The organism is Dyella nitratireducens (assembly GCF_014642835.1).
In the GTDB taxonomy this organism is placed as follows: domain Bacteria; phylum Pseudomonadota; class Gammaproteobacteria; order Xanthomonadales; family Rhodanobacteraceae; genus Dyella_B; species Dyella_B nitratireducens.
Genome location: NZ_BMJA01000001.1, coordinates 171,820 through 229,490 on the forward strand (window position 1 = coordinate 171,820; position 57,671 = coordinate 229,490).

The window sequence follows — 57,671 nt, forward strand, 5'->3', positions numbered from 1 at the left end:
CGCGAACTGGGCGTACCTGCCGTGGTCGGCACTGGCCACGCGCTGGACACGATTCCCGACGGCCATGACGTCACCGTCTCGTGCGCCGAAGGCGACACCGGCATGATCTACGAAGGACAGCTGAAATTCGATCGCGTCACGGCGGATCTCGGTGCGATGCCGGAAGCGCCACTGAAGATCATGATGAACGTTGCCAACCCGGAGCGTGCGTTCGACTTCGGCATGCTCCCTAATGCAGGCATCGGCTTGGCACGACTGGAGATGATCATCGCCAGCCATATCGGCGTGCACCCGAAGGCGTTGCTCGAATACAACCGACAGGATGCAGAAACCAAGACGAAGATCGACGCACGCATTGCCGGCTACAAAGATCCGGTGAGCTTCTACATCGATCGCCTGGCCGAAGGCATCGCCACCATCGCCGCGTCGGTGTACCCCAAGCCAGTGATCGTGCGCCTGTCGGATTTCAAATCCAACGAATACGCCAACCTGCTTGGCGGCCAGCGCTACGAGCCGCACGAAGAAAACCCGATGATCGGCTACCGCGGCGCCAGCCGCTATGTCGACGCAGGTTTCGCCGAATCGTTCGGGCTGGAATGCAAGGCGGTCAAGCACGTGCGCGAAGTGATGGGACTCACCAACGTATGGGTGATGATCCCGTTCGTACGCACGCTCGATGAAGGTCGCAAGGTGGTCGAGGTACTCGCCAAGAACGGACTCAAGCAAGGCGAGCATGAGCTCAAGGTCATTATGATGTGCGAGCTGCCGTCGAATGCGCTGCTCGCGGATGAATTCCTGGATATCTTCGATGGTTTCTCGATCGGCTCGAACGATCTCACCCAGCTCACGCTCGGCCTGGATCGCGACTCCAGCGTGGTCGCCCACCTGTTCGACGAACGCGATCCAGCCGTGAAGAAACTGCTGGCCATGGCGATCAAGACGGCGCGTGAGCGCGGCAAGTACGTGGGCATCTGCGGCCAGGGCCCGTCGGATCATCCGGATCTGGCCGAATGGCTGATGGACCAGGGCATCGAATCGGTGTCGCTCAATCCCGATACCGTCGTGGATACCTGGTTGCGGCTTGCGAAAAAGAAAGCCACGGCGTAAGCCAGGCGACGGGGCGATGGCGACATCGCCCCATTTGCTTTGGGGAGTCAGGAAACTTCAACGACAAGCCAGGTGTCCACTCTTGCTGGAACGCCACTCCAACCAAGGGGTATGCCATGCGCCAGATGTTGTCCTTTCTTTCCCGCAACAAAGGCTTCTTCGTCTTCATGCTCGGTATGCTCATGTTCCGCAGCGCCCTCGCTGACTGGAACGTAGTACCTACCGGCTCGATGCAACCCACCATCCAGATCGGCGACCGCATCCTGGTCGACAAAGCGGCTTACGACATCCGCGTGCCGTTTACCCATGTGTCGCTCATCCATCTGGCCGATCCCCAACGCGGGGACATCGTCGTGCTCGACTCGCGTGCGGCCAACGAGAAGCTGGTGAAACGCGTGATTGGTATTCCTGGCGATGTCGTCGCGATGCGCAACAACGTGCTCTACATCAATGGCGTTGCTGCTCACTATGCGTCGGCGACCGTCACGGGCATCCATGACGATCTGCAGGATCCGGCCCTTTACCAAGTCGAGCGGGCGGGCGACATGCAACACCTCATCCGGCTTTCACTCTATAGGCCCAGCGAAGCGCGAGACTTCGGTCCCGTCACCGTACTCGCCAGCCACTACCTGTTGCTGGGCGACAATCGCGACAACAGCATGGACTCGCGCTACTTTGGGTTTTTCCCGCGCAACGAAATCGTCGGGCGCTCCCGCTACGTGGCGCTGTCGCTGGACCCGGACCATCATTACCTGCCCCGTGCGCAGCGGCTGGGAGCCCGGCTGGACAGCAATCGATAGCTCGGCGCCAGTTGTCACGGCTACGCCCAACACGTATCATGTTCGGCTGGCGCGACCGGTAACGCACCCTTTCGGAGAGGTGGCAGAGTGGTCGAATGTACCTGACTCGAAATCAGGCGTACGTGTAAGCGTACCGTGGGTTCGAATCCCACCCTCTCCGCCACTCTAAAAGAACGCCCCTTGCGGGCGTTTTTTTATGAATGGCCAGGCAGACCCAGCGGCACAACTCAACCAGATTGCGATCATCTCGATATGTGAAAGCATTCGCAAAGCTTTTGCGCCGCTCACTCACATCCGGCATGCTGCCCCCATTCACACAGCTGAAAGCCATGATCGAATTCGGACACGGAACCCATGTCGGTTTGCGCCGCACGCGTAACGAAGACACCTACTATGCCGACGCGGCGCTTGGCCTGTTTCTGGTCGCCGATGGCATGGGCGGGCATCAGCATGGCGAAGTGGCCTCGGCGATGGCGCGCGATGCGATCGTGGACTTGGTACGCAAGGGCAAATCATTAGCCGAAGCCGTGCATGGCGCGGCAGCAAAATTGCTGGGACATGCACAGCGCTATGACGACGCACTGCCGATGGGCACCACGATAGCCGCCATCCGTTTTACGGAACAGGACTACGAAGTGGTCTGGGTGGGTGACAGCCGCATCTATCAATGGAAAAACGGCTTGCGCCAGATCAGTCACGATCACTCGCTGGTGCAACGGCTGGTGGAGGCTGGCGCGATCGATGAAACGCAAGCCAAACGCCATCCTCAACGCAACATCCTCACGCAAGCCCTTGGCATCACGGCGCTCGACCAGTTGCACATCAGCATGGCAAAGGGCCGGCTCGAACCGGGTATGAGTTTCCTGGCATGCAGTGATGGATTGACCGAAGAAGTGAACGACGACCGCATCGAAGAGATCATGGGCCGGCGTGATCTGGCGGCGCAGGAATGCCTCGATCATTTGCTGCTCGCCGCGCTCGAAGGCGGCGGTAGCGATAACGTTACGGCGATTTTGGCGCGAATTCACTAGGCTTCAAGGGGCTTGTAGCCCCAACGGCGATCATTGCCACGCAAGCAAGTACACGGGAAATCAAGCTTCCATTTCTTGTTTGCGCCACACGGACTGACCGCCCGCACTCTTGTCCAACGCATCCAGGCGCTTCAAGTGCGCGTTGACTTCTTCTTCGCTCGCACGCAACACACGCGGCCGACGCGCCAATACCAAAGGCGCAATCACTGCACGCACACCGGTGGTTTCGGTTCCGCCTTCAAAGCCGAGATCCAGCACGACCTGGCCTGACGTCATCGCCAGATAGACGTCCGCCAGCAGCTGCGCGTCGATCAAGCCGCCATGCAGATCACGCGCCGAGTTGTCGACGCCGAGGCGTTTGCACAACGCGTCGAGGCTATTGCGCTGTCCCGGATAGCGCTCACGCGCCATCAGCAGCGTATCCAGCACGTTGCAGCGATCGGCAATGCTGCCGTAATGCGCGCCCGCGCGGGCGAGTTCGGCGTTTAAGAAGCCAACGTCGAAGGCCGCGTTGTGGATGATCAGCTCGGCGTCGCCAATGAAGGCCAGAAACTCATCCACAACCTCGTGAAAGCGCGGCTTGTCGAGCAGGAATTCGTCCTCGATGCCGGTAACTGCACGCGCGCCTTCATCGATGGCTCGTTCGGGATTGAGGTAGGTTTGGTAGTGCCGGCCAGTAAGCCTGCGCTCCACCATCTCCACGCAGGCGATTTCGATCAGACGATGACCCTGGCGGACTTCAAGGCCTGTGGTTTCGGTATCGAGAACTATCTGTCTCATGCAAGGGGTGCTCTGATCCGTTTTGCGTAGGCGTCACCGGCCCTGTCTGTTCGCAGGCCGCAGGGCCATCGGCGAGGGCAGACTGGCCGTCTGTCGAGGCGATGGACCGAAGGCATGCGGACAGACAGGGCCGGCCCCTGCGTATTGAATTTGAATGATGGGGTGATGTCCAGACGGCTCGCAGGCTGCGCCGCGCGGCTTGAACAGACGGCCAGTCTGCCCTGCGCCGCGCAACACACCCTGCAAGCCGTCTGGACATCATGCCGCCTACGCAAAACGGATCAGAGCACCCCTGCTTTCCTGAATTGCTCTGCTTGCTGGCGCGCTGCCTGATCGACACGCTCATTTTCATCGTGCCCGCTGTGGCCTCGCACCCACTCCCAGCGAATCTTGTGCGGTGCTGCAGCCGCTGCCAGCCGCTGCCACAGATCCTGATTCTTCACCGGCTTTTTGTCAGCCGTCCGCCAACCATTGCTGATCCAGCGCGGCACCCATTCCTCGATTCCTTGCATCACGTAGCGGGAATCCGTCGTAAGCACTACTTGGCATGGACGTTTGAGCGCCTCGAGGGCCTGAATGGCGGCCAGCAACTCCATGCGGTTGTTGGTGGTTTGAGCCTCGCCGCCACTCAGCAAGCGCTCGGTACCTTTCGCTCTCAACAAGGCCGCCCACCCTCCCGGGCCAGGATTGCCAAGGCACGCGCCATCGGTAAACGCTTCCACTTCCGCCACTCGTTCCGCTCCGTTGTTTCCGTGTTGATGGTCTTATTATCAGCTTACCGAGCTACGTCGCGCGCCAGGCGCTAGGCCGGCTCGCACGGGTGCGGTTACGGGCTTTGGCCGCAGCCGGGTTGGTGCGCTGGCAGGACCACGCTTACGTGCCACCAGCACGTAGCCACCACCCAGCCAGCCGTGCGTCCCACTGGGAACGCCCGAGGCAAGCGGCAGCCATTGGCCCACGCGCTGCACACGTTCCACCTGCACTTCCGCTCGACGCAAGCGCGCAGCAAGCTGAATGGGCGACCGGGCGTGCGCAGTGCTGCCTCGCGTCCGCCACAGCCACCAGGGAGTCCACCCGCTCAACGGACTGACTCCCGTAAGCACCAGTAACCCACCAGGCGCCAGCACGCGCACGATCTCATCCAGGGACAGCGGCGCCAGTTCCAGCGCATGGCGCAGAAGGACCAGGTCGAAAACCCCGTCCATGAAAGGCAGGGGCTCATCCGCGCGCGCGCAAACATCGCCCTGAAAGTTGCCTTCGGCAAGACGCAGTGCGACCCACTGCCCCAAATAAGGTGGATTCGGCGGCGCATCGTCCGCCGCCGCAGAAAGCAGCAGCGCCCGGGTGCCGGCGCAGCGGCGAACATCAGGCATGTAGGCCACCATCTCATCGGCCAGCAGACCACGCATGGGCGCACTTGCGTAGATATCGTGGGCGCGCTGGAGCATCTACCGGGGGCCTGTCGAAAGCATGTAGGCAGAGTTTAGCGGCTGGCTTTACAAAGACGAACCGTCGCACAACCGCATTCGAACAATATTTCGATTAACGCATATCTAACGATCCGGTGCGCCCCGGGCTATATAGTCGGCCGTCTCGCGCAAGCCAGGAAGCCTGCGTCAGTCGATACGAAGGATGTGCTGGCCGTTTTTGCATGGGCAACGTGGTGCCCATCCGTCGCGGACAGCGCAACAGAGCGGAGAACGCCCTTGCACGTCGTACCGTTACCGGCGCTTGCCGACAACTATATCTGGCTGCTGCACGATGACAGCGGCCATGCCATCGTCGTGGACCCTGGTGAAGCGGGGCCGGTGGAAAAAGCCCTACGCGCACGCAAGCTGAAGCTGTGCGCAATTCTGTTGACTCACCATCACAACGACCACATCGGTGGCGCCGATGCCCTGCGCACAACACACGACGTGCCGATTTACGCGCCGGATGATGAGCGCATCGCCATAGCAACACAGCGTGTGCGCGATGGCGACACGCTTACGCTCACGCAGCCAGCTATGCGTTTCCAGGTGATCGCGGTGCCGGGACATACGCTCAGCCACATTGTGTACGCCGGTGAAGGTGTGCTGTTGTGCGGCGATACGCTGTTCAGCCTCGGCTGCGGCCGTCTGTTTGAAGGCACGCCTGCGCAAATGCTTTCCTCGCTACAGCGCATAGCATCACTGCCTGGCAACTTACTCGTGTGCTGTGGCCATGAATACACCGCTGCGAATGGACGCTTCGCGCAAACCGTGGAGCCCGAAAACGCAGCACTCAAGCAGCGATTGGACGAAGTGGCAAAGCTGCGTGCGAAGCATCAGCCCAGTGTTCCGGCAACACTCTCAAGTGAACTTGCTTGCAATCCTTTCCTGCGCGTGGACAGCGAGGACGTGATCGATTGGTGCCGCCGGCATGGCGCGGCCAATGATCCGGTCGCCCGCTTTGCTGTTTTGCGCTCTGCCAAGGATGTGTTTCAGGCATGAGCTACACACGGCGACTTCTCCCTGTTGCGCTGGCATCCTTGTTGGCAGGATGCGCGACGCCTCCCGCAAATAAACCTGCACCCATAGTGCCGACGACGGTAAGCCCTGCACCAACTCCGCCACAGACTTCGCCCTCACCTGTACCGCAAGCGTCATCGTCTCAGGCTGTACCTCAGGAAACAGAGGCTAATGTATGGGACAAGCTGCGCGGCAGCTTTGAGATGTCCGATTGCGATGCAGACCCCCAGATCATGGTATGGGCGCATCGCTATACGCAAAACCCGCAGCGCTTCGAACAGCAAATGAATGACGCGCTGCCGCGCATCATTTACGTGCAGCAGGCAGCCGAGAAATACGACGTTGCCGGCGAGTTCGTGCTGTTGCCGTGGGTGGAAAGCCAGTATCGGCCGGTGCCTGGCCATCGCAATCTCCCGGCCGGCATGTGGCAGCTCGTACAAAGCACCGCGCACGTGATAGGCCTGCACGTGGAACGTGGTTACGACGGACGTTTGGACACCTCCGCCGCGACGGATGGCGTGATGCACATGTTGCACGACTATCACGATCAACTGCACGACTGGCGTCTAGTCGACTACGCGTTCAATCGCGGCGAAAACGGTGTGCAGCGAATGGTGCAGCAACATGGGATGCCACCGGACGAACCGGCTATTCCCAAATGGCCGGTGCCGAAAGTCACTCGCGAACATCTCACCAAACTGCTGGCGATTTCCTGCGTGGTACGCGACCCGTCGCGTTTCAATGTGGAGCTGCCCATACTACCGGCCGATCAGCACCTGGAAACGGTGCAAATTCATCACGACATGACGCTCTCTGCTGCGGCCGGTCATGCCGGTATGGAAACCGATGATCTGAAGCGGCTGAACCCCGCGTTGCAAAGCAATTTTCTCAGCGCGGATACGCCCGGGCATTTGCTCATGCCGCATCGTAATGCCGAGTTGCTGCGCAATGCGATGCAGATCGCTAACGATCAAGACATGATGGCTAGCGCCTCACCCGATACAACCTTGCCAGCCATGTATGCCGACAAGTCGCAGGACACGACGCAAGCCGACGCACCACATCATGTCCGGACGCATACCGTGAAACCTGGTGAAAGCCTTTGGCAGATCGCACACAACTATTCGGTCAGCGTAAAAACGCTGGAGCGGTTGAATCATCTGCATGGCAAACCGCTGAAACCAGGCCAGGTACTCAAGCTGGACTAGCCCGGCTACTGAACTGACGGCGATTGCTATTTCGTACGTGCCAAATAAAAAAGCGGCTCTTTTGAGCCGCTTTTTTGCAATATCTCGTGTGCACTGCAGTTACATACGATCCCTGGCAATCTCAATCTTAGTCTTCGCCTTGAGCATATCGACGAATCCCTGCGTTTCCACGCCGCCGTAAGCCTGCACCATCTGACGATAAAGCTGCTGGCGCTCATCGGCGGTCAATTTGGATAGATCACCACCTTCGACCTTGTCGAGGGCCAGCACGGCGTACGTGCCGCGGTCCAGCGCAACACTGGCGTACTGCGGCTTGCCGTCAGCAGTAGGATGCGGCGTCTTGAATGCCTCTGTCAGCACCGGCTGCGGCACATTCTGGCCCGGCTGCGGCACGCGCTGCACCTGGTTGGCAGTCTGCAGATCGGCATGCTCGGCCTGGGCAATGGCAACGATATCCTCGCCCTTGCCCAGGCGCTGCACCAACACGTCAGCTTTCTGGTGTGCGGCCTCCGCAACACGCTGGTCGAGAATCTTCTTCGCGATCGTATCGTGCACTTCCGCGATCGGCTTGGCTGATGCCGGAACGTGCTTATCCACGCGGACCACGACGGAATCGTTCTTGCCAAGGTTGATCAACGTCGAATTGTTGCCCGACGCGAGTACGTCATTGGAGAAGGCAGCAGCAATCACCTTGGGATTGGCGGCAATACCCTGGCCGCCTTCGCGACCGAACAATGGCGTTTGCTGGATCGCCAGATGCAGCGCCTGCGCAGCCGGTTCCAATGAACCAGGGTTCTGCGAGGTGAGGTCAGTCATCTTGCCGGCGGTGTCGTTGTAAACGCGGTCGCGTTCACCTGAGGTCGCTTCCTTCAGAAGTTCGTCGCGCACCTGCTCGAAGGGCTTGGTCTGGCCGCTACGCACATCGCGCAAGTAGATGATGTGGTAGCCCTCGTCGGACAGCACCGGCTTGGAGATCTGCCCCTTCTGCATGGAAAACATCGCTGCATCGAAGGCGGGATTAGTGACACCCTTCTGCAGCCAGCCTAGATCACCGCCCTGAAGCTTCGAACCCAGGTCATCCGAATCTTGCTGTGCCAACTTGGCAAAATCGGCAGGTGTAGCTTCCGATGCAATCTTATCCGCCTTCTCCAAGGCAGCTTTCTGCTGCGCAGGCGTCGCGTTCTTCGGCACGTTGACCAAGATGTGGGATACCTCGCGCTCTTCCGGCATACCGAAACGCGAAATCTCTGCCTGGTAACGCTTCTTCAGGTCTTCATCGGTGGGCTGCGTATCCGCTTTCAGATCTGCGCCATTCACTTCGACGTACTTCAGCGACACCTGCTCCGGATTCATGAAATCCGCCTGATGCGCCTTGTAATAATCCTGTACCTGCGCATCCGTGACCTGACTATCTGCAGGCGCCGGAGGCGGCAATACGAAATAACGAATGTCGCGGCGCTGCAGCTTGATATCGAGGTAGCGATCGACGTCGGCTGGCGCAATGATGGCGCTGCTGCTGATGGCGTCAGGCAGCAAGCTGCCTTCCAACGAAGTGCGCACGTTTTCCTGGTACATGTCCGGCGTCATGCCGGCTCCGGCCAATTGGGCGCGATACATATCGCCATTGAATTTCCCATCGACCTGGAACGCAGGCATCGAGGCGATGGTGTCGCGAAGCGCCTGGTCGGATACGCGCATGCCCAGATCTTCATTGGCCTGCAGCAGCAATTGCTGGCCGACCAGCTCATCTACGATCTGTTGCTTGAATTCGGGTTTGTCAAACACCGTTGGATCGAACTGATCGCCCAGCTGCGCGCGCTGCTGCTGGCGGAGGCGATTGATCGTGTCCTGGAACTGCTGCTGGCTGACCTCGCGCTTGCCGACTTTGGCCACGAAGGTTTCAACATGCGAGTTGAAGTAGCCTTCGATACCGAAAAACGACATGGCGAATACGGCAACACCCAGCACAATGATGGCCGGCCATCCTTGCATCTTGTCGCGTAATGACTGCAGCATGGATTCTTCCCGCGATGATGTTTGCGCGTCCCCGCGCGTGACCTAAACGACAAGGGCGCCACGGGGGCGCCCTTGCAAACCGTGGCGGAGCGGACGGGACTCGAACCCGCGACCTCCGGCGTGACAGGCCAGCATTCTAACCGACTGAACTACCGCTCCACGTTACTGGTGGGTGCTGTAGGGATCGAACCTACGACCCTCGCCTTGTAAGGGCGACGCTCTACCGCTGAGCTAAGCACCCGGACCCTAGCGGGCCGCTTAGTTTAGGGCGTCCTTGAGCGTCTTGCCAGCCTTGAATGCCGGAACCTTGGACGCGGCGATCTTGATCTCTTCATTCGTGCGGGGATTGCGGCCGGTACGGGCAGCACGGCTGCGTACGGTGAAGGTACCAAAGCCGACGACCGAGACGTCGTCGCCATTTTGCAGTGCCTTCTGCACGGTCTCGAAGAACGCTTCGAGTGCACGGCCCGCATCAGCCTTGGTCAGTTCGGCTTTTTCGGCGACGGCATTGATCAGATCGGTTTTATTCATTGAGTTACTCCCTTAAACAGGTATTCGGCCCGCGGAAAGGTTGGGACTTGAGGACTTGGCGGGAAAAAGTCGGATTCGTGCTGGGCGCTGCCAGGCAGAGCCACATCGCTGTGCATCGGGTAAGACGTCAGGATGAGGTGAGACTTTATACCAGCGCCCCCAAGGGTCCGCAATACAAGCAATACCAACGCATTGCGGATATTCAGCAGTGGCATTTACCAATCCGGAAACCCTATGCAAAGGCGATTCGGCTGTGCTATGCCGCAATGCGAAATGGACGACACGTGGAACGTGTCGTCCTTCGCAAAACACCTTCGAAACGGACAGTATCAGTGCGGTCGCGCGGGTGTTTCGGCACCATCCTCGTGCGACACAGCTTCCGTGGTGCTGGCCGCTGCACCAGCTTCGGCAGGCTCCTTGGCCGGCAGCGGTTGCAGCGGATGTTCCAGTGCAATGTCGAGCACTTCGTCGATCCAGCGCACCGGATGAATGTCTAGCGAGCCGGTGATGTTTTCCGGGATATCCGCAAGATCCTTACGGTTCTCATCCGGAATGATTACGGTGGTGATGCCGCCACGATGCGCCGCCAGCAATTTTTCCTTCAAGCCACCGATCGGCAGCACACGGCCGCGCAGCGTGATTTCACCCGTCATGGCGACTTCGGAACGCACCGGCACCTTGGTCAGTGCCGACACCAGCGCCGTGCACATCGCAATGCCCGCGCTTGGACCATCCTTCGGCGTGGCACCTTCCGGCACATGGATGTGCAGGTCGAATTTCTCGTGGAAATCCGGATCGATGCCGAGCTGGTTGGCACGTGCGCGTACCACGGACAATGCGGCTTGGATCGACTCCTTCATAACATCGCCAAGCTGGCCAGTGTGAACCTGACGTCCCTTGCCCGGCACGATCGATGCTTCGATGCTGAGCAGATCGCCACCCACCTGTGTCCACGCAAGACCTGTGACGAGGCCAATTTCGTTTTGCTGCTCCTTACGGCCGAAGTCAAAGCGACGCACGCCGAGATACTTCTCAAGATTGTCGGAATTCACCTTCACCTTACCGGTTGCCGCCTTGGCTGATTTCTTCGCCTTGGCAGGTTCCGCACCTTCCTTGAGTTCACCCAAGGTGATCTGCTTGACCACCTTGCGGCAGATCTTGGAGATCTCGCGCTCAAGATTGCGCACGCCCGATTCGCGCGTGTAGTAGCGCACGATATCGCGCACGGCTTCTTCATCTACCGCGACTTCGTCCGGCTTCAGGCCATTGGCCTTGATCTGCTTGGGCAGCAAATACTTCTGCGCTATGGCGAGTTTTTCATCCTCGGTGTAACCCGGAATGCGGATGACTTCCATACGGTCCAGCAAGGGACCTGGAATGTTCAACGAGTTCGCCGTGGCAATCCACATCACTTCGGAAAGATCGAGATCGACTTCCAAATAGTGATCGTTGAACGTGTGGTTCTGCTCTGGATCGAGCACTTCCAGTAGCGCTGACGACGGATCGCCGCGGAAGTCCATCGACATCTTGTCGATTTCGTCCAGCACGAACAGTGGGTTCTTGCTGCCGACCTTGTTCATGTTCTGCACGATACGGCCTGGCATAGAACCGATGTAGGTACGCCGATGACCGCGAATTTCAGCCTCGTCGCGCACACCGCCCAGGCTCATGCGAACGAACTTGCGATTGGTTGCCTTGGCGATGGATTGCCCAAGCGACGTCTTACCCACGCCGGGTGGGCCGACGAGGCAGAGGATCGGGCCTTTCATGCTGCTGACGCGCTGCTGCACAGCAAGGTATTCGAGGATGCGCTCCTTCACCTTCTCCAAACCGAAATGATCAGCATCCAATACCTGCTGAGCCAACGCGAGATCCTTGCGGACCTTGCTGCGTTTCTTCCACGGCACACCGATCAACCAGTCGAGGTAGTTGCGCACCACCGTGGCTTCGGCGGACATCGGCGACATCTGCCGAAGCTTGCCGAATTCCTGCCGTGCTTTGGCAAGCACTGGCTTGGGCATGCCAGCGTCTTCGATTTTCTTCTGCAGTTCCTCGATTTCGTTCGGGCCTTCCTCGCCCTCACCCAGTTCCTTTTGAATCGCCTTCATCTGTTCGTTGAGGTAGTACTCGCGCTGACTCTTTTCCATCTGCGACTTCACGCGGCCGCGAATGCGCTTTTCCACCTGCTGCAGGTCGATTTCGCCATCGACGAGGCCGATCAGCAATTCAAGACGCTGGGCGACATCAGCCGTTTCCAGCACCTTCTGCTTATCGGCCATACGCACGGACAGATGCGCGGCGATGGAGTCGGCCAGACGCGAAGGATCGTCAATGCCCGACAGCGTCGCCAGCACTTCCGGCGGCAACTTGCGGCTTTGCTTTACCAGTTGCTCGAACAAGGACACCAGCGTGCGCGACACCACGTCCAGTTCGCGTTCCTTGATGCTGTACACAGGTTCGATGACGCGCGAGCGCGCCACCAGCATGCCGCTTTCGTCCTGGTACTCATCGATGGACACGCGTGCCTGGCCCTCGACCAGCACCTTCACGGTACCGTCTGGAAGCTTCAGCAATTGCAACACACCGGCGAGCGTACCGATCTGATGCAGGTCTTTAATGGCTGGATCGTCGATGTCCGGGCTTTTCTGCGCAACCAGAAGGATCTGGCGTTCGCCTTCCATCGCGCGCTCTAGCGCACGCATGGATTTGTCGCGTCCCACAAACAGCGGAATCACCATGTGCGGGTACACGACCACGTCACGCAGCGGAAGCACCGGCAGTACGTCCAGGGCGGCGCCAGTAGCGGTGGGGATTGCGGCACTTTTTGCCATCGCAGGGGCTCTCTCGCGAAAAAGGATGGAAACCTTGAACGGCCGTCCAGACCATTCTTACGGCATCAGCCAGTTCGGTACACCCGAACTCATGCAGCACATCCTGCACCGCCATGGCTGACGACCCCGACACTGCGCCGAGGCCACTGACTCGTCAAGTGGAGGCGATACGCGGTTCACACAAGTGCAAGCTGTGTAACAGAAAAAAACGGCCCCGGCGGAAACCGCCAGGGCCGTTATTTAGTATCGAGTGGTTGCGATCAGGCGGCTGCGTCGCCGCTTTTCTCGCTACCGATACGCGCTTGTTGTTGTAAGTTGCCGCGATAGATGAGGTAAGGCTCAGCCTGACCTTCGATGACAGCATCGTCCACCACAACCTTGCTGACATGTTCCAGCGAAGGCAGTTCGTACATGGTATCCAGCAGCACCTGCTCAAGAATGGTACGCAGGCCACGAGCACCCGTTTTGCGCTTGAGCGCCTTACGGGCAATCGCCTGCAACGCTTCCGGCCGGAACTCCAGTTCCACGCCTTCCATTTCGAACAGCTTGCGGAACTGCTTGGTAACAGCGTTGCGCGGCTCGGTGAGAATCTTCACCAGTGCGGCTTCGTCAAGCTCATCCAGAGTGGCGACGACCGGCAAGCGGCCGACGAATTCCGGAATCAGGCCAAAACGCACCAAGTCCGCCGGTTCCACTTCGGCCAATACCTTGCCAAGATTTTCCGTACGTTCTTTCGAGCGCACTTCCGCAGAGAAACCGATCCCAGTGGTTTCGGAACGCTGCTGGATAACCTTCTCCAATCCAGCGAACGCGCCACCGCAAATGAACAGTATGTTCTTGGTGTCGACTTGCAGAAACTCCTGCTGAGGATGCTTGCGACCGCCCTGTGGAGGCACAGAAGCAAGCGTGCCTTCGATGAGCTTGAGCAGCGCCTGCTGCACGCCTTCGCCGGAGACGTCACGCGTAATGGACGGGTTTTCGCTCTTGCGCGAGATCTTGTCGATCTCATCGATGTAGACGATACCCGACTGCGCTTTCTCCACGTCGTAGTCGCACTTCTGCAACAGCTTTTGGATAATGTTTTCGACGTCCTCACCCACATAGCCGGCCTCGGTCAGTGTGGTGGCGTCGGCGATGGTGAACGGTACGTTGAGCAGGCGCGCGAGCGTTTCCGCTAACAGCGTTTTGCCCGAGCCGGTCGGACCGATGAGAAGGATGTTGGACTTGCCCAGCTCGACATCATCGCTGCGTTGGCGCGATTCCATGCGCTTGTAGTGATTGTAGACCGCGACGGCCAGCGCCTTTTTGGCGCGCGTCTGCCCGACCACGTACTGGTCGAGGGTCTCCATGATCTCTTTGGGCTTGGGCAGCTGGCTGCGACCGGAAGCTGCTTTCTCTTCCAGCTCTTCACGGATGATGTCGTTGCACAGCTCTACGCACTCGTCGCAGATGAACACGGATGGACCCGCAATCAGCTTGCGCACTTCATGCTGGCTCTTGCCACAGAAGGAGCAGTAAAGAATCTTGCCGCTGTCGTTGGAACGGCCCTGCCGCTCGTCAGTCATTCGTTTGATCCTGCTAGAAAATCCCGGTGCGGGTCGAGAATAGCACAGGGTTTCGAGTCCGCACCCGGACCCGAAACCTGAGTTATGTGATGGAGATCGACCGAAATCAGGCCGACTTGACCGTTTCGACCGCGCGGCGGTCCAGAACGGCATCGATCAACCCGTATTCCTTGGCCTGTTCGGCGCTCATGAAACGATCACGTTCCATATCACGTTCAATCCTATCGAGCGACTGGCCAGTATGCTGAACATAGATGTCATTCAGCCGGCGACGCAGGTACAGGATTTCCTGGGCTTGGATCTCGATGTCGGTGGCCTGGCCGCGCGCCCCGCCCGAGGGTTGGTGGATCATCACGCGCGAGTTGGGCAGCGAATAGCGCTTGCCCTTGGCACCGGCCATCAACAACAGCGAGGCGGCACTGCAGGCCTGACCCACGCACATGGTACTCACGTCAGGCTTGACGAATTGCATGGTGTCGTAGATCGCCAGGCCAGCGGTGACGGCTCCGCCGGGGCTATTGATGTACAGATGAATGTCCTTGTCGGGATTCTCCGATTCAAGGAACAACATCTGCGCCACCAGCAGGTTGGCTACCTGGTCGTTCACTTCGCCGACCAGGAAGATCACGCGTTCCTTCAGCAGGCGCGAGTAGATGTCATACGAACGTTCGCCGCGAGCGGTTTGCTCGACGACGATCGGCACCAGGTTGAGGTTCTGGATCGGGTCCATGGCCATGCGTGCGGCTCTCCGAAGGTGGGGACTGAATAACGATTCGTATGATCAAGCCAGACTAGCAGGTAGGTAATTCCATCCGCTAGTTAAGCCGACGAAAAACCAGCCGCGAATCCGGCACATCACGTATGTGCTCGATTCGCGGTATCGCGTTCGAATGTGTATCGAACCGAACACGCAGAAAAGTGCAAAAAGGCACCTTTACTGCGTACTGGTGACTCGCCAGGCCTGAACGAATCGTTTCAGGCGCCGACCGGGCGCATTACTTCGTCGAAGCTCAGGTTCTGCACGGTGGTGTTGGCGTGTTCGGCCACCCACTCGGCCACCTGATCTTCCATAACGCGATTCTGCAGCCCAGACATCAACTGGGGATCGCCGTTGTAGAGTTCAATGACCTTCTCCGGCTCCTCATAAGTCGAGGCGATGGCAGCAAGCTGCTCGGCCAGGCGCATACGATCAAGCTTGAGCTCGCTCTTGCGCGCAATCTCGCCCATCAGGAGACCGGCGATGACACGCAGACGCGCAGCCGGTACGGCAGCGTCGATCAACTGCTGCGGGGGTTGCTGACCGCGCGGCACACTGGCAGCCGCCAGGTTGCGTGCTTCGCCCTGCACCATCAAGTTGGGCACATCAAGATCGCTGTGCGACTGCGCCAGTTTCTCTGCCACCTGGGACTTCAAGCGGCCCATCAGGGCGGCCTTGAGTTCACGCTCCAGATTCGCCCGTACTTCCTTGCGGAAGTGCTCCATGTCGCCGTCGTTGATGCCAAACAACGTGATGAATTCGGCGTCAACTTCAGGCAGCTTGGGTTCCTGTACCTTCACGATATTGAAGTTCACCTTGGCCGTCTTGCCGGCAAGCTGCTCGTTGCGGAAGTCGGCCGGGAACTCGATATCGCTTTCGAACGTCTCGCCCGCCTTGCGACCCGTGAGTGCACCATCCAGCGCCTTGAACAAGGTGCCCGAGCCCAGCACGCTGCCGGCGCGCTCCTGACCTTCAACTGGGAAGCGGTAGTCGCCAGCCACGGCGTCGTATTCGAACATCACGAAATCGCCTTCCGCAGACGCGCGCTCGACTTCTTCGAAGCTGCGACGCTGCTGGCGCAGGGTTTCGATCATCTTCTCGACGTCTGCGTCGGTGACTTCCGCCATGGGACGGCTGACTTCCAGCGCAGCCACATCGATTTCGGGGAATTCCGGCATGACCTCGAAGGTGGCCGTGTAGGCGATCTCGCCGTTTTCCGGCCGGCCGGTGGTATCGATGGCGGGGTTGGCGACGGGGCGCAGGTTTTCCTTCTCGAACGCCTCGCGCAACGTGCTGCTGATGAGATCGGAGAGCACCTCACCACGCACCTGCGCGCCGAAGCGCTGTTGGATTACGTTGGTGGGCACCTTGCCCGGGCGGAAGCCTTTCAGCCGTACCGTGCGGCTCATCTCGGCGATGCGCTCGCTGACCTGCGACTCAAAGCGCTCTGCCGGAAATTTGACCGTGAGCTTACGCTCGAGCTTGCCGACGTTTTCAACTGAAAACTGCATGACGTCTCCTGGGGTGTCCTGTAATGGCCCGTACCGGCGCCGAGGCGGCCACGCCGCCCTCAACAATCGGGCTCAAGGTTCGGGTGGTGCGAAAGAAGGGACTCGAACCCTTACGGGGTTACCCGCTGGAACCTAAATCCAGTGCGTCTACCAATTCCGCCACTTTCGCATTGTTCGCCGGATTACAAGCTGCGGATTCTCAAAGACTTTCTTGGGTCAACCCGCGACCTTTGAATGCCTGCCCTGCCGCGACCTGGGCGATGGCAACCTTGCGCCAAAGAGATTCATTTTAAGGTTCTGTGACGGCCCAGCACAAGCAGCGCGCCGGCTGCAATGAACAGTTTGCGCGCCGCAACAAAGTCCTGACTTTTTGACCGTCATTCCAAATACCCGCCACCAGCAATTGACACCCGCATTGCCCGGGGCGCAAGGTGGCCGCGGTTTGTCCAGGGTCGCCCGCTTGCAGGGGATCACCGCCCCCAGGCAAACCTGCGTCCATGTGTGTGTCAACGTTACTGAACCGGCTCGGATTCGGAGCCGTGGCGACATGTGGCTTTTCGAATCCCGCACCTTCGCTGTTCTAACTCTTGCTTCGCAAAAGGAGATAGTTATGCAACAGATTGATGACGTCGTTTCGGGTTGGCTGAGTGGTGATGAAGGCCTGGACAATCCCGCAGGCCCGCTTTACATCGAAGGTGCCGCCGCTACTGAGGCAGCACTGACTGATCCAGGTATCGGCAAGGTGCTCATCTCGGGTGCTACGACGTGCTCGTTCAGCGGCAAGATTTGCGCAAGCAGCTGCGCTTGCTGTTGATGTAACCCTGCCAACGCGCAGCGTCATTTTTATTCGTGCCATGCGCTGCGCGTTGGCAATGTATCGGTTTTCCAGTGCGTGCGGTTTTCTACAGCCACAGCAAGGAACCTGCCTGTGTCGATCGCCACCGAAACGAATGCCACTGACTCCTTCGCCGCCATCATCTCGGGTTTTACTGCGCCTGTCCGTGCCATGTTTTCGGCTCGGCTTGCCGAACTTGCTCCGGCATTGTTACCCGATGAAATCGCACTCATCCGCCACAGCGCCGAGGAAGCACTCAACGCCAACGCCAGTTTCAAACTCAGCCGCGTTTTATTGCTGGAATTGCACGCTGCCAAACGCGCAGGTGAATTGACTGCTCACGACGATGCAGGCCGCTTCGCGCAGTTCGTGGAACAGGCACAGCAACCGGCTTTTCTTGAACATCTCAATCATCGTTATTCCAAGCTGCAAGAACGCCTCTTACGGGCTTTGAATGCGCAACGCAGCGCAATCGAAGCACTGACCACACGATTCGCAGCCGATCGCAGCACACTCGCACAACTGCCAGGTCATCCGCATGGATCACTCATTGCGCTAAGCCTCGGCCAAGGTGATTTGCATGGCGGTGGCCAGTCCGTGGCGAAACTGTCACTGGAAGATGGTGAGGTGATTTACAAGCCCCGTTCGCTGCGTATCGATCACGTGCTGGAAACATTTCTGGCACGCGTCTTTGGCAACGGTCCATACCGTATACGCGTGCCGGAGATTATCGATTGCGGTGATTACGGCTGGGCCGAATTCGTCAGTCATCGCTATTGCAGCGGCGACTCGGAACTATGTGTGTTCTACCGCAACCTTGGCGCTTGGCTGGCGATATTGCGCGTGCTTGGTGGCACCGATATTCATCACGAAAATCTGATTGCCTGCGGCCCCGTACCGGTAGTGATCGATGTTGAAAGCTTGTTCTCGATGATGCCAAAGGCCGCTCCATCAACCTATGGCGATGCATTCGAAGTGGCCGCCGAACTGATCCGCAATTCAGTACTACGTACTGGCATCGTGCCGTATCGTGCACCGGCACTAGGTTTCTTCGGCGTCGACATGTCTGGAGCCGGCGCCCTGTCCGGCGAGCAGCCACAAGTGCACGTGCCAGTGATTGCGCAAGAGGGAACCACGGATGCGCGTCTCGACATTGTCAATGCCGATTTGCTCCCCGCTCAGAATCACCCAAGCCGCGAACCGGACGTTTCCAAGTACTGGAACCATCTCAGCGACGGCTTCCTTGATATAACGGCTCGATTGCGACGCCTGGACGCAAAAGGTGAACTCGCGCCGCTGCTTGCTGATTTCGAGGGTTGCCAGGCACGCGATATTCGCCGCCCCACTCAGGCTTATGTGGAGATCGGGCGCATGCTATGGCATCCGGCCTCGTTGTACGACGAACCCAAGGCCATCGAACGCGCCCGCGATCTGTTGACGCGCAACGCTGCGGTAGTACCGCAGGCACCTGCAAGCGCTGCAGAAATAAACGTTGAGATCGACGACTTGCGTTACGGCGACATACCCATTTTCGCAGCGCCACTGACGCGCACGCGTATTGATGAAGCACTCGCCGACTGGCGAGCCATGCGATTGGAGCTGGAAGAACTCACCATTCGTAGCGCGCTTGTCGCCACTCATCTGAACCTTTCCGAAGACCAACCACAGGACGAGCGAAACGCACGCCGTTACGCCGCGCGCCATCCGCATGCGGAGCACCTCGATCAACGCCGACGCAAACTGGCTGCGGAAGCGGTAGAGCGGCTGCTACGGCTTTCCGTACACGGCAAGGATCACTCGGTCACCTGGATCACACCAGAGATAAATCGAGCCGGCTGGCAAGTGCAACCTTTGGCGACAGATCTGTATTTTGGCCTGACCGGAGTAATCGTCGCGCTGGCCGGCTATCTGCACGAAACCGCTGCAGGCTGCGCCGATGCGGTGCCCGGGGTCGAAGCAACACTGGCAGGTGCATTGCAGACCCTGCGTGCCATGGAGGAGGAAGAAAAACAGGAATTGTCCGGTGGGTTCACTGGCTACGGTGCGCAAATCTGGACATGGCTGAGTTTGCATAGCTTGCAAAAAGAACGAGCGTGCCTGGACCGCGCCGTCCATTTTGCCGAAGCACTGGAGCGCCTGGGCTTCGAGGATGACAAAGCGTTCGACATCCTTGGCGGTGCATCAGGCGCTATTGTGCCGCTACTTGGCCTGGCGGAAGCCACCCAGCATCAGCGCTGGCTCGATCTGGCAGCACGCGCGGCAAATCATCTCGAAGCTACGGCGACCATCGAAGGCGACACCGCATACTGGCCAACCATGCGTACCCCCGATGCGATCGGTGGATTCGCGCACGGCTCAATGGGCATCGCCTGGTCGCTGGCACGGCTTGTGTTGGCAGAAGCAGGCAACCATGCAGACCGTACGCGTTGGAGCGCATTGGCCGAACGTGGCTTCCAACTCCAGCAGAAGCAATACGACGAAACTGTCGGCAACTGGTTCATCACGCAACAAGGCATACGCCGCGAAAGCTTCCATAACTGGTGCTACGGTAGTGTCGGTATCGGCATGGCCGCCGGTGATCTGTACGCTCGCAGCGGCGATTTGAATCATCTGCACACATTGCGCCGCGCCGTCGCCGCTGCGCGGGATAAATGGGGCTCCAGCCACACGCTCTGCCACGGCGATTTCTCGCTCGGGGAATGGCTGGTACGCGCGGCGCAATGGGATCCCGAAGGCTGTGCACTGGACGCCGCGCACCCTGTCGCATGCGTCGTGTCGGCCATCGAAGAACATGGCGGCATCGTTGGCGGCATGGCGCGCGATGCTTTTACGCCCGGCCTTATGACAGGCTTGGCGGGAGCTATTTACAGCCTCAACCGGATGCATCCGGATTGCACGCTGCCCTCCCCGCTCCTGCTTGAGACCAAGGCACCCTGAAGGCCAAGCAGTGCTCTTGGCCTTCTCTCCTTACTTGCCAATCACCTTGGCAAGTCCAGGAACCTTTTTGTCGAAGGATTCATCACCACCGGTCGCACTCAAAACGCCTGACGCGTCATTCCAATGCAATTGGGCTGTGGTGCCCTTACCCGCTTGATAACCGTACGACGTACCGTCGTCGTTATAGAGAGCAAAGTCGTCATCCCTGCCCGGGTAGACACGTATCTCGGTAATGGATTGTTCTGATGCAGTCGACTGGATTTCTGAACCCAGCGGCACGATCGAACCCGCGCGAACAAAGACAGGAATCTGATCGATGGGCGCGTCCACTTTAACCCAGCGTCCGCCCGTCAGCTTTTCGTTGGTCCAGAAGTTGTACCAGTCGCTCCCAGCAGGCAGATAGACGTCTTTTTCTGTCTGACCTTGCTCAGTGACGGGCGCCACCAAAAAGGCCGGACCGAACATGTATTGCGTGCCAATGTTGGCGACATTGGGATCGTTCGGGAAATCCATCCACAACGGGCGCATGAAAGGCGCACCCGTGTCATAGGTTTTCTTGGCCTGACTGTAGATGTAGGGAATCAATCGGTAGCGAAGCTCGTCGTACTTCGCCATGATCGCCTCGGCCTGATGACCAAAGGCCCAGATTTCCGTATGTTTCCTGTCGCCATGCAAGCGCAAGGTAGGCAGAAACGTGCCGTATTCAAACCAGCGCGTGAGTAGCTCCGGATAATCGTTGTTCTGACCCACCACATCGCGCGCATCCGACGGATCGAGTAACGGCGGCCTGGTGGCGTTGGTCGTTTGTGGCAAGTACTGCCAACCGCCGATGTCATTGCCCCAATAGGCAATGCCCGAGGCAGTCATGTTGAGACCTGTAGGAATTTGGCGCTGCAAGGCCTCCCACGTTGGATCGATATCCGAAGACCAGAACAGTGCGCCCGTACGCTGCGATCCCAGATAGGCAGCACGCGAAAGAATCAGCACACGCTTGTTAGGCTTCCATGCACGCATGCCCTGCGCAACGCCTTCCACATGCAACAGCGGAAAGACGTTGTGATAGCGATCGCCAGAACCGATCGAATAGAAGTATCCATCCGGCACCAAATCCGGCTCTGTTTCGTCGAGCCACGGATAATCGAAACCATGCGACAAGATGTTGTCGCGCGCATGCTCCCAGTACCACTTGCGTGCAGCCGGATTGGTCGAGTCAATTAGCGCGCCTGCACGATCCGAACGAAATGGCAGACCATCAACCGTCTTGCCATCCTTGTCCTTCAGGAAATAACCCTTGGCATCGAGCTCTTTGAAATAACGACTGGACCGTTCAAAACGCGGCCAGATCGATATGATCGACTGCATGCCCATGTCGTGAAGCTGCTTGTTCATGCCATCAGGATCAGGAAACTCGGCAGGATTGATATCCATCTGGCCCATGTGCGTCCAGTAGAACCAATCGATGACCATGATATCGAGCGGGTAGTGCTTTTCCCGATACGTATGCGCGACACGCAATACTTCTGCCTGGCTGTCATAGCGCGCCTTCGACTGAATCAGGCCGAAGGCCGCTTTGGGCGGAATCGGCGTCTTGCCGGTCACCCGCGCATAAGCCGAATAGATCTCTTCCGGTGTGTCGCCCGTGATCACAAAGAAACTGACGCGCTCGCCCACCTTCGATTGGAAGCTAGTGCGACCGCGAATGGCTGCCACAAAACGCGTATCGGATGGGTTATCCCAGATGATGCCGTAACCTTTGGACGACACCATGAAGGGCACGCAGACCGTCTCGCCGCTTGGCGCGTCGTACCAATGCTGGCAATCCATGACGCGGCCGCGCAGATCAAGCGGCCCGAGGCTGTCCTGGTTCTGGCCCATGCCGTAATAGTGTTCGTCGGCCGGCGCTGAGAACGTGGCACCCACTTGATAGGTGGCTTCGCCAGCCACTTCATGTGGCGACATGTTCCAATCGATCATGTTGACGATTGTTTCGCCCTTGGCATTCTTCACTTGCAAGCGAACCGGCGCCAGATTCGGTGCAAAGTACCGCTCCATCACTCCTGGCGTATGCGGCGGCGGTGCAGGGTCGACGTGCAAGGTCAAAACCTTGGACGCAAAGGTGTCACCGTCTTGACCACTAGTTTCGTGGAAAGCCGAATTGTCAGCATGGTCGGCGAGAATGCCGTAACCCGGCGCCTTCAGCGCCTCCGATTTGTCGGCGGCAATCGTTACGTGAATGACGTTCGGGCCATAAGCCTCCACACTTACCCACGCACCGTGGCGATCAAGCGTGGTTATCGGCGTGGCATTGGCGACCGTAATCGCCCCTGCAAAGGACAAGGCCAGACTCAGCAATACCATGTTGGATCTACGCACAACATCCCCTTACCGCTAACACTCAGACTTTCCGCGTCGCTAGATGCGCGCGGCCGAATATCGGGGTATTTATCATATAAATCGAGCTTGCCCGTCGCCGTACCAGGTCAAGCGATTAAATTCGCTATTCGGGTTGGGTGATTAAGTAAAAGCGGCGCATGAAGGCAGAAGGCACTTGGCCGACAGATGGCCCGTGGCAACCAGCGAGTCGGTAGCGACCTTTACACCCCTGGCATTGCCCGCCATGTGGTCAGCCAGCGCTGGGATACAGGCAAAGAAAAAGGCACTCAGGGAAAACCCTGAGTGCCTTGTTTAGCTGGTGGGCCGTGTAGGATTCGAACCTACGACCAATTGATTAAGAGTCAACTGCTCTACCAGCTGAGCTAACGGCCCAGAACTGCTTGAAATTGGGGTGGACGATGGGACTCGAACCCACGACAACCGGAATCACAATCCGGTACTCTAACCAACTGAGCTACGCCCACCGTAACCACGAAGCTGGCGCGCCCGACAGGAATCGAACCTGCAACCGTCGGCTTAGAAGGCCGATGCTCTATCCGGTTGAGCTACAGGCGCTTTGACTAAAAGCAGAACACCTGCTGGTCGGGGCAGAGGGATTCGAACCCACGACATCCAGCTCCCAAAGCTGGCGCTCTACCAGGCTGAGCTATACCCCGTTTTTCGAAACCCGGTCGGATTTCGCGACCTGAGCTCTGAAATGCTACGGGTGACACTCTGGCCCGTCAATCCGTATCGAAGCACGCCGGACTTCTTCGTCCGGTTTCATTGCAAACGGTATTCTGCCCGCAATGCAGGCATGACTTGAACCAACATCATGCCTGTTAAATAAATATGGCGCGCCCGGAGAGATTCGAACTCCCGACCACCAAGTTCGTAGCCTGGTACTCTATCCAACTGAGCTACGGGCGCGTGGTTAAACCTTACTTTACCCGGCCACCACCCTAAATTCAGAAGGCACCTGAGCAAGAAGCGGAATTATTCAGGTAGACGACGCGATCGTCAATACTTTTGTGAAGTTTTTTTGAAGCACCGCGTTCATGCGCCAGAAACCTCTCACCACTTCTCGATGATGTCACTCACTCCATGCTGAGCATGAAGTCGTCGGCATCCATCCAGGCTGGAAAGCGTTCGCGGTGCTGCAGTAAGGGAGATGGATCAATCGCCACGGTAACCACCTGCTCCTGCGGGCCGAGCTCAACCAGCGGCTCGCCCACCGAATCGATTACCACGCTGTCTCCGGCATAGGGCAAATCATTGCCATCCACCCCTATGCGGTTCACCCCGATCACGTAGGCAAGGTTTTCGATCGCCCGCGCCCTGAGCAGCGTGCGCCACGGCTGCCGGCGTGGTGCCGGCCAGTTGGCGACGAACAGTGCGAGGTCGTAGTCCATACCGCCTGCTGCCGATTCAAGCCGGCGATTGCGCAGCCATACCGGAAAGCGCAGGTCGTAACAAACCTGCGGCAGGATGCGCCAACCTTTCAGCTCCACGATCAAACGCTCGGAACCGCCGCCATACCGTGTGTGCTCGCCAGCCATGCGGAACAAATGGCGTTTGTCGTACTGCGCATAAGTACCGTCCGGACGTGCCCAGATCAGCCTGTTGTAGACCTTGTCGCCTTCGCGAATGGCAAGGCTGCCCGTAACCACAGCGCCTACCTCACCCGCCAGTGCACGCATCCACGCAACGCCCTCGCCATCCATGCCTTCCGCGCTGGCGCGCGTGTCGTTGCTGAAGCCAGAAAGAAAGGTTTCCGGCAGCACAACAAGATCGCTCTGTCCTGCCACGCGACGCACCAGCGCGCCGTAGTACTCACGGTTAGCGGGTGCATCGTGCCAGCGGGTAGCGCCCTGCACGAGGGATACGTTCAGAGTTTGCATAAACGCTCCGCGGCGGCCTCCATGGTGGCGTCGCTCTTGGCAAAGCACAAACGTACCAATCGCGTGCCAGGCGCCTTTTCGTAAAACGGCGTCAACGGAATGGCAGCCACACCGCCCTCTTTCACCAACCGCTCGCAGAAAGCAACATCATCCTCGTCACGAATGGACGAATAGTCGACCAATTGGAAGTAACCGCCAGGCACATCCAACAGCTTTAAGCGCGACGGTGCCAACAAGTTGCGGAAGCTATCGCGCTTGGCCTGGTAGAAGGCCGGCAGCTCCAGGTAATGCTCCGGCGTGGTGGCCAGGAATTCGGCGAACGCGACTTGCGCTGGATGGAAGGTGCAGAACGTCAGGTACTGATGCACCTTGCGAAATTCCGCGGAGAGCTTCGTTGGCGCCACCGCGTAACCAACTTTCCAGCCGGTGCAGTGATAAGTCTTGCCGAAACTGGAGACCACGATGCTGCGTGCAGCGAGTTCCGGATGGCGAAGCACGCTCTGATGCTCTGCACCGTCGTAAACGATGTGCTCGTACACCTCGTCTGACAGCACCACTATGGACGTATCGCGTACGATCGCCGCCAATTCATCGAGATCCTGCGCCGACAGCACCGCTCCCGAAGGATTGTGCGGGCTGTTGATCAGAATCATGCGCGTACGCGGCGTGATCGCATCGCGCACACGCTGCCAGTCGATCGAAAAGGTCGGCACAGTGAGCGGAATATGCACGGCGCGAGCGCCTTGCAGTTCGATCGCCGGCTCGTAGGAGTCGTACGCTGGATCGAACACGATCACTTCCTCGCCCGCGCGCACCACAGCGGCGATGGCGGCAAACAACGCTTCCGTAGCACCGGATGTCACAGTGATATCGCTATCCGCACTGACTTTATGCCCATAAAGCCGCTCGGTCTTGATCGCGATCTGCTCGCGCAACGCAGCGGTACCGATGCCTGGCGCATATTGGTTGAGACCACCGGCCATGGCGCGACTCACTGCATCGCGCAATGCTTGCGGTGGTTCAAAATCGGGAAAGCCCTGACCCAGATTCACAGCCTTGTGCTGCACGGCCAGGTGACTCATCACGCTGAAAATGGTGGTGCCTACTTTCGGAAGCTTGGTTTCGATGGTCATGGGCGGCAGTATGGAAGGCTAAACGCGAAGACTAACACGGCTCATGCGGAAGGCTGGCCGGGTGACTCCCGCTTTGGCAACTCCCGCTTCGAGCACTCCTCGTGACTGATCCTGGCGGCTTCCGGCAGGCGCTCCGCCAGAAAATCCACCAGCGCGCGCACGCCCGGCATCATGCCGCGACGGCTTGGATAGACGAAATGCATGATGCCTTGTGGCGCGCTCCAGTCGGGCAGCAAGACTTCCAGTTCACCGCTGATGATGGCCGGCGCGCAAACCGATTCCGGCAACAGTGCAACACCAATGCCACCGCGAGCCGCCTCCAACAATACGGCAAAGTCGCCGGTAATCAGGCGCGCTTGAACCTCCACACTGACGCGTTCGCCATTCGCATCGAACAGCTCCCAGATCTGCGCACCTTCATGTTCCTGCATCGATACGGTGGGCAGCCGCGCAAGATCCTCCGGATGCGAGGGACGGCCATATTGCTTGAGTAGACTCGGGCTGGCGACCGGGAACACGCGGGCCTGACCGAAGCTGCGGATGATCATGTTGGCGTCACTGTCGAGCTTCGTGCGCACACGGATGGCAAGGTCAAAACCCTCGCCGATGAGATCCACGCGGCGGTTGCTCGACAGTACCCGCACCTGCAGCTTGGGGTACTTCGCCATGAACTCCGGCAGGATGTAGGCCAGCACTGTTTGCGCAATCGAGATGGGGCAGCTCAGCCTGACCACGCCGCGTGGTTCAGCGCGGAGTTCATCCACCGCTTCCTGGGCTGCGCGCGCCTCTTCCAGTACTGCACGACAATGGCCGTAGAAGCGTTCGCCCACCTCGGTGACGACGAAGCGCCGCGTCGTTCGCTGCAGAAGCCTTACGCCCAGACGATCCTCGAGCTGGGCGATGCGCTTGCTGAGCCTGGATTTAGGCACCCCCAGGGCGCGCCCGGCGGCCGAAAAGCCGCCTTGCTCGACCACGGCGGCGAAGAAGTACAGATCGTTCAGGTCCTGCATGGCACCTGGCAGTGCGTTCATCGTCGTTTCCTTTAGGGAACGATAAGTTCCGAAAGCCCTATCTTATCGGTGGTTTGTTCTAAATCTATCTTTAGTTCCAACGTCGGCACGCCCGACTCGGACCGAGATACCACCATGAAACTTTTGCATCTTGACGCAAGCCCGCTGGGCCAGCACTCCGTCTCGCGCGAACTGACCGCCGCGATCGTCAACCAGCTCGCCGAAGAAAGCCCCTCACTACAGATCACCTACCGCGACCTGAGCTCCCATGCCCTGCCCCATTGGACACCGGTCATGGATGCCGAAAGCGATGCAGCCAAGCTCGGCCAGGCCGTGATGGATGAATTCCTGGAAGCCGACATCGTGGTGATCGGCGCCCCCATGTACAACTTCGGCATTCCGAGCCAGCTCAAGGCCTGGATCGACCGCGTCGCAGTGGCCGGCAAGACGTTCCGCTACACCGAAGCGGGTCCGGAAGGCCTTGCTGGGGGCAAGCGCGTGATCGTCGCGTCCAGCCGTGGTGGCGTGTACAGCAACGGTCCGGCCGCCGGCATGGATTTCCAGGAAAACTACCTGCGCGCGGTGTTTGGCTTCCTCGGCGTCGACGACGTGAAGTTTATTCGCGCTGAAGGCGTGAACATGAGCGCCGAGCACAAGGTGAAGGCCATCGCTTCAGCTCACCACTCCATCAGCTCCCTGGCGACGAAAGCTGCCTGATAGAGCGGCTCCCCCTCCCCCGTGACATTGAGCGCCCTTATGCGGGCGCTCTCTTTTTTACGCACTACACGCGATTTGAAATCGCTAGATGCCGTGTTCCTGCTTAGGCCGAATCACCACTCGACCGAATTGCGCAATCGCAGCACTAGCCATGTGTTCGTTACCAACACCGACATCCACTTGTAGTTGAGCCTCACCATACAACTCAGCCGTGCGCGCAGTCGTATGCAGATAGGGTGAGAGATAGCCGGCCGCATCCGGGTCGTGCTGGAGGTCGTAAGCGATAGGTACGGATGCCAAATAGGGTATCCACATGCCGTAGTAGAACGGTTGTGGTGATGTACCCATAGCCACGGGGCGACCATGGGCAAGCTCGACCAGCGCCTTGCCTGCATTGACCAGGTCGGGCGTCACGCGACGTGCTTCCGACCACTCCCAGGCACGGCGCAAGACATCTGCCGACTTGACCGTCAGTAAAGCAGCCACCGCAACGGCATAAAAGGCCGCTACTCGGCCAAGCCGAACCCCCGATGGTGCACTGATCACCGACCGCAACATCACACCGACCAGCAGCGGCAGGAAATACTCAGAAATCTTGAAGCCGCCGTAGCCAAAACCACGTGCAACCATCACAAGTTGCGCCACCGCAAACGCCACGAGAATTCCGACCAAGAACGATCGATGCCCACGTTCGCCGACTGAGGCCAGCGGCCGCCACGCTATCCCCAGCGCAATCGCCGCAGCGACGAACATCGGCAACCCGGCGTACATGTTGCCACCCAGTTCGGACGCTCCAGCCTGACTGACACCCAGGGTGGTACGAAACACCGCGATCGCACCCCATGCAGCCCACGGCAGCACCACACCTGCGACGATCAGCTCACCGGACATCCACGCAGCCTCACGCACTACTTTGCTGATCGTGCGCGAAGCGATGCCGTCGCAAACCACGGCAAACCCCCTTGCCGCGGCAGCGAACACCAACAGCTCGGGATAACCGGAGAGCAGGCAGCCAATAAACAGTACACCGGAGACAAAGGTGCCGCGCGAGCGAGGAAGCAGTCCCAATGCGACGTAGCCGGTCGCCGCCGGCAGGTTGAAACCATTGGCGAAATTGGAATTAGTGGCCACGTGCAGCAAGGTAGGACCTGCCAGCGCGTAAACCGCAAGCAGTGCCCAATCGCTCGCATGGCGCGCCTTCCATGACACCGGCAAGAACGCCAGCGCTGCCAGACCAGCGAGCATCACGCCCGCGGCTTGCACTGCGTTATAGAGGTACATCGGATCAGTGCCGCGGAGTGCACTCAACCACGCGAGCAACCCTTCCGCGGCTGGACGCGGCTGCATCGCGCCGTCACCGAAATAACTGCGGCTGATGGTGTACACCGGATGCTCCGGCGTGAAATCGGGGGCGCCATAAAACGAGTGAGCGAGCATGTAGCGCGCACTTGACACGTATATGAAGCTGTCAGCATTGCGCGTGCCATCGAACTGAATCGCGTTACTGAACAGGATCGGCACTCCCAACAACACCCCGATCGCCGCCACACCACATAGCAAGCCGGCAAGCCCTCGCCCGTGCTCCGACAGCAGTTCGGCTGCTGCGCTGCGCGTAGAACGCCTTGACCAGGCGATCACCACCCCCGCCGCAAACCCTGCCAGCAACGGCCAGCGGGCCGCACCGATTGGCGCGATCATCTGCACGCCTCGGCAAGCAATCAGTAATAACGATGCGCCGCTGGCACTTGCATAACCCAAGGCGCGTACACCACGCCCAAGTCCGCACCATACGGCGACGGGGTAACCCAGCAGCCAGGCGAACAGAATGGTTACGCAAAATCCGTAGGTATAGTTCCAGATCATCAATCCCTGATTCCGATGGCAAAGCGCGGCGCGTCAGCGACCAAAATGAATTTCGCCGCCGTCGTGATCACGATCCCAGCCACGAAGTTCATCGCGAATATGCGCGATACGTTGGCGTCCCAGCGCGTTGCGCTCTTCATCCAGCACCTGACCATCCAGCAATTCGGCCAGGCGTTGCGCGGTGGGCAACATCGCATCCCACGCATCAAGCGCGGTGACCGGGCCCGGCAAGGTCATGAAGAAACTCAGGCCAGGCGTGCGCAAGGTATCGAGGCGGGTCAGGTCGAAGCTGCCGGGCTTGAGCATGTTGGCTACGCTGAAGATCGGTCCTGCTTCACGCTTACCGTCCACCAAGCGGTGATAGATACCCATGTCGCCGTATTCGAGACCGGCTTTTTCTGCGGCGACGATCAAATCCGGACCGTTGAAAGCCTGACCTTCACGCGCCATCACGAACAGGCTCACGATGCGTTCCACCGGTAGCTGTGTGGGACGCTTGCCAAGATCGGAACGCGGCGGAACGCGAGGAGATGCCGCGGGTGTGGGGGCCGGCACAGACGTTTTTGCAGGCGGCTGTACAGGTGCAGGGGCCGCGATGGGCGCTTGTTCGGCAGGTGCTGTGCGCGTCACTTCCGGCTGCGAGGGTGAACGCAGCATTTCCACGATGGACGCGGACTGTCCGGTCGGCTTGGGGCCGTGCGCCGTTTCATGCCGTTGATCGGCCAAGGTGGCACCCAGCTTTTCCAGCTCGGCGCGCAGATTGACGTCCAGTTCGCCCTGGTGCGGCTCGGGCTCTTTGAACACAGGGTCCATGTGATCCAGCGGATCAGCGCCGAATGTCTCATCCTCTTCAATCGGCTCGCCTAGCGTGGGTTCGCGCCGCTCTACGCTGGGTTCAGGCGCAAGACGCCGCTTGCCCTGCTCTTTCTTCGGCTCGCCGAACAGCCACACCAGCACCAGCACAATCAGGCCGACAGCCGCCAACGGAATGCCGACCCAGGGGTTCCATGCAACAGCCAATTCGGTTCCAAGCATGATGTACACCTCTACTTCAGGCCGCCTCTACCTCAGGCAGCTCCGACCAGTTTGCTGGCCTCGGCAAGATCGACCTGCACGAGTCGGGAAACACCCGGTTCGCGCATGGTAACGCCGCAGAGCTGGCTGGCCGCTTCCATGGTGGCCTTGTTATGGGAGACAAAAATGAACTGCACCTTTTCGCTCATCTCCTTCACCATGTTGGAGAAGCGGCCGACGTTCGCTTCATCGAGCGGCGCGTCCACCTCATCCAGCAGACAGAACGGTGCGGGATTGAGTGCAAAGATCGCGAACACCAGCGATACCGCGGTCAGCGCCTTCTCACCACCCGACAGCAGCATGATGTTGGAAACACGCTTGCCGGGTGGCCGCGCCATGATCGACACACCGGTGCTGAGCAAATCATCACCGGTCAATTCCAGATAGGCATGGCCGCCACCGAACAGGCGCGGGAACAGCTCCTGCACGCCGGCATTCACGCGATCGAAGGTTTCCTTGAAGCGCTGGCGCGTTTCGCGGTCGATCTTCTTGATCGCGTTTTCCAGCGTTTCCATCGCGCTGGTGAGGTCGGTGAGCTGGTTGTCCAGATACGTCTTGCGCTCGCTCTGCTCGGCGTGCTCCTGGATCGCCGCGAGGTTCACCGGTTCCAGGCGCGCGATCTTCTGCGCGAGATCGGTAAGCTGTTGACGCCATTGCGCAGCATCAACATCTTCAGCCAGTTCGGCAAGCAAGGTTTCGAGATCGAGCCCCGAAGCGGCAATCGCTTCGGCAAGCTGCTCAGCGCGCATCTGCAAGGCCTGCGCTGCCAGCTTCTTCTCGGAGAGGCTCTCGCGCAAACCGGACAGATCCTGTTCCAGGTTGTGGCGCTGCTGCTCCAATTTGCGCAGGGTGATATCGCAGTCTTCCAGCGCACGGCGCGCTTCCACCAGTTGCTTGTCCACCAGCAGGCGCTGGTCGAGGTAAGTCTGGCGTTCGGCTTCGAGTTCGGCGATGGGGTCGGAACCGGCGGCGAGTTGTTCGGTAATTTCGGTGCGACGCGCTTCGATCTGACGAATCTGGTTGTCCATACGCGCCAGCGCCTGGTCCAGCGAGGCGAGTGACGAACGCTTCGATTCCATGCTCAGCGCCAACGCGTGCGCCTGGTCGGCGGCCTCGCGCGCGTTCATACGCGCTTCTTCGCGGGCTTCCAATAACGCGCGGCGCTCGTTTTCCAGTTCGCGGCGTTGGTCTTCCAGATCGCCCATGTTGTTGACGGACTCGTCCAGGCGCGCGCGCGCTTCACGCGTTTGTGTTTGCAGTTCGTCCATCTGCTCGAGCAGCGCCGATAGTTCACTGGCAACTTTCTCGGCACGTGCACGCGCGGTTTCGACCTTGCCGCGGTGGCTTTGTAATTGGCCGGCTAGTTCCGACTGGCGACGATGCGCGTTGTAGAGCTCGCGCTGGGCATCGTCGCGAGCACGTTCGGCTTCGAATTTGCTCGTGCGCAAATCATCCAGGCGCGCAGTAGCCTCCTCGATCCGCGCTTCCAGTGATTCGATCTGGTCGGTAAGCGTGCGGATCTCGCGCTCGCGCGCCAGCACGCCCAGCTGGTTGCCTTGTGCACGGCGCACGCTGGCCCAACCAGGACCAAGCCATTCGCCTGCGCGAGTGATCACTGACTGATACGGGGCCAGCGCTGAAAGGCCGGAAACGCGCTGATGCGCATCCTCGATGGTTTCAGCGGTGAGTACATGGCCCAGGATGGTCATGGCCGCAGCCGGACCACGCACGTGTGCAGCCAGCGTGCCGGCCGTGGCAGCACCACCTTCCGCCGCGTCGAGCAGGGCAACGTCAGCATGGGTCAGTGCATGGAATTCCCGCGCCAGATCATGCGCACCATCGACGAGCACACTGTCGATAAAGCCGGAAAGTACGGTTTCAACTGCCGTCTCCCAGCCAGCTTCCACTTGCAGCACTTCGCCGAGTCGACGCTTTTTGTCGAGACCGAATTGCGACAGCCACGCGCTAGCTGGACTTTCTTCCTGCCCCAACGCCGCATGCTGAAGCGCTTCAAGCGAGGCGAGACGACCGCGCGCAGTTTGCAGTTGCTGACGCGCATCGTTGAGCGTGCTCTGCACCTGACGCTCTTCGTCGAGCACCTTCTCGTACGCCAGTTTGTGCTGATCAAGCATGCCGCCGAGTGATTCGACGCGTTCGCGCTGCGTGTCGTGTTCCGTATGCAATTGTTCGGCCGCGGCGTCCAGTGCAGCGACGTCGGTAGCCTTTTGCTCGGTCTCCAAGGCGTCCTTGCGCTTGGACAAGTCCATCGCCTGGCGATCGAGATAAGCGAGCTTGGTGCGCTCCACTTCGGCGGCACGGCTGGCTTCACCGGCCGTGCGCGTATAGGCATCCCAACGCTGTTGCCAATCCGCCAGCTTGGTTTCGGTCTGACGCAGGCTCTCGCCTGTGTCATCTTGCATCTGCTGCAGGGATTCCAGCTTCGGCTCACCTTCTGCCAGCGCCATGCGCAAGGTTTCTACTTGATCACGATCGGTGGCGATATGCGCAGCCAATTCGGTGTATTCGCGCTCGGCATCCTGTTGCGCACGTTGCAGACGATCGGCCGTTTCCTTGTTGAAGCGCACCTGTTGCTCGACGCGCGCGATTTCCGAACCGACCTTGTAGACCTCGGCCTGCACCGCGTTCAAGTGTTCACTTGCTTCCGTGTGGCGTTCACGCACGCCTTCAATCTGCGATTCGATCTGACGCTGCTCGGCCAACCGCTTTTCGATTTCGATTTCAGCCGCAGAAAGCCCCTGCCCTTCGCCATCGCGTTGGCCCTTGAGGCCGCGGTATTCCAGTGCACGCAGTTCGGCTTCCTTGCGTGTCTGCTCTTCCTTATAGCCTTTCCAGCGCTCAGCGGCACGCGCCTGACGATTCAGGTGTTCGAGCTGTTTGTCCACCTCGTCGCGCACGTCGCGCACGCGGTCAAGGTTCTCGCGCGTAGCCTTGATGCGGCTCTCGGTTTCCTTGCGGCGCTCCTTGTATTTGGAGATGCCGGCGGCTTCTTCCAGATGCGTGCGCAGTTCTTCCGGATGCGCCTCGATGATCTGGCTGATCATGCCCTGCTCGATGATCGAGTAGCTGCGCGGCCCTAAGCCGGTGCCAAGGAACAGGTCAGTGATGTCACGGCGGCGGCAACGCGCGCCGTTGAGGAAATACGAAGACTGTCCGTCACGCGTTACCTGGCGCTTCACCGAAATTTCGGCGTACTGGCCGTATTCACCCTGGATGGTGCCGTCCGAGTTATCGAAGATCAGCTCCACCGACGCCTGTCCCACCGGCTTGCGCGCATTGGAGCCGGAAAAGATCACGTCCGTCAGCGAATCACCGCGCAGACGACTGGCAGCACTTTCGCCCATCACCCAACGAATGGCATCGATGATGTTGGACTTACCGCAACCGTTAGGTCCCACCACGCCCGTCATATTGGTAGGCAAGTGCAAGGTCGTCGGGTCGACGAAGGACTTGAATCCGGCAAGTTTGATCGTGGTTAGGCGCATGCAGATTCAGATGCTCGAAAAGGGATGGCCCGCAAGCGCGGGCGACGGGTCACTGTGCCAAACGCGGGACAGCGCCGCAATGCGTGGTGGATGATCAGACAGCTCCGCCTTGGAGCAAGCCGTTGACGCTCAATCAATGGGGCGACTTGGCGTCGATCGACAGCGCGTGGATGCCGTGATCCATCAGCTCGCCCAGCGCTGCGTACACAAGCCGATGCCGCTTGATCGGCAACTGCCCGGCAAAGGCGGCACTCACGATGCGCACATGGAAATGCCCTTTCCCCTCGTTCGCGTGGCCGGCGTGCTTATAGCCTTCATCGACCACGTCGAGCTCGACCGGCTGCAGCGCTGCGGTAAGCCGCTGGCGGATTTCCTCGACCATGGCTGCCGTCATGCCGGCAACACCTTGCGGAAAGGCTTGACGCTGACGCCGGCATAGACATCTGCATCCACATACGGATCGGCCTTGGCCCACTGCTCGGCCTCGGCCAGCGAGGGGAATTCGGCCACGATCAGACTGCCTGTGAAACCCGCCGGGCCGGGCTGTTCGGCGTCAATCGCTGGGAATGGTCCCGCGAGCAACAGGCGCCCTTCCGCCTGCAGTTGCTCCAGGCGCGCCAGGTGGGCCGGACGCGCGGCCGTACGGCGTTCCAGTGACTCGGGATAGTCCGTACCGGTGATGACATACCACATGTAGCAAGCGCTCCTCGTAAGGGATCGGCGAGTTTAGCCCACCGGCCGCAAGGACCCCAGGGTGATGCCTGTCAGATGCGATCCCTGACGACGTTCGCTGCCGGGGCCGCCTACCGCCAAGCCATGCTTGGTCCGGCCTGGGACACCGCCTATCGCCGTTTTTCCCCTAGGCCATGAGTCATAGCCATCTCGTCATTGACAGTCTCGAACATGGTGTTATAGTTCACTACAACACCGGTTCACGACAGCACTAAAGGAGAGCAGACATGAAAGCGCCAAACCCGATCGCCATCACCGCCGCGGTTCTGTTCACCACGGTCAGCCTGATCGCCGTAACTTCCGGCAACCCGAAACTCCCCGCCGCCCCCAGCAACGGCGAAAAAGTATTCACCCTGCCTGGCATCGAAGTGCACCCGACCGCCGAAGACCGGCGCGCCGCATCGCTGCTGAGCGAAGCCAGCCTGACCATCGCCAACTCGCCGCTGGCCAACAAAACCGAAAGCGCCGCAAGCCTGCTCGGTGCACAACTGGCCATGCCCTACTATTCGTTTGGCTCCACCAAGTTCGCCGGCATCAGCAAGGAATAAATTCATGGCCATCACCTGGAACGACAGCGTCCCGATCTATCGCCAGCTACGCGAACGCGTCGTGGCGATGATCCTGGACGGCGCCTTGAACGAGGGCGACCCGCTGCCGTCAGTACGCCAGGTGGCAGCGGATTTTCAGATCAATCCGCTCACGGTTTCCAAGGCGTACCAGGAACTGGTCGACGACCAACTTGTAGAGAAAAGGAGGGGGCTGGGCATGTTCGTCACCGATGGAGCGCGCGAGGCGCTACTCAAATCCGAACGCGAGCGCTTTTTGCGCGAAGAATGGCCGGCGCTGTACGCACGCTTGCAGCGCCTCGGGCTGGACCTTAAAACCCTGATGCGCGAAGCGCCGAAGGATGCGGAGAACCCGTCATGAACGCGGTCGTTACCGCCAGTGGTTTGAGCAAGCACTACAAGAACGCGCTTGCGTTGGACAACGTGAGCTTCCAGATTCCCGCCGGCCGCATCGTGGGTCTGATCGGACCCAACGGTGCGGGCAAGACGACCGCGCTGAAAGCCATCCTGGGTCTGACCGATTTCCAGGGCCAGCTCAACGTGCTGGGATTGGACCCGCGCAGTCAGCGCGACAAGCTGATGGAAGAAGTGTGCTTTATCGCTGACGTCGCCGTACTTCCGCGCTGGATCCGCGTGCGTGAGGCAATCGACTTCGTCGCCAACATCCATCCGCGCTTCAATCGCGCGAAATGCGAAGCCTTTCTGGCGCGCACCAAGCTCACGCCCGATCAACGCGTCAAGCAGATGTCCAAAGGCATGATCGTGCAGTTGCATCTGGCCCTGGTGATGGCGATCGACGCCAAGCTGCTGGTGCTGGATGAACCCACACTCGGCCTGGACATCCTCTATCGCAAGCAGTTCTACCAGAACCTGCTGGAAGACTACTTCGACGAAAACAAGACGATCATCGTCACCACCCACCAGGTCGAGGAGATCGAACACATCCTCACCGACCTGATGTTCATCCGCGACGGCAGGATCGTGCTCAACACCGATATGGAAGCCATGGGGGAACGTTTCGCCGAGGTCATGGTGAGCGCGGACATGGCCGCCACCGCGCGTCAGCTCAAACCGCTGGACGAGCGCCAGATATTCGGCAAGAGCATTTTCCTGTTCGACGGCGTCGATCAGACGCAGCTCCGGGCGCTGGGCGAAATCCGCCGGCCTTCGGTCAGCGACCTGTTCGTCGCCACCATGAAGGGGACCTACGCATGAAAACCGTCTACTGGCTGGTCAAGCGCGAATTCTGGGAGCACCGCGGTGGCTTTATCTGGGCGCCGGTGATCACGGGCATCGTGTTTCTGATATTGAACTTGATGGGCATCGTTAGCGGCGAAGTGCTGGGCGCCCGCCATGGCTTTCATTTCGGTCCGCTGGAAGGCGAAGACATCGCGTCGAAAATTCGATCGCTCGATCCCCATCAACTGCAACAAGTAGGTTCGGCGCTGGATCTGGCCATGCTTTCATCGAGCTTCTTGATCAGCGTGGTATTCGCTTTCGTGGTGTTTTTCTACTGCCTCGGGGCGCTCTACGATGACCGGCGCGACCGCAGCATCCTGTTCTGGAAGTCACTGCCGATCTCTGATTTAGCAACCGTGCTGTCCAAAGTCATTGCAGCGGTGCTCATTGCTCCCATCATTGTTGTGATCTGCGGCGTGCTTACTGGCCTCGCGATGCTGCTGTTGTTCACCATCACGCTATCGTTTCATGGTGTGAGCCTGTGGTCGCTGCTGGCCCTCGCACATCCGTTTCAGGTGGTTGGCTTTCTGATCGGCAGCATTCCGCTTTACCTGCTGTGGGCGTTGCCAACCGTAGGCTGGCTGATGCTGTGCTCGTCCTGGTCCAGGAGCAAACCGTTCTTGTGGGCGGTGGTAATTCCGGTCGCACTCGGCGTGATGATCAGCTGGTTCAACCTGATGGGATCGGCCGGATTCAAGAGCAACTGGTACTGGCGCGACATCGTGGCCCGCGTACTGTTCAGTGTGTTTCCGGGAGGTTGGCTACGTGATACCGCTGCCCAACAACTGGGTGACAATCCGGATCACATCGGCAACTTCTTCACCCTTTCCAATTCCTATGCCGTACTGGCCACACCGGATATCTGGATCGGCGCCGCGGCAGGTATCGCGATGCTGGCCGGCACTGTATGGTTCCGCCGCTGGCGCGACGACAGCTAAAAAGCAACGATCCGATCGACGCATCCATCATCTGAAGGGGAACATATGGTGAAGTTTCAACGGGCACTCTTGCTGCTGGCAGTCTGCGTCACGATCAGTGCATGCGATATGGCGACAACCCATCTGGCAAGCGGCGGCATCACGCTGAAGGACGACATCGTGAGCCTGCACGTGAAAGACATTCCAGACGCCATGATCGATGCGTCCGGCAGTTTGAGCATCGATGGCAAAAGCATCGCAGTGACATCGCCACAACGCGGCCTGCTGATGCTCTACCAACGGGCCGTCATGGATGTCCATGATACCGGCCTCGCCATGGGCAAGATCGGCGCAGGCATGGGCACGCAGGCGATCAAGAATGCTGTCGACGGCAAGTCAAAGGCTGAGCAGGATAAGGATGCCGAGGCCGGCTCAGCCAAGATGGACCAGCTCTTTCAAAAGATGTGCGACGACGAAGCCAGCATCAAGAGCTTGCAAGATCAACTTGCTGTGCAACTGCCAGCGTTCAAGCCTTACGGCAGCATCCTCAGCAGTGAAGAGGTGACTGAGTGCTACAAGGATAAGCATTAAGGACGGAAACCTACCGCCGATTGTCAAGGGGCCACCAAGACACGTTTCGAGATGACTGGATGAAGGACCATCAAGCCATCCATGAAAAAATGGCTATGCGTTATTGCCTTTGACCGGATTCCCGGCAATCCATGATCTGAAGGTGAGGCACGTCATGAAGTATCAAAGGATAATCTTGCTGTTGACCCTGTGCACGTGCGTCGCCGCCTGCGACATGCCTGATTTCAGTTACAGCGGCGAAAACGGCAAGGCCACACTGAACGGCAATGTGCTGACGTTGCATGTCGACAGTTCGCCTGATGCGACGATCGGGTCCTCAGGCGACTTCACCGTAGATGGCAAAGCCCTACCGCTCGCTCCGGCGCAACGTGGCCTGTTGGTGCTCTATTACCAGGGTGTGACGGACATTCGCGAACAAGCCAGCGGTATGAAAGCGGGGATAGTCGCCGCCAAAAACGCCTTCGCTGCAAAACCCGATGCAGACGCAAAACAAAAACTCAAAGACACCGTGGTGTCGCAGGCCCATCAGCTCACGGTGAAGATGTGCCAGGACGAGGCCAACCTCAAGACGGTTCAAGATCAACTCAATGCGCAGGTTCCCGCATTCAAGCCGTACGGGGACATCTTCCGTGCCCGCAGCGCAGAAGATTGCATAAAGGACAATGATAATGACAATGACTAGGAGCACCGTCATGCATCGTGTACCTCTTTTCGCTGGCGTGATGGCGCTGTGCGGCCTGCTCGCTGCGTGCAGCGACCATTCGGACAACCACGACATCACCATCGTCCACTCCGGTGGGCGCATTACCGTGATCAACAGCACTGTCACTGGTCTATCTCGTGGCCGCTTACATCTCGGCAATGGTGACGTGGCTGTGCGCACTGATGGTGCGCCTGATGCCATCATCAGCGCCAACGGCGATTTACAGATCGATCAGCATCCCGTCGCAGTCGACGATGCACAACGGTCATTGCTCAAGTCGTACTACAGCAACGCCATGCTGATCCTCGCCGATGGCATCGCCACCGGCAAGGCGGGCGCCGCGTTAGGTGAGGAAGCGGCAAAGAGCGTGGTGACTCGGCTTGCCAGCGGCGACCCCGACAAGATCCAACAAGATATTGATGCCAAGACCAAACCACTGAAAGAAGCGGCACTGAAGATTTGCGCCGATCTTGGCAACGTCAAGAACAGTCAGGATCAGCTTGCTGCAACGCTGCCGGCATTCAAGCCTTATGGGGATATCATCAGCGGCAGTGATGTGGATGATTGCAAGAAGAGCGACGACTGATACCGCCCCGCGCATTGTTACGTAGGTTGGGGTGTAAACCCCAACATTCGGGTGTGATGTGCATGGCAATGTTGGGGTTTGCACCCCAACCTACATGGCATCAACCACCACTGCCTCCGCCACCGTGAATACCGCCTTTGGTCAACGCACGCGGATCAAGCAGCTTCTTCAACTCATCTTTGGAGAGCCCTGATTGCTCCAGCGCCACATCCATGATGGGGCGTTTCTCCTTGTAAGCCTGCTTGGCGATCGCTGCACCCTTCTCGTAACCAATCACCGGATTCAATGCGGTCACCAGGATCGGATTCATCGCCAGTGCCTGGTTCACGCGTTCGGTGTTTACGCGAAAACCTGCAATCGCCTTGTCAGCCAGCAAGCGTGTGACATTCGCCAAAATGTGGATCGACTGCAGCAAGTTGTAGGCGATCAACGGCAGCATCACGTTGAGCTGGAAATTACCGGACTGACCCGCCACGGTGATGGCTGCGTCATTGCCGATCACTTGTGCGGCGACCATCGCGGTGGCTTCCGGAATCACCGGGTTTACCTTGCCCGGCATGATCGACGAGCCTGGTTGCAGCGCGGGTAGTTCGATTTCGCCGATACCGGCCAGGGGACCGGAGTTCATCCAGCGCAGATCGTTGGCGATTTTCATCAACGCCACCGCCAAAGCCTTGAGCTGGCCGGAGAGTTCCACGGCGGCATCCTGCCCAGCCATGCCTTCGAAATAATTGGCGGCCGAATCGAAACGCACGTCCGTGAGTTTCTTCAACTCGCGCGCCACGCTTAGGCCAAATTTCGGATCGGCATTGATGCCGGTGCCGACGGCCGTGCCTCCAAGCGGCAATTGCCGCATGCGCTTCAAGCTGTCCTCGATGCGCTCGATGGCCGATTCGATTTGCGCGGACCAGCCCGACAATTCCTGCCCAAACGTCACCGGCATCGCATCCATCAAATGCGTGCGCCCGGTCTTGGGCACCTGGCGCAGTTCGCTGGCACGGCGGTCGATAACGCGTTTGAGATGTTTCAGCGCCGGCAGCAACTCTTCATGCGTGGTAAGCGTGGCGCTGACGTGGATGGCGGTGGGAATCACGTCGTTGGAGCTTTGTCCGTAGTTCACGTGATCGTTGGGATGCACCTTGCTGCCGGCCTTGGCGGCGAGATGTGCAATCACCTCATTGGCATTCATATTGGTGCTGGTGCCCGAGCCGGTCTGGAACACGTCGATCGGGAACTGGTCGTCGTGCTGCCCTTCGGCCACGGCCAGCGCGGCTTTGCGGATGGCGGCTGCCTGCCCTTTCTTCAGATACCCAAGTGCGAGATTGGCCTCGGCTGCCGCGGTCTTGATCAAGCCTAGTGCGCGAATGAAAGGACGCGGCAGATGCAGGCCGGAAATCGGGAAGTTGTCGATCGCACGCTGGGTCTGCGCGCCGTACAACGCCCCGGCAGGCACCTTCAGCTCGCCCATGCTGTCGTGCTCGGTACGGAAGTCGGCCATGGTTCGCCTCATGCGGGGTGGGGAGACCGGGCCGACTATAAGCCCGCCAACGTTAGCTGCGGAGCAATGTAAAATGCCGGGTTCTGATCCTCCCGGAAGCTCCCCGATGTCCACCCACGCTCTCACCGCCCTGTCTCCGCTGGACGGCCGCTACGCCGGCAAGACCGAAGCGCTGCGCCCGATCTTCAGCGAATTTGGCCTCATGCATCGCCGCGTGCAGGTGGAGATCGAATGGCTGCTGGCGCTGGCTGCGGAAAAAGGTATCGCCGAGCTTCCCGCCTTCACGCCGGAACAGGTGGCCAAGCTGAAGGCGATCGCCAGCGATTTCAGCGTAGACGACGGTGCACGCATCAAGACGATCGAAGCCACGACCAATCACGACGTCAAAGCGATCGAGTACTTCATCAAGGAGCGCATCGGCAACGATGCAGCCCTGGCACAGGCCAAGGAATTCGTGCATTTCGCCTGCACCAGCGAAGACATCAACAACCTCTCCTACGCGTTGATGCTGCGTGACGCGCGCGCGCATGTGCTGCTGCCATGGCTGGACAAGATCATCGCCAAGCTGCGCGAACTGGCGCATGCGAATGCCGAGCTGCCGATGCTCTCGCGCACACATGGCCAGACCGCTTCGCCCAGTACGCTGGGCAAGGAACTGGCGAACGTCGTCGCGCGTCTGGAACGCCAGCGCAAGCAGCTGGCGAACGTGGAAATCCCTGGCAAGATCAACGGTGCAGTCGGCAATTACAACGCGCACGCGATCACCTATCCGGAAGTGGACTGGCGCACCTTCTCGCAGCGCTTCGTCACCGGCCTGGGCCTGGACTACAACCCGTACACCACGCAGATCGAGCCGCACGACGGCGTGGCCGAATACTGCGACGTCGTGCGCCGTGCCAACATCATCCTGATCGATCTGGCGCGCGACGTGTGGGGCTATGTTTCGCTCGGCTATTTCAAGCAGGCGCTGAAAGCGGGCGAAGTGGGTTCGTCCACCATGCCGCACAAGGTCAACCCGATCGACTTCGAGAACGCCGAAGGCAATTTCGGCTTGGCCAACGCCCTGCTCGGCCATTTTGCCGAGAAACTGCCAATCAGCCGCTGGCAGCGCGATCTCACCGACTCCACCGTGCTGCGTGCGCTTGGCACTGCCTTCGGTCACACCTTGGTGGCGCTGGAGTCACTGCAGAAGGGCCTGGGCAAACTCAACGTCAATGCGGACCGCCTCGCCGCCGATCTGGACGCAAGCTGGGAAGTGCTGGCCGAAGCCGTGCAGACCGTGATGCGCCGCTATGGTTTGCCTGAGCCTTACGAACAATTGAAGGCGCTGACGCGCGGCCAGGGCATCACCCGTGATTCCATGCGCCAGTTCATTGCAGGGCTGGCACTGCCCGAAGATGCCAAGCGACGCCTGCTTGAGCTTACGCCTGCCACCTACATCGGCCTCGCCGTCGACCTGTCGAAGGCGATCTGATCCGCCAGACCGGACAATCACGAGTGCATTTGTCATGATGCGCTCTGCCCGGTTCCTGCGAGCGTCATGGCGCCTTTTTCCGAATTTCTGCTGTTCACCGGTATCGGTGCACTGGCTCAGCTGGTGGATGGTGCGCTGGGCATGGCATATGGCGTCACATCGGCCGGCATGCTGCTGGGCGTGGGCATGCCGCCAGCGCTGGCAAGCGCCAGCGTGCATTACGCGGAAACCTTCACCTGCGGCGCTTCCGGACTCAGCCATTGGTGGGCTGGCAATGTGCAACGACGCCTGTTTCTGGTGCTGGCCATTCCAGGTGTGATCGGCGCCGTGCTCGGCGCCACGGCACTGGCGCATATGCCGCCCATCTGGATCCGGTATTTCCTCACCCCCTACCTGCTGGGCATGGGCCTGTTCCTGCTCTTTCGCACCACCAGGCGCAAGGATCGACGGCGGGATGTGCCACGCGGCACCGGGGTGTTGGGATTTGTCGCTGGCGTACTGGATGCGGCGGGCGGGGGCGGATGGAGCGCGCTCACCGTCACCACGATGGTCGCGCGCGGACAGGAGCCACGTGTCGTGATCGGCAGCGTGCACTTGGCCAAGTGCGTCGTCAGCCTGGCCGCCAGCATCACCTTTCTGCTCAGCATCGGCGAAAGCAAATTGCACGTGGTGCTGGGCTTGATCCTGGGCGGCGTGATTGCGGCGCCATTCGGTGCCTGGTTGGTGCGCCGCCTGCCACCGCGCGTGTCCACGCTAATGGCCGGGCTTACCGTGTTGGCGCTGGGTATCTACAACTGCTACCACTTACTGCGATCGTAGGCTTGCACCCCAGCCTACCGTGATAATTCGCAGATCCAGTTTACTTCCCAGTTTCTACCGCCATCCGGCGAAAACGATTGCTCCATCCGCGCCGCATGTGGCGAGATGTTGAGCCACATCCAGCGCACCAGCACCACGCGATCCTTCCAGGTGATGCGGTTATAGAACTCGCCGCGATTGCCGTGGAATTCACCGACGACAGGTGCTGCGGGGTCCAACTCGCCGTTGTCCAGGTCCAACCCGTAGATGATCCACTGGTGCGTTGACGGGTTGTACATGCGCAGCGTCTGTGCCCTCAGATGCTGTGTCTTGTCGGTACTGGTGACGTCGAACTGCTCGAAGTTGGCATTGGTGTCGAGCAACTTGTGGTGATTGGAAATGCCGTCGTACTCCACCCACTTATGCGAGCCGACCAAGCGATCCGGCAGGCGGCGGACGTGTGCTTTCCAGTCGCCGATCAGGAAGTCGAAATCATGCGAGCCGTCATGCTGCGGCCCGGCCAGTACCGCGGTGGGGTCGGATGGACCTTGATCCGCCGTGGCGGGAAAGGCGATGCCTAATAACCAAATGACACCTATCAAGAAAGCGAGGAACTTCGGTGCAGCCAGCCTCAGCGCGACCATGCTTTCCTCCTGTTCCGGCGCCACCCGGATGGACAATTTGCCGGAGCCTACGCTTATCGATCGGCGGATTCCATACAATGCCGCCCCATGACTCTTTCACCCTCCTCCCGCAAACCGCTGCCTGTTGAAGTACATGGCTCGGCGAAGCTGCCGCTGGGCATGACCGCGGCGCAGTTTCTTCGCGATTACTGGCAGAAACGGCCGTTGCTGATCCGCAAAGCTTTTCCTGACTTCCAGACACCCATCGCGCCGGAAGATCTGGCCGGGCTTGCCTGCGAGGAAGGCGCGCTTTCGCGCCTTATCCAGCACAACGAAGATCGCGAACGCTGGAAGGTGAAAACCGGCCCGTTGAGCGAAAGCGATTTCGCCAAAACCGGCAATGCCAATTGGACGCTGCTGGTACAGGACGTGGACAAGTGGGACATGGACGTGGCCGCCCTGCTCGATCACTTCCTGTTTCTGCCGAACTGGCGCGTGGACGATGTGATGATCTCGTATGCCGAACCCGGTGGCGGCGTCGGTGCCCACGTCGATCAGTACGACGTGTTTTTGCTGCAAGGTCTGGGGCAACGGCACTGGGCCATCAGCACCGATCCGCATGCACCGAAGGATTTCCGCAGCGACGTCGAGCTGAAACAACTCGTGCACTTCGAACCCACGCACGAATGGCTACTCGAACCAGGCGACATGCTGTACCTGCCTCCAGGCGTTCCGCATGACGGCGTGGCATTCGGCGGCCCTTGCATGACCTTCTCGGTAGGCATGCGCGCACCTTCGCAAGCCGAACTGGTGGGTGACTTGGCCGACTACCTTGCCGAGCACCTGCCGGAAGACCAGCGCTACGCCGATCCGGACCTGACACCAGCCAAGCAAGCCGGCGAAATCGACAAGGCATCACTGCAACGCGTGCGTGATGCCGTACCGCTTGCCCAAGCGCTGGATGACGCCACACTGATCGACTGGTTCGGCCGCTTCATCACGCGTTATCGCACCGCACAGACGCCTTTGGCCACGGCCAAGCCACTGAGCGAAGCAGCACTGATGAAACAACTGCAAGGCGGCGCTTCGCTGCTGCGCCACCCATGGTCGCGTATGGCCTGGGCGCAAGCCGGCAAACGCTGCCAGTTGTACGCGAACGGGCATGCCTATCCGGCCTCGGCGCATTGGGCTGCGCGGCTTTGCGCGCAACGTACGATCTCGCCGCCATTTGACCTGTCCAGCGGTGACAGCGCCTTGCTGCTGGCCCTGATCAATGACGGTCACCTCATCCTTCGTCGATTACGCGGACGCAACACATGAGCACCCCCATCCCCTCGACAGATGATGGCGCCCGCGCAGTAAGCGGTTCGGAGGCCATCGCGGCAGCCCGGCTGGAATTGCTGGCTGCCGCCCGCTACAAACTGGCGATTCACCTGCCAGTATTGACGGCAGACATCCTTAGTAGCCCGGCCGAGCTGGCCGAACTTCGCCGCATTGCGATCGCCGGGCGCGGCGCCGAGATCCGCATCGTGCTCGGCGATCCGGACGCAACACTGCGGATGGGACATCGTCTGATCGATTTGGCCCAGCGGATGCCCAGCGTGCTACGCATCCGCACGCTAGCCGAGGAAGACAGAAGCACCGAGACGGAGGCAAGCAGCTGGTTGCTCAACGACACCAGCGGCTACCTGTTCCTGCCCGATGCCGATCGCTGGGAGGGGCGCGCCGCCTTGAAGGATGGCCCAGGACAGACACCCTTGCTGCTGCGGTTCGAACAGATCTGGGAACACGCCTTGCCGGCCACGCAGCTCCAGCCTCTGGGCTTGTAAACCGTTGGCTGAACACCCATGCGTACAGGGCGTTCGATTTCCGCATCCGATCCCGAAACCGGAAACGCCTAACCTCTTGTCCCGACTGACTTCGCGCCCTCCACGGCAGCATCAGGCATCTCTCCCTAGCACGGCTTATCGGCTTGCCGCGGTGCGGAAGCCGCAGGCTATAATTAACAGGATTTTTCGCCAGCGAACCTGGGCCTCGACAAGGTGGTTCGCTGAGGCTTCCCTTCCCTGCCGGTGGTGACGTGAGCACAAACCTGATCCGCGAGTTTTCCGAATCCTCGCAACTCGCAGGCGGCAACGCCGATTATGTCGAATCGTTGTATGACGCCTGGCTAGCCGATCCCGCATCGGTACCAGCCGAATGGAACACCTACTTCCAGACCTTCAAGGGCCGCGAATCGGGGGATGTCTCCCATACCGCGGCCATTGCGCGTATAGAGGCGGCGCAAAAGCAGCGCCCCGGTCTCGCCCCGGCAGCACCAGTCAGCGATGAGCACGCGCGCAAGCAGGCCGGCGTATTGCGCCTGCTGACGGCCTACCGCTCGCGCGGCCATCTCGCCGCCGATCTTGATCCGCTGGGCCTCACGTCCAAGATGCATGCGCCGGATCTGGACCTGCCCTTCCATGGCCTGTCCGACGCCGACCTCGATACTGAATTCGATTGCGGCAACTTCGCCGGCGGCGGCCAGCGCATGAAGCTGCGCGAGTTGTATGCGCGCCTGAAGCGCGTGTACACCAGCACGATCGGCGTGGAGTTCATGCACATCTCCGATCACGCGCAACGCAACTGGATCTACTCGCGCCTGGAACAAGCCAATGGCAATGCCGGCTTGGACAAAGCCGGCAAGCAGCGCCTGCTAGGCAGCCTCACCGCGGCCGAAGGCCTGGAGCGCTACCTGCACACCAAGTATGTCGGCCAGAAGCGCTTTTCGCTGGAAGGCGGCGACAGTCTGATCCCGATGGTGGATGACGTGGTGCAGGCCGCTGGCGACAACGGCATCCGCGACGTGGTCATCGGCATGGCCCACCGCGGCCGTTTGAACGTGCTGGTGAACATCCTCGGCAAGCCACCGAAGACCCTGTTCAACGAGTTCGAAGGCATCTTCGAACATCACGAGGACGATCCGGCCCACTCCGGCGACGTGAAGTACCACATGGGCTTCTCTGCCGACGTGCGTACACCCAAGGGCGGTGTGCACGTGGCGCTGGCATTCAACCCCTCGCATCTTGAAATCGTCAACCCGGTGGTGGCCGGTTCGGTGCATGCACGCCAGGTGCGCCGCAAAGATACCGAGCGCACCAAGTCGTTCGCCGTACTGATCCACGGCGACGCCGCGCTGGCCGGCCAGGGTGTGAACATGGAACTGTTCAACATGTCGCAGGCACGCGGCTTCAAGATCGGCGGCACGCTGCATATCGCGGTGAACAACCAGGTGGGCTTCACCACCTCCAACCCGCAAGACGCGCGCTCCACACTGTACTGCACCGACGTGATCAAGATGATCAACAGCCCGGTGTTCCATGTGAACGGCGACGATCCGGAAGCGGTGATCCAAGTCACCCGCCTCGCCTACGAATTCCGCAAGACGTTCCGCAAGGACGTGATGATCGACCTGGTGTGCTACCGCCGCCACGGCCACAACGAAGCGGACGAACCGGCCGCCACCCAGCCGGTGATGTACCAGATCATCCGCAAGCGCCCCACCACGCGTGAGCTCTACGCGCAACAGCTGATGAAGGAAGGTGTGCTGGCCGACGGTGATGCGCAGAAGCTCGCCGAGGATTACCGCAACCGCCTCGAGGCGGGCGCGGCGATGACCGATCTGCACCCGTCGCTCACCAAGGACGTGGAAGTGGATTGGAGCCAGTTCATCGGCGGCAAGCTGTCCACGTCGTACACCTCCCATCTCGACAAGAAGAAACTGGTCGAGCTGGCCAATCGCATTCTCTCCCTGCCGCAGGATCTGACGCTGCATGCACGCGTCAGCAAGATCTACGACGACCGCCGCAAGATGGCTGCCGGCGAACTACCGGGCGATTGGGGCTTTGCTGAAAACCTCGCCTACGCCACGCTGATCGACGAAGGCCACAACCTGCGCATGGTTGGCCAGGATGCGGGGCGCGGTACCTTCTTCCATCGTCATGCGGTGCTGCATGACCAGAAGGATGGCCACACCTACCTGCCGCTGGCGTCGCTGCGTCCGGATGCGGACGTGGAAGTGATCGACTCGCTGCTCAGCGAAGAAGCGGTGATGGCCTTCGAATACGGCCACGCCACCACTGATCCGCACACGCTCAACATCTGGGAAGCACAGTTCGGCGACTTCGCCAACGGTGCGCAGGTGGTGATCGACCAGTTCATCAGCTCCGGCGAAGCGAAGTGGGATCGTCTGTGCGGCCTCGCGCTGTACCTGCCGCACGGTTATGAAGGCCAGGGTCCGGAGCACTCCTCCGCACGTCTGGAACGCTTCCTGCAGCTGTGCGCGCTGGACAACATGCAAGTGTGCGTGCCGACCACGCCGGCGCAGGATTTCCACATGATCCGCCGCCAGATGCTGCGCCCGACGCGCAAGCCGCTGATCGTGATGACGCCCAAGTCGCTGCTGCGCCACAAGCTCGCCGTATCCACGCTGGATGAACTGGCCAACGGTAGCTTCCAGCTCGTGATCGGCGAGCATCGCGACCTGCCGGCGAAGAAGGTCAAGCGCATGGTGCTGTGCGCCGGCAAGGTCTACTACGACCTGCTGGAAGACGCCGAGAAGCGTGGCGTTACCGATGTGGCGATCGTGCGTGTGGAACAGCTCTATCCGTTCCCGCGTCCGGAAGTCATGGCCGAGCTGGAGAAATATCCTTCCGTCAAGGAAGTGGTGTGGTGCCAGGAAGAGCCGATGAACCAAGGCGCCTGGTTCCAGATCCGCCATCACCTGCAAGCCTGCGTGGGAACCAAGCAAAGCCTCTCCTACGCCGGTCGTGCGCGCTCGCCCGCGCCCGCCGCCGGCCACCTCAGCGATCACGTCGCCGAACAGGCTGCGCTGGTCGAACAGGCGCTGGTTGCCCCGGTCGGTTCCGATCACTCAGCAGAATAACTACCCAGGATTCCCTACATCATGTCCACCGAAGTCAAAGTCCCCGTTCTGCCCGAGTCCGTTTCCGACGCCACCATCGCCACCTGGCACAAGAAGGCCGGCGATGCGGTGAAGCGCGATGAAAACCTGGTCGACCTGGAAACCGACAAGGTCGTGCTGGAAGTGCCGGCACCGGTTGATGGCGTGCTCAAGGAACTGAAGTTCCAAGAGGGCGACACGGTGACCAGTCAGCAAGTGATCGCGGTGATCGAAGAAGGCGCCGTGGCTGCTGCATCGGCTCCCGCGCCGGCCGCCGCCGCTCCTGCCCCGGCACCTGCCGCCGCAGCGCCGCAGGCTGCCGCCAAGGGTGCGGAAAACCTCTCCCCCGCCGGCCTGCGGGTCGCTACCGAAGAGAAGATCGACGTCTCCAAGGTCGCCGGCACCGGCCGCGATGGCCGCGTCACCAAGGAAGACCTGGTGAACTACGGCAAGGGTGACGCGCCTGCCGCGGCGGCTCCGGCCGTGGCGCCAACGCCTGGCTCTCGTCCGGAAGAACGCGTACCGATGACGCGCATCCGCGCTCGCATCGCCGAGCGTCTGATGCAGTCGAAGAACTCGATCGCGATGCTCACCTCGTTCAACGAAGTGAACCTCGCCGAAGTCACCAAGATGCGCAAGACGCTGGGCGAACAGTTCGAAAAGGCCAACGGCGTGAAGCTCGGTTTCATGAGCTTCTTCGTGAAGGCCGCTGCCGAAGCGCTGAAGCGTCATCCGATCATCAACGCATCGGTTGATGGCAACGACATCATCTATCACGGCTACCAGGACATCTCCATCGCCGTGGCCACCGACAAAGGTCTGGTGACGCCGGTGCTGCGCGACACGCAGAACATGAGCTTCGCCGATGTCGAGAAGGGCATCGCCAACTACGCCAAGAAAGCGCGCGAAGGCAAACTGGGCCTGGATGATCTGCAGGGCGGCACGTTCACCATCACCAACGGCGGTACCTTTGGCTCGCTGCTGTCGACGCCGATCGTCAACCCGCCGCAGAGCGCGATCCTGGGCATGCACACCATCAAAGAGCGTGCGATCGTCGAGAACGGCCAGGTGATTGCCGCGCCGATGATGTACCTGGCGATCTCGTATGACCACCGCATCATCGACGGCAAGGACGCAGTGCTGTTCCTGGTCGACATCAAGAACCAGCTCGAGAATCCGCAGCGCATGCTGCTGGGCATGTAATCGCCCGCCGGCCAGGGCGCACTCGCTGCAGCCCTGGCCGGCCCCCTCTTTCGAAATCCTCCACGCGCCGCCATATACGGCACGATTCCGCTCCCTAGGAAACTCAAACCATGAGCGACAAATTCGACGTCATCGTCATCGGCGCCGGCCCTGCCGGTTATGTGGCTGCCATCCGCGCCGCGCAGCTCGGCCTCAAGACCGCCTGCGTGGATGCCTTCGTCGGCAAAGACGGCAAACAGGCCCTCGGCGGCACCTGCCTCAACGTAGGCTGCATTCCCTCCAAGGCGCTGCTCGATTCGTCCAAGCAGTACTTCAACCTGACGCACAACCTGCCGGCGCACGGCATCAGCGTTGAGAACGCCAAGGTGGACATGGCCACCTTCATCGGCCGCAAGGACAAGATCGTCAAGCAGTTCACCGGTGGCATCGGCCAGCTGTTCAAGGCCAACAAGGTCACGCCGTTCTTCGGCAAGGGCAAGTTGCTGAAGGGTAACAACGTCGAGATCACCGGCAACGATGGCAGCAAGCAGACGATCAGCGCCACCAACGTCATTCTCGCTTCCGGCTCGGTGCCGATCGAGCTGCCGTTCGCCAAGTTCGACGGCAAGAACATCATCGACAATGCCGGCGCACTCGATATCAACGAAGTGCCGAAGCGTCTGGGCGTGATCGGCGCTGGCGTGATTGGCCTGGAGCTGGGCAGCGTGTGGAACCGCCTGGGTGCGCAAGTGACCATCCTCGAAGCGCTGCCGGATTTCCTTGCCGTCGCCGATCAGGACGTCGCCAAGGTCGCCAAGAAAGAATTCGAGAAGCAGGGCTTGACCATCAAGCTTGGCGCCAAGCTGACCAAGGCTGAGGTCAAGAAGAATGAAGTCGCGCTCACCTACGAAGACAAGGATGGCGCGCACGAGCTCACCGTCGACAAGCTGCTGGTGGCTGTGGGCCGTCGCGCCTACACGGAGGGCCTGCTGGCCGACGACACGGGCGTGAAGCTGGATGAACGCGGCCGCATTGTGGTGGACGAGCACAACCACACCGGTGTGGACGGCGTGTGGGCCATCGGCGACGCCGTGCGCGGTCCGATGCTGGCGCACAAGGGCTCCGAGGAAGGTGTTGCCGTGGCCGAGTGGATCGCCGGCAAGGCTGGCCACATCAACCTCGATACGGTGCCGTGGGTGATCTACACCGAGCCGGAAATCGCCTGGGCCGGCAAGACCGAGAAGGAGCTGAAGGAAGCCGGTGTACCGTACAAGATCGGCACCTTCCCGTTCGCCGCCATCGGCCGTGCCGTAGCCATGAACGAGGCCATCGGCCAGGTGAAGGTGATCGCCCATGCCGAGACTGACCGCCTGCTGGGCGTGCACATGGTCGGCCCGGGCGTGTCCGAGCTGATCGCCGAAGCCGTGGTGGCGATGGAGTTCAAGGGCTCCGCCGAAGACCTGGCCCGCATCGTCCACGCCCACCCGACGCTGTCGGAAGCCGTGCACGAAGCGGCGCTGTCGGTGGACAAGCGCGCGATTCACAAGGGCAACTGAGGCCCCGTGCCATGATCAACGACCCGCTCGTGGTGACATGAGCGGGTCGTTTTGTTTGAACTATCTGGAATTCTCACCGCCGTCATTCCGGCCTTCGCTGGAATGACGAGCTCAAAGCGAGCCCATCGTCCCTATGCCCCAACCCACCGCCCTCTGCGTCTACTGTGGCTCTCAAAGCGGCAACAACCCCGTCTATATAGAGACTGCCCACGCCTTCGGCCTGGAACTGGCGCGTCGAGACATCACCCTCGTATATGGCGGCGGCAAGGTCGGCCTGATGGGTACGGTGGCCAACGCGGCGCTGAGCGGGGGCGGCAAGGTGATCGGAGTAATTCCGCGTCAACTCGTTGAGCGCGAAGTAGCGCATAAGGGCCTGACCGACTTGGTGGTGGTCGACACCATGCATCAGCGCAAGACGCGGATGTACGAACTCTCCGATGCTTTCGTCGCCCTGCCCGGCGGCTTCGGCACCATGGACGAAATGTTCGAGATGCTTACCTGGGCGCAATTGGGCTTGCATCGTTATCCATGCGCGTTTCTGGATACGCAGGGCTACTACGGGCATTTGCGCAACATGATGAATCACATGGTCGCCGAAGGTTTCGTTGCCCAGGAGCGACGCGACAGCGTGTGGTTCGGTGATTCGACCAGCGAATTGTTCGCTTGGATGGATCAGTATCACGTCGACGCTGTGCCACGCGGTGTCGATGCATCCAGCATCAAGGCATGAGAAACCGGCCATGACGACATTCCAAGCCTTTCGCATTCACAACGACGCAAGCGGCTATCGCGGCGGCATCGAAACCATGCAGACCGATGCACTGAGCCCTGGCGAGGTGCTGGTGAAAGTGGCCTACTCGTCGGTGAATTACAAAGACGCGTTGGCCGGTACCGGCAAAGGCAAGATTCTTCGCCAGTATCCGCTCAACGGCGGCATTGATGCGGCCGGCGTGGTGGTTGCTTCCACCGACGCGCACTTCAAAGAAGGCGATAAAGTGCTATGCACTGGCAGTAGCCTTTCCGAAACGCGCGACGGCGGTTACGGCGAATACATCCGCCTGCCTTCGCAATGGGCGATTCCGTTGCCCGATGCATTGAACCTGCGCGAAAGCATGATCCTGGGAACAGCCGGCTTTACGGCTGCGCTGTCACTGTTACGCATGCAGGACAACGGCCAGACGCCCGCGCTCGGCCCTATCGCCGTGAGCGGCGCTAGTGGTGGCGTGGGCATGCTGGCCATCGACATCTTCACCCGCGCCGGCTATGACGTGCACGCCATCAGCGGCAAGGCCGCACACTTCGATTTTTTACGCAGCCTCGGCGCGACTGAATGCATTGATCGACATCAACTGGCCTTTAGCGGCAAACCGATGGATTCAGCACGCTTTGGCGGCGCGCTGGACAACGTCGGCGGCGCGATGCTTGCCGGCCTGCTGCCGCTGATCGTGCCCTACGGCAACGTCGCCATCTGCGGCAATGCTGGCGGCATCGGCCTGGAAAGCACGGTGATGCCGTTCATCATTCGCGGTGTCAGCCTGCTTGGCATCGCCTCGGCCGGCATTGCCCGCGATATTCGCGAGCAGGTATGGCACCATCTGGCCAGCGACTGGAAACCGCGCCATCTCGACCGTATCGTCACTCGGGAAATCGCGCTGGAGCAGCTTCCGGAAGTCTTTGAGCGGATGCTGGCAGGCGAATCCTTTGGCCGTACCATTGTGCGCGTGGGTCACGTTTGACACAGGCTATGCTTGGAAGCGTCGCCACGGCGACTTAGAATTAACGAAACGACTAGGGGATTCCCACCTTATGGCACGCATTCTGATCGTCGACGATTCGCCGTCGCAGCTCCTCGGTATCAAGCGCATCGTCGAGAAGCTCGGCCATGAAACGCTGACTGCCGAAGACGGTGCTGCGGGTGTCGCCGTCGCGAAACAGGAAAAGCCGGCACTCATTTTGATGGACGTGGTCATGCCGAACCTCAATGGTTTCCAAGCGACGCGCACCATCAGCAAGGATCCGGAAACCGCACATATTCCGATCGTGCTGGTCACCACCAAGGATCAGGAAACCGACAAGGTGTGGGGCATGCGCCAAGGCGCGAAAGCCTATGTCACCAAGCCGATCAAGGAAGAGGAACTGGTGAAAGTACTGAAAGAACTGCTCCCGGCCTGATGATCGAATCGAGCCGAAAGAAAACGGCGCCACATGGGCGCCGTTTTTGTTTCTGTACCGCGGGCACATTCATTGCCGCGGATCGTAATGCGCAAATTGCGCCTGCAGCGTTTCATAAGCCTTGCGCTGCGCGTCGCTCTCCGCCAGTGGCACCCTGATCGACACCTCCACCAGCTGATCGCCCGGCGTTTGCCCCGGCAAGCCGCGTCCTTTCAGGCGCAGCTTGCGGCCCGACTGCGTGCCGGCGGGAATACGCAGGTCCACCGTGCCAGCCAGCGTCGGCACCGGCACCGTCGCGCCCAGTGCTGCCTCCCAGGGGCTGACCGGCAGCACATACAGCACATTGCGGCCGTCCAGCTTGAAACGCGCATCGTCGCGAATGCCTACCTCCAGCATCAGATCGCCGCTCGGGCCGCCACCCGCTCCAGGGTGCCCCTGGCCGCTGAGGCGGATCACCTGCCCCGGCTGAATGCCGGTCGGGATCTTCACTTCCAATACGCGTTCTTGGCCGGTGCCGTCATCCAGGTTCAGGCGCGTGCGGCCACCGCTGAAGGCCGTCTGCAAGTCGATCTGTACCTGCGCACGGATATCGCGGCCACGACGCGAGCGCGGCGCATGGCGACCGCCTCCGGCGGCGCGGCCGAACAAGCTCTCGAAGAAATCGCTGAAGTCACCGTCGCCAGCTTCACCAAAATCGAAGCCCTGGCCCTGCCCCCAGTTCGGCGGCGGACGGAACTGCTCACCCGGACGGTATCCGCCTGCGCGCAGCTGATCGTAGGCGCGGCGCTTTTCGGCGTCGCGGAGCACTTCGTTGGCTTCGTTGACCGCCTTGAATTTGTCCTCCGCGCCGGCTTCCTTGTTCTTGTCCGGATGATATTTGCGCGCAAGCTTGCGATAAGCCGCCTTGATGTCAGCCTCGCTGGCGTCAGGCTTGACGCCCAGAACGTCGTAATAGTCTTTGAATTCCACTGCCACTCCTCAAACAAGATGGATCGAGCAGCACAGGTCATAGCTGCTCGATGCTCATGTCCGCCCCAACACAAACAGCCCGCCGCGGATCATGGTCCGCGGCGAGCCGTGTACGCAACATCGAGCGACGCGCGCTTACTGCGTATTGATAGTAATGCGGCGCGGCGCTTTTTCTGCTTTCTTCGGAATCACGATTTCCAGCACACCGTGTTTGCCAGCGGCGCTGATGTTGTCGGCATCGGCGCTATCGGGCAAGGCAAAACGGCGGTGGAAGCGGCCGTGCGCTCGCTCAACGCGTGTGAAGCGGCCGCTCTGTTCCTGTTTCTCAACCGCGCGCTCGCCCTTGATGGTGAGAACGCCCTTTTCCATGCTCACTTCGATGTTGGCCAGATCCACGCCGGGCACATCGGCAAAGATCACGAAGCGCTGATCCTCTTCCTTGATGTCCACGCGCGGTGCCCATTGACTGGTGACGACGCTGGAATTGTCGCTTTCTTCGTTCTGGAAAAAGCGCTCAAAAGCTTGGCGGAAATCGGCCGGAAACGTGCCAGTGCTCCAGAAGGTATGTCGGCTGGGATGCATGCTGTAATCCTCAAAATGGTTGCGGTGCGTTCACCGCTTGACAGCCACATAGGTTCCTCATCGAAGCGTTTCAAGGCGACAGGCAAGCAGCCCCGGCGATACCATGTTGAGCGTTGCCACGCCTTCAGCGATATCTCTATGACCATCCAGATTGGACAAGCCTTACCGGACCTGCCGATCGCCGTGATCAACGGCGAAGCCGACATCCAGCGCACCACCACCGCGCCCCTCTTTGCTGAACGCAACGTCGTGCTGTTTGCAGTACCGGGTGCCTTCACGCCCACCTGCTCGGAACGCCACATGCCCGGTTACGTCAGGCATTTCGACGCGTTCAAAGCGCGCGGTACAGAGGTGTATTGCCTGGCAGTAAACGATGCCTACGTGATGAAAGCCTGGGCGCTATCACAGCACGTGCCCGCCGGACTCAAGCTGTTGGCTGACGGCAATGGCGCATTCACCAAGGCGCTGGGACTGGAAATGGATGGCAGCGCCTACGGAATGGGGATGCGGTCACGCCGTTTTGCGCTGTATGCGGAAAATGGTGTCGTGAAATCCCTCCATGTCGAGAGCCCTGGCGAGCTACGCGTGAGTACGGCCGAAGCGATGCTCGACACTCTGTCTCAATAATTCCTACAAAACTACGAGTCTTAGATCACACAAGATAGAGGAAATCTCCTACAGATTAGACGCCAGGGCGTCATAGTCGACCCGGTGGCTCGGCCATGCCCAGCCGGTTCGCGCATGGAGGCGTCATCGCGCCTGCCGGGCGTGCAGGAGATTCGTCATGAAATACCTCAAGGCGGGCGTGCCGCTTTTGGTGGCATGCGTTTTGTCATCGGTAGGATACGCGGCTTCTACGGCACCACATACAACAAGGTCTGGTGCCAATGGCGTGATCACCTTTGTCGGGTCCATCACGCAGCCCACTTCCGTGCCTGTTGCTGCGGCAGTACCCGCTCAGGCCGATCCATCAACGACGACGACCGTCGAGCCTTTGGCCCAGGCCCAACCCCGATTAGCTAGCGATCTGCTGGATTATTACGCGCAGTACGCAAAACCAGGCGCCAAGCTCGTCAGTGTGGCTTATCAATGACATCTCGCACCAAACAGCACCGCTCGTGTTGAAACGAAAAAGCCCCGGGACAACCGAGGCTTTTTCGTCATACCGAACTTATTCGCTCGGCGGCGTATCAGCTGGTACATCCGGTGTGGGCTCTGTGCCTTCACCGGTTTCGGTATCATCCCCGTTGCTCTCGTCCGCATCCACGCGGACCACGCTAACCAGCGACTCCTCGGCTGGCAGGCGAATCAACGTCACGCCCTGCGTGTTACGGCCAAGCTGCGACACTTCCATCGCGCGAGTGCGCACCAAGGTGCCTTGATTGGAAATCAGGATCAGCTCATGCGTGTCGGCCACCTGGGTAGCGGCAACCAAGGCGCCATTGCGTTCAGAGCACTGGATGCCGATCACGCCTTGCGTGCCACGCCCTTTCTTCGGGAACTCGCCTAGCTCGGTACGCTTGCCATAACCACGTTCAGTGGCGGTGAGAATATCGCCTTCCTGGGCCACCACCAGCGACACGACTTTCGCCTCGTCCGTAAGCTTCATGCCGCGGACGCCGGTAGCGGTACGGCCCATCGGGCGTACTTCGCTTTCGTCGAAGCGCACGACCTTGCCGTTGGACGCGAACAGCAACACGTCACTGTTACCGTCGGTAAGCACCACGCCAACCAGCGCATCGCCTTCGTCCAAGTTGATGGCAATCTTGCCTTTCTGCAACTGGTATTCGAATTCGGTAAGCGGCGTTTTCTTCACCGTGCCTTGCGTGGTGGCGAAAAATACGTAGCGATCTGCGCTGTATTCGTGCACCGGCAAGACGGCCTGCACTTTCTCGCCCTCGGCCAACGGCAACAGGTTCACCATCGGCTTGCCGCGTGCGTTCGGGCCAGCGTCCGGCATCTGATACACCTTGACCCAGTAGACACGACCGGTGCTGGTGAAGGTGAGCAGGGTGTCGTGCGTGTTCACTACCCACAACTGTTCGACGAAATCTTCTTCTTTCAACGCTGATGCGGAGCGGCCCTTGCCCCCGCGGCGCTGAGCGCGATAGATGCTGATCGGCTGACGCTTCACGTAACCTGCGTGCGACAACGTGACCACGACATCTTCCGGCGCGATCAAATCGAGGACGTTGAGGTCTTCCTGCGAAGGCTGGATCTCGGTGCGGCGTGTGTCGCCGAATTCGGCCTTGATCACTTCGAGTTCGTCACGGATGACGGCGAGCAGGCGTACGGGATCTTCGAGGATAAGGATCAAGCCGCGAATGGTTTCCAGGATTTCGCGGTATTCATCGGAAATCTTCTCCTGCTCCAGACCGGTCAGGCGGTGCAGGCGCATGGCCAGGATTTCCTGCGCCTGCGTCTCGGAGAGCTGATAGCCGTCAGGTTTGAAACCATCGCGCGGGTCCAGATCTTCCGGCCGCGAGGCTTCCGCACCTGCTGCAGCCAGCAGCGAGGAGACCAGGCCTGGCTGCCATTTGCGTGCAACCATGCGCTCCTTCGCTTCCTG

General features: G+C 60.0%; 50 protein-coding genes and 9 tRNA genes (2 of these 59 only partly in view). 28 read left to right on the forward strand and 31 right to left on the reverse strand.

From position 1 onward, the window contains the following. From ppsA to IEX75_RS00835, 4 genes are all read left to right on the forward strand, one after another. On the forward strand, positions 1 to 1,107 hold the 3' end of the coding sequence (gene ppsA / locus IEX75_RS00820) for a phosphoenolpyruvate synthase (RefSeq protein ID WP_188792379.1). The gene continues 1,269 nt to the left of window position 1, outside the view; only the last 1,107 of its 2,376 coding nucleotides appear in the window; the start codon falls outside the window, past its left edge; the stop codon is at positions 1,105 to 1,107. A 116-nt stretch (positions 1,108 to 1,223) separates the two neighbouring features. Beyond that, on the forward strand, positions 1,224 to 1,907 hold the full coding sequence (gene lepB, locus IEX75_RS00825; protein WP_188792380.1) for a signal peptidase I: 684 nt from the start codon (positions 1,224 to 1,226) through the stop codon (positions 1,905 to 1,907). Positions 1,908 to 1,980: 73 nt separating this feature from the next. After that, positions 1,981 to 2,070 (forward strand) — tRNA-Ser (locus IEX75_RS00830). A gap of 166 nt (positions 2,071 to 2,236) precedes the next feature. Then, entirely contained in the window at positions 2,237 to 2,938 is a 702-nt protein-coding gene (locus IEX75_RS00835; protein ID WP_188792381.1) for a PP2C family protein-serine/threonine phosphatase, read from the forward strand. 60 nt (positions 2,939 to 2,998) lie between these two features. Here IEX75_RS00835 and dnaQ read toward each other — a convergent pair whose 3' ends face one another. The 3 genes from dnaQ to IEX75_RS00850 form a co-directional block, all read right to left on the reverse strand. Then, entirely contained in the window at positions 2,999 to 3,718 is a 720-nt protein-coding gene (gene dnaQ / locus IEX75_RS00840; RefSeq protein WP_188792382.1) for a DNA polymerase III subunit epsilon, read from the reverse strand. 281 nt (positions 3,719 to 3,999) lie between these two features. Further along, positions 4,000 to 4,449 carry a ribonuclease HI gene (gene rnhA / locus IEX75_RS00845; protein ID WP_188792383.1) on the reverse strand — a complete coding sequence of 150 codons (450 nt, stop codon included), beginning with the start codon at positions 4,447 to 4,449 and terminating at the stop codon, positions 4,000 to 4,002. Between the two features lie 39 nt (positions 4,450 to 4,488). Further along, positions 4,489 to 5,166, reverse strand: coding sequence for a methyltransferase domain-containing protein (locus IEX75_RS00850; RefSeq protein ID WP_188792384.1), 678 nt, complete (start codon positions 5,164 to 5,166; stop codon positions 4,489 to 4,491). Positions 5,167 to 5,424: 258 nt separating this feature from the next. Between IEX75_RS00850 and gloB the strand changes: the two genes are divergently transcribed. Both gloB and IEX75_RS00860 read left to right on the forward strand, forming a co-directional pair. Then, positions 5,425 to 6,189: a hydroxyacylglutathione hydrolase gene (gloB, locus tag IEX75_RS00855; protein ID WP_188792385.1), complete on the forward strand. Its 765-nt coding sequence runs from the start codon at positions 5,425 to 5,427 to the stop codon at positions 6,187 to 6,189. A gap of 221 nt (positions 6,190 to 6,410) precedes the next feature. Continuing rightward, the gene (locus IEX75_RS00860) at positions 6,411 to 7,415 is read left to right on the forward strand and encodes a LysM peptidoglycan-binding domain-containing protein (protein WP_188792386.1); all 1,005 of its coding nucleotides are present in this window, start codon (positions 6,411 to 6,413) and stop codon (positions 7,413 to 7,415) included. 99 nt (positions 7,416 to 7,514) lie between these two features. Here IEX75_RS00860 and IEX75_RS00865 read toward each other — a convergent pair whose 3' ends face one another. The 9 genes from IEX75_RS00865 to IEX75_RS00905 form a co-directional block, all read right to left on the reverse strand. Then, positions 7,515 to 9,431, reverse strand: coding sequence for a SurA N-terminal domain-containing protein (locus IEX75_RS00865; RefSeq protein ID WP_188792387.1), 1,917 nt, complete (start codon positions 9,429 to 9,431; stop codon positions 7,515 to 7,517). Between the two features lie 82 nt (positions 9,432 to 9,513). Next, a tRNA-Asp gene (locus IEX75_RS00870) sits at positions 9,514 to 9,590 on the reverse strand. Positions 9,591 to 9,597: 7 nt separating this feature from the next. Then, positions 9,598 to 9,672: transfer RNA gene (locus IEX75_RS00875), tRNA-Val, on the reverse strand. A 17-nt stretch (positions 9,673 to 9,689) separates the two neighbouring features. Next, positions 9,690 to 9,962 carry an HU family DNA-binding protein gene (locus IEX75_RS00880; protein WP_188792388.1) on the reverse strand — a complete coding sequence of 91 codons (273 nt, stop codon included), beginning with the start codon at positions 9,960 to 9,962 and terminating at the stop codon, positions 9,690 to 9,692. A gap of 329 nt (positions 9,963 to 10,291) precedes the next feature. Continuing rightward, positions 10,292 to 12,793: an endopeptidase La gene (gene lon, locus IEX75_RS00885; RefSeq protein WP_188792389.1), complete on the reverse strand. Its 2,502-nt coding sequence runs from the start codon at positions 12,791 to 12,793 to the stop codon at positions 10,292 to 10,294. 260 nt (positions 12,794 to 13,053) lie between these two features. Then, on the reverse strand, positions 13,054 to 14,358 hold the full coding sequence (gene clpX, locus IEX75_RS00890; protein ID WP_188794274.1) for an ATP-dependent Clp protease ATP-binding subunit ClpX: 1,305 nt from the start codon (positions 14,356 to 14,358) through the stop codon (positions 13,054 to 13,056). A gap of 106 nt (positions 14,359 to 14,464) precedes the next feature. After that, positions 14,465 to 15,094: an ATP-dependent Clp endopeptidase proteolytic subunit ClpP gene (gene clpP, locus IEX75_RS00895; protein ID WP_188792390.1), complete on the reverse strand. Its 630-nt coding sequence runs from the start codon at positions 15,092 to 15,094 to the stop codon at positions 14,465 to 14,467. A 239-nt stretch (positions 15,095 to 15,333) separates the two neighbouring features. Next, positions 15,334 to 16,626 (reverse strand): trigger factor, encoded by a 1,293-nt coding sequence (gene tig, locus IEX75_RS00900; RefSeq protein ID WP_188792391.1) that lies wholly within the window; start codon positions 16,624 to 16,626, stop codon positions 15,334 to 15,336. Positions 16,627 to 16,710: 84 nt separating this feature from the next. After that, positions 16,711 to 16,795, reverse strand: a tRNA-Leu gene (locus IEX75_RS00905). Between the two features lie 441 nt (positions 16,796 to 17,236). Here IEX75_RS00905 and IEX75_RS00910 point away from each other — a divergent pair. Continuing rightward, on the forward strand, positions 17,237 to 17,440 hold the full coding sequence (locus IEX75_RS00910; protein WP_188792392.1) for a DUF6229 family protein: 204 nt from the start codon (positions 17,237 to 17,239) through the stop codon (positions 17,438 to 17,440). 114 nt (positions 17,441 to 17,554) lie between these two features. Continuing rightward, positions 17,555 to 20,398 (forward strand): type 2 lanthipeptide synthetase LanM family protein, encoded by a 2,844-nt coding sequence (locus tag IEX75_RS00915; protein ID WP_188792393.1) that lies wholly within the window; start codon positions 17,555 to 17,557, stop codon positions 20,396 to 20,398. Positions 20,399 to 20,428: 30 nt separating this feature from the next. On the opposite strand, the gene IEX75_RS00920 is transcribed toward IEX75_RS00915, so the two are convergent. The 9 genes from IEX75_RS00920 to IEX75_RS00960 form a co-directional block, all read right to left on the reverse strand. Next, a complete protein-coding gene (locus IEX75_RS00920; RefSeq protein WP_229720586.1) occupies positions 20,429 to 22,771 on the reverse strand; it encodes a glycoside hydrolase family 31 protein in 2,343 nt (780 codons plus the stop codon). A 317-nt stretch (positions 22,772 to 23,088) separates the two neighbouring features. Further along, positions 23,089 to 23,164, reverse strand: a tRNA-Lys gene (locus IEX75_RS00925). A 15-nt stretch (positions 23,165 to 23,179) separates the two neighbouring features. Next, positions 23,180 to 23,256 (reverse strand) — tRNA-His (locus IEX75_RS00930). A gap of 14 nt (positions 23,257 to 23,270) precedes the next feature. Beyond that, positions 23,271 to 23,347, reverse strand: a tRNA-Arg gene (locus IEX75_RS00935). 24 nt (positions 23,348 to 23,371) lie between these two features. Next, positions 23,372 to 23,448, reverse strand: a tRNA-Pro gene (locus IEX75_RS00940). A gap of 176 nt (positions 23,449 to 23,624) precedes the next feature. After that, positions 23,625 to 23,701 (reverse strand) — tRNA-Arg (locus tag IEX75_RS00945). Between the two features lie 167 nt (positions 23,702 to 23,868). Further along, the gene (locus tag IEX75_RS00950; RefSeq protein ID WP_188792394.1) at positions 23,869 to 24,672 is read right to left on the reverse strand and encodes an amidohydrolase; all 804 of its coding nucleotides are present in this window, start codon (positions 24,670 to 24,672) and stop codon (positions 23,869 to 23,871) included. Then, positions 24,660 to 25,805, reverse strand: a complete 1,146-nt coding sequence (locus IEX75_RS00955) for a pyridoxal phosphate-dependent aminotransferase (RefSeq protein ID WP_188792395.1) — start codon at positions 25,803 to 25,805, stop codon at positions 24,660 to 24,662. Before IEX75_RS00955 ends, IEX75_RS00950 begins: the two co-directional genes overlap by 13 nt. Positions 25,806 to 25,846: 41 nt before the next feature. Next, entirely contained in the window at positions 25,847 to 26,836 is a 990-nt protein-coding gene (locus IEX75_RS00960; protein ID WP_188792396.1) for a LysR substrate-binding domain-containing protein, read from the reverse strand. Between the two features lie 114 nt (positions 26,837 to 26,950). Between IEX75_RS00960 and IEX75_RS00965 the strand changes: the two genes are divergently transcribed. Further along, positions 26,951 to 27,532, forward strand: a complete 582-nt coding sequence (locus IEX75_RS00965) for an FMN-dependent NADH-azoreductase (protein ID WP_188792397.1) — start codon at positions 26,951 to 26,953, stop codon at positions 27,530 to 27,532. A gap of 84 nt (positions 27,533 to 27,616) precedes the next feature. Here IEX75_RS00965 and IEX75_RS00970 read toward each other — a convergent pair whose 3' ends face one another. The 5 genes from IEX75_RS00970 to IEX75_RS00990 form a co-directional block, all read right to left on the reverse strand. After that, positions 27,617 to 29,395 (reverse strand): hypothetical protein, encoded by a 1,779-nt coding sequence (locus IEX75_RS00970; protein WP_188792398.1) that lies wholly within the window; start codon positions 29,393 to 29,395, stop codon positions 27,617 to 27,619. A 33-nt stretch (positions 29,396 to 29,428) separates the two neighbouring features. Further along, positions 29,429 to 30,433, reverse strand: coding sequence for a cell division protein ZipA (zipA, locus tag IEX75_RS00975; protein ID WP_423373284.1), 1,005 nt, complete (start codon positions 30,431 to 30,433; stop codon positions 29,429 to 29,431). A gap of 29 nt (positions 30,434 to 30,462) precedes the next feature. Further along, a complete protein-coding gene (gene smc / locus IEX75_RS00980) occupies positions 30,463 to 33,972 on the reverse strand; it encodes a chromosome segregation protein SMC (RefSeq protein ID WP_188792400.1) in 3,510 nt (1,169 codons plus the stop codon). 133 nt (positions 33,973 to 34,105) lie between these two features. Then, on the reverse strand, positions 34,106 to 34,366 hold the full coding sequence (locus IEX75_RS00985) for a BolA family protein (RefSeq protein ID WP_188792401.1): 261 nt from the start codon (positions 34,364 to 34,366) through the stop codon (positions 34,106 to 34,108). Continuing rightward, positions 34,363 to 34,665 carry a YciI family protein gene (locus IEX75_RS00990; protein WP_188792402.1) on the reverse strand — a complete coding sequence of 101 codons (303 nt, stop codon included), beginning with the start codon at positions 34,663 to 34,665 and terminating at the stop codon, positions 34,363 to 34,365. Before IEX75_RS00990 ends, IEX75_RS00985 begins: the two co-directional genes overlap by 4 nt. Positions 34,666 to 34,931: 266 nt before the next feature. Here IEX75_RS00990 and IEX75_RS00995 point away from each other — a divergent pair, with 266 nt between their 5' ends. The 7 genes from IEX75_RS00995 (at position 34,932) to IEX75_RS01025 (ending at position 39,306) form a co-directional block, all read left to right on the forward strand. Then, positions 34,932 to 35,252, forward strand: a complete 321-nt coding sequence (locus tag IEX75_RS00995) for a hypothetical protein (protein ID WP_188792403.1) — start codon at positions 34,932 to 34,934, stop codon at positions 35,250 to 35,252. Between the two features lie 4 nt (positions 35,253 to 35,256). Then, positions 35,257 to 35,631 carry a GntR family transcriptional regulator gene (locus IEX75_RS01000; RefSeq protein WP_188792404.1) on the forward strand — a complete coding sequence of 125 codons (375 nt, stop codon included), beginning with the start codon at positions 35,257 to 35,259 and terminating at the stop codon, positions 35,629 to 35,631. Beyond that, positions 35,628 to 36,485, forward strand: a complete 858-nt coding sequence (locus tag IEX75_RS01005) for an ABC transporter ATP-binding protein (protein ID WP_188792405.1) — start codon at positions 35,628 to 35,630, stop codon at positions 36,483 to 36,485. Before IEX75_RS01000 ends, IEX75_RS01005 begins: the two co-directional genes overlap by 4 nt. Further along, the gene (locus IEX75_RS01010) at positions 36,482 to 37,447 is read left to right on the forward strand and encodes a hypothetical protein (RefSeq protein WP_188792406.1); all 966 of its coding nucleotides are present in this window, start codon (positions 36,482 to 36,484) and stop codon (positions 37,445 to 37,447) included. The genes IEX75_RS01005 and IEX75_RS01010 overlap by 4 nt, the downstream gene beginning before the upstream one ends. 159 nt (positions 37,448 to 37,606) lie before the next feature. After that, positions 37,607 to 38,017, forward strand: coding sequence for a hypothetical protein (locus IEX75_RS01015; RefSeq protein ID WP_188792407.1), 411 nt, complete (start codon positions 37,607 to 37,609; stop codon positions 38,015 to 38,017). A gap of 154 nt (positions 38,018 to 38,171) precedes the next feature. Then, positions 38,172 to 38,699 (forward strand): hypothetical protein, encoded by a 528-nt coding sequence (locus IEX75_RS01020; protein WP_188792408.1) that lies wholly within the window; start codon positions 38,172 to 38,174, stop codon positions 38,697 to 38,699. A 10-nt stretch (positions 38,700 to 38,709) separates the two neighbouring features. After that, positions 38,710 to 39,306: a hypothetical protein gene (locus IEX75_RS01025; RefSeq protein ID WP_188792409.1), complete on the forward strand. Its 597-nt coding sequence runs from the start codon at positions 38,710 to 38,712 to the stop codon at positions 39,304 to 39,306. A gap of 100 nt (positions 39,307 to 39,406) precedes the next feature. On the opposite strand, the gene IEX75_RS01030 is transcribed toward IEX75_RS01025, so the two are convergent. Then, positions 39,407 to 40,804, reverse strand: coding sequence for a class II fumarate hydratase (locus IEX75_RS01030; RefSeq protein WP_188792410.1), 1,398 nt, complete (start codon positions 40,802 to 40,804; stop codon positions 39,407 to 39,409). Between the two features lie 106 nt (positions 40,805 to 40,910). Between IEX75_RS01030 and purB the strand changes: the two genes are divergently transcribed. Both purB and IEX75_RS01040 read left to right on the forward strand, forming a co-directional pair. Continuing rightward, a complete protein-coding gene (purB, locus tag IEX75_RS01035; RefSeq protein WP_188792411.1) occupies positions 40,911 to 42,278 on the forward strand; it encodes an adenylosuccinate lyase in 1,368 nt (455 codons plus the stop codon). A 66-nt stretch (positions 42,279 to 42,344) separates the two neighbouring features. Then, positions 42,345 to 43,097, forward strand: coding sequence for a sulfite exporter TauE/SafE family protein (locus IEX75_RS01040; RefSeq protein WP_188792412.1), 753 nt, complete (start codon positions 42,345 to 42,347; stop codon positions 43,095 to 43,097). A 14-nt stretch (positions 43,098 to 43,111) separates the two neighbouring features. Here the strand turns inward: IEX75_RS01040 and IEX75_RS01045 are convergent, their stop codons facing one another. Next, a complete protein-coding gene (locus tag IEX75_RS01045) occupies positions 43,112 to 43,720 on the reverse strand; it encodes a hypothetical protein (RefSeq protein ID WP_188792413.1) in 609 nt (202 codons plus the stop codon). Between the two features lie 87 nt (positions 43,721 to 43,807). Here IEX75_RS01045 and IEX75_RS01050 point away from each other — a divergent pair, with 87 nt between their 5' ends. From IEX75_RS01050 to pilH, 8 genes are all read left to right on the forward strand, one after another. Next, the gene (locus tag IEX75_RS01050; RefSeq protein ID WP_188792414.1) at positions 43,808 to 45,019 is read left to right on the forward strand and encodes a cupin domain-containing protein; all 1,212 of its coding nucleotides are present in this window, start codon (positions 43,808 to 43,810) and stop codon (positions 45,017 to 45,019) included. Next, positions 45,016 to 45,528 (forward strand): DUF7931 domain-containing protein, encoded by a 513-nt coding sequence (locus IEX75_RS01055; RefSeq protein WP_188792415.1) that lies wholly within the window; start codon positions 45,016 to 45,018, stop codon positions 45,526 to 45,528. Before IEX75_RS01050 ends, IEX75_RS01055 begins: the two co-directional genes overlap by 4 nt. Before the next feature lie 251 nt (positions 45,529 to 45,779). Then, a complete protein-coding gene (locus IEX75_RS01060) occupies positions 45,780 to 48,623 on the forward strand; it encodes a 2-oxoglutarate dehydrogenase E1 component (protein WP_188792416.1) in 2,844 nt (947 codons plus the stop codon). A 21-nt stretch (positions 48,624 to 48,644) separates the two neighbouring features. Further along, the gene (gene odhB / locus IEX75_RS01065; RefSeq protein ID WP_188792417.1) at positions 48,645 to 49,844 is read left to right on the forward strand and encodes a 2-oxoglutarate dehydrogenase complex dihydrolipoyllysine-residue succinyltransferase; all 1,200 of its coding nucleotides are present in this window, start codon (positions 48,645 to 48,647) and stop codon (positions 49,842 to 49,844) included. Between the two features lie 110 nt (positions 49,845 to 49,954). Continuing rightward, complete coding sequence (gene lpdA, locus IEX75_RS01070; protein WP_188792418.1) at positions 49,955 to 51,379, forward strand: dihydrolipoyl dehydrogenase; 1,425 nt, start codon at positions 49,955 to 49,957, stop codon at positions 51,377 to 51,379. 133 nt (positions 51,380 to 51,512) lie between these two features. After that, positions 51,513 to 52,109 carry an LOG family protein gene (locus IEX75_RS01075; protein WP_188792419.1) on the forward strand — a complete coding sequence of 199 codons (597 nt, stop codon included), beginning with the start codon at positions 51,513 to 51,515 and terminating at the stop codon, positions 52,107 to 52,109. 10 nt (positions 52,110 to 52,119) lie between these two features. Next, the gene (locus tag IEX75_RS01080; protein ID WP_188792420.1) at positions 52,120 to 53,115 is read left to right on the forward strand and encodes a YhdH/YhfP family quinone oxidoreductase; all 996 of its coding nucleotides are present in this window, start codon (positions 52,120 to 52,122) and stop codon (positions 53,113 to 53,115) included. Positions 53,116 to 53,185: 70 nt separating this feature from the next. Beyond that, complete coding sequence (pilH, locus tag IEX75_RS01085) at positions 53,186 to 53,551, forward strand: twitching motility response regulator PilH (RefSeq protein ID WP_188792421.1); 366 nt, start codon at positions 53,186 to 53,188, stop codon at positions 53,549 to 53,551. Between the two features lie 69 nt (positions 53,552 to 53,620). On the opposite strand, the gene IEX75_RS01090 is transcribed toward pilH, so the two are convergent. Together IEX75_RS01090 and IEX75_RS01095 are read right to left on the reverse strand one after the other, a co-directional pair. Further along, positions 53,621 to 54,520: a DnaJ C-terminal domain-containing protein gene (locus IEX75_RS01090; protein ID WP_188792422.1), complete on the reverse strand. Its 900-nt coding sequence runs from the start codon at positions 54,518 to 54,520 to the stop codon at positions 53,621 to 53,623. A 135-nt stretch (positions 54,521 to 54,655) separates the two neighbouring features. After that, positions 54,656 to 55,102, reverse strand: a complete 447-nt coding sequence (locus IEX75_RS01095; RefSeq protein ID WP_188792423.1) for an Hsp20/alpha crystallin family protein — start codon at positions 55,100 to 55,102, stop codon at positions 54,656 to 54,658. 138 nt (positions 55,103 to 55,240) lie between these two features. On the opposite strand from IEX75_RS01095, the gene IEX75_RS01100 reads away from it, so the two are divergent. Then, positions 55,241 to 55,729, forward strand: a complete 489-nt coding sequence (locus tag IEX75_RS01100; protein ID WP_188794276.1) for a peroxiredoxin — start codon at positions 55,241 to 55,243, stop codon at positions 55,727 to 55,729. A gap of 157 nt (positions 55,730 to 55,886) precedes the next feature. After that, positions 55,887 to 56,195, forward strand: coding sequence for a hypothetical protein (locus IEX75_RS01105; protein ID WP_188792424.1), 309 nt, complete (start codon positions 55,887 to 55,889; stop codon positions 56,193 to 56,195). Positions 56,196 to 56,273: 78 nt separating this feature from the next. On the opposite strand, the gene gyrA is transcribed toward IEX75_RS01105, so the two are convergent. Further along, positions 56,274 to 57,671: the 3' portion of a DNA gyrase subunit A gene (gyrA, locus tag IEX75_RS01110; RefSeq protein ID WP_188792425.1), read on the reverse strand. The gene runs 1,206 nt beyond the window's last position; 1,398 of the gene's 2,604 nt are visible here — the last part of the coding sequence; the start codon falls outside the window, past its right edge — the gene reads right to left on this strand; it ends in the stop codon at positions 56,274 to 56,276.

Excerpts from the sequence above, each read along its gene's own strand:
- lepB (WP_188792380.1), top strand. The coding sequence starts at position 1,224 with ATGCGCCAGATGTTGTCCTTTCTTTCCCGCAACAAAGGCTTCTTCGTC.
- IEX75_RS00835 (WP_188792381.1), top strand. The coding sequence starts at position 2,237 with ATGATCGAATTCGGACACGGAACCCATGTCGGTTTGCGCCGCACGCGT.
- dnaQ (WP_188792382.1), bottom strand. The coding sequence starts at position 3,718 with ATGAGACAGATAGTTCTCGATACCGAAACCACAGGCCTTGAAGTCCGC.
- IEX75_RS00850 (WP_188792384.1), bottom strand. The coding sequence starts at position 5,166 with ATGCTCCAGCGCGCCCACGATATCTACGCAAGTGCGCCCATGCGTGGT.
- IEX75_RS00860 (WP_188792386.1), top strand. The coding sequence starts at position 6,411 with ATGTCCGATTGCGATGCAGACCCCCAGATCATGGTATGGGCGCATCGC.
- IEX75_RS00865 (WP_188792387.1), bottom strand. The coding sequence starts at position 9,431 with ATGCTGCAGTCATTACGCGACAAGATGCAAGGATGGCCGGCCATCATT.
- IEX75_RS00880 (WP_188792388.1), bottom strand. The coding sequence starts at position 9,962 with ATGAATAAAACCGATCTGATCAATGCCGTCGCCGAAAAAGCCGAACTG.
- lon (WP_188792389.1), bottom strand. The coding sequence starts at position 12,793 with ATGGCAAAAAGTGCCGCAATCCCCACCGCTACTGGCGCCGCCCTGGAC.
- clpX (WP_188794274.1), bottom strand. The coding sequence starts at position 14,358 with ATGACTGACGAGCGGCAGGGCCGTTCCAACGACAGCGGCAAGATTCTT.
- clpP (WP_188792390.1), bottom strand. The coding sequence starts at position 15,094 with ATGGCCATGGACCCGATCCAGAACCTCAACCTGGTGCCGATCGTCGTC.
- tig (WP_188792391.1), bottom strand. The coding sequence starts at position 16,626 with ATGCAGTTTTCAGTTGAAAACGTCGGCAAGCTCGAGCGTAAGCTCACG.
- IEX75_RS00910 (WP_188792392.1), top strand. The coding sequence starts at position 17,237 with ATGCAACAGATTGATGACGTCGTTTCGGGTTGGCTGAGTGGTGATGAA.
- IEX75_RS00950 (WP_188792394.1), bottom strand. The coding sequence starts at position 24,672 with ATGCAAACTCTGAACGTATCCCTCGTGCAGGGCGCTACCCGCTGGCAC.
- IEX75_RS00955 (WP_188792395.1), bottom strand. The coding sequence starts at position 25,805 with ATGACCATCGAAACCAAGCTTCCGAAAGTAGGCACCACCATTTTCAGC.
- IEX75_RS00960 (WP_188792396.1), bottom strand. The coding sequence starts at position 26,836 with ATGAACGCACTGCCAGGTGCCATGCAGGACCTGAACGATCTGTACTTC.
- IEX75_RS00965 (WP_188792397.1), top strand. The coding sequence starts at position 26,951 with ATGAAACTTTTGCATCTTGACGCAAGCCCGCTGGGCCAGCACTCCGTC.
- IEX75_RS00970 (WP_188792398.1), bottom strand. The coding sequence starts at position 29,395 with ATGATCTGGAACTATACCTACGGATTTTGCGTAACCATTCTGTTCGCC.
- smc (WP_188792400.1), bottom strand. The coding sequence starts at position 33,972 with ATGCGCCTAACCACGATCAAACTTGCCGGATTCAAGTCCTTCGTCGAC.
- IEX75_RS00985 (WP_188792401.1), bottom strand. The coding sequence starts at position 34,366 with ATGACGGCAGCCATGGTCGAGGAAATCCGCCAGCGGCTTACCGCAGCG.
- IEX75_RS00990 (WP_188792402.1), bottom strand. The coding sequence starts at position 34,665 with ATGTGGTATGTCATCACCGGTACGGACTATCCCGAGTCACTGGAACGC.
- IEX75_RS00995 (WP_188792403.1), top strand. The coding sequence starts at position 34,932 with ATGAAAGCGCCAAACCCGATCGCCATCACCGCCGCGGTTCTGTTCACC.
- IEX75_RS01000 (WP_188792404.1), top strand. The coding sequence starts at position 35,257 with ATGGCCATCACCTGGAACGACAGCGTCCCGATCTATCGCCAGCTACGC.
- IEX75_RS01005 (WP_188792405.1), top strand. The coding sequence starts at position 35,628 with ATGAACGCGGTCGTTACCGCCAGTGGTTTGAGCAAGCACTACAAGAAC.
- IEX75_RS01010 (WP_188792406.1), top strand. The coding sequence starts at position 36,482 with ATGAAAACCGTCTACTGGCTGGTCAAGCGCGAATTCTGGGAGCACCGC.
- IEX75_RS01020 (WP_188792408.1), top strand. The coding sequence starts at position 38,172 with ATGAAGTATCAAAGGATAATCTTGCTGTTGACCCTGTGCACGTGCGTC.
- IEX75_RS01025 (WP_188792409.1), top strand. The coding sequence starts at position 38,710 with ATGCATCGTGTACCTCTTTTCGCTGGCGTGATGGCGCTGTGCGGCCTG.
- IEX75_RS01030 (WP_188792410.1), bottom strand. The coding sequence starts at position 40,804 with ATGGCCGACTTCCGTACCGAGCACGACAGCATGGGCGAGCTGAAGGTG.
- purB (WP_188792411.1), top strand. The coding sequence starts at position 40,911 with ATGTCCACCCACGCTCTCACCGCCCTGTCTCCGCTGGACGGCCGCTAC.
- IEX75_RS01040 (WP_188792412.1), top strand. The coding sequence starts at position 42,345 with ATGGCGCCTTTTTCCGAATTTCTGCTGTTCACCGGTATCGGTGCACTG.
- IEX75_RS01045 (WP_188792413.1), bottom strand. The coding sequence starts at position 43,720 with ATGGTCGCGCTGAGGCTGGCTGCACCGAAGTTCCTCGCTTTCTTGATA.
- IEX75_RS01050 (WP_188792414.1), top strand. The coding sequence starts at position 43,808 with ATGACTCTTTCACCCTCCTCCCGCAAACCGCTGCCTGTTGAAGTACAT.
- IEX75_RS01055 (WP_188792415.1), top strand. The coding sequence starts at position 45,016 with ATGAGCACCCCCATCCCCTCGACAGATGATGGCGCCCGCGCAGTAAGC.
- odhB (WP_188792417.1), top strand. The coding sequence starts at position 48,645 with ATGTCCACCGAAGTCAAAGTCCCCGTTCTGCCCGAGTCCGTTTCCGAC.
- lpdA (WP_188792418.1), top strand. The coding sequence starts at position 49,955 with ATGAGCGACAAATTCGACGTCATCGTCATCGGCGCCGGCCCTGCCGGT.
- IEX75_RS01075 (WP_188792419.1), top strand. The coding sequence starts at position 51,513 with ATGCCCCAACCCACCGCCCTCTGCGTCTACTGTGGCTCTCAAAGCGGC.
- IEX75_RS01080 (WP_188792420.1), top strand. The coding sequence starts at position 52,120 with ATGACGACATTCCAAGCCTTTCGCATTCACAACGACGCAAGCGGCTAT.
- pilH (WP_188792421.1), top strand. The coding sequence starts at position 53,186 with ATGGCACGCATTCTGATCGTCGACGATTCGCCGTCGCAGCTCCTCGGT.
- IEX75_RS01095 (WP_188792423.1), bottom strand. The coding sequence starts at position 55,102 with ATGCATCCCAGCCGACATACCTTCTGGAGCACTGGCACGTTTCCGGCC.
- IEX75_RS01100 (WP_188794276.1), top strand. The coding sequence starts at position 55,241 with ATGACCATCCAGATTGGACAAGCCTTACCGGACCTGCCGATCGCCGTG.
- IEX75_RS01105 (WP_188792424.1), top strand. The coding sequence starts at position 55,887 with ATGAAATACCTCAAGGCGGGCGTGCCGCTTTTGGTGGCATGCGTTTTG.